Raw genomic sequence first — 57,671 nt, 5'->3', positions numbered from 1 at the left:
ATGATTGCCATAGTAACAATCCAATAGCCAGCATTAATAAAAATATATTTTGCGCCTTTTCTTTCAAACAATGCATTGGTTCCAAGAATTGGTAATGCGATAAAGATTCCTGCAATTGTGCCATGTAAAGCACCATGTTTAAAGGTTCTAAAAGCAGTACCATAATCTGCCATAAATGCTTCAAAAGATGGTTTTGCAAGACTAGGATCGCCACCAACCATACCTAAAGCACCAGTTTGATGAATGGTTAAAAACTGTAAAGCAAAGGCTAATAAGAACGCAAAAATAAATACAAGGATAAAAATTTTAGCCATATTGGCACCTTGCATTTTTTCTTCGGTCATGTCTGCAGCTTTCATCCAAGCTGTACCAAATACTTTTGGATTGTACCAAATTGCACCAATTATCAATGCAGAAACTGCAGCTGCTAAAAGTGCTAAAAAATTGATTTCCATAATTAAATGTTTTAGTTAGTGTACTAAAGATAGTAATTATTGAAATACAATTTCTGTTTTATTATCTATTAAAGCGCTTTAGCTTCTTCTACCAACAATGCATTTTTATCTTCTAAAGCTTTTTCTATAAACTCATTAATAGCATCGTTTTTTTCTAAACCATTTGCTAATAACACTTTTAAAGTAAGCATAGCGGCAATGCGTGTTCCAACCTTTTTTACAGCAGTTCCAAATAAAGGTTCTAACTCATCATAACTAACCTCATTGGCAAGTTCAAGAATTTCTGCCTTTACTTTTGCTTGTTTATCTTCTGGGTAATTCGTGTACTTTTTTCCTAATTGCTGAATAACATTAATTGCTTTACGCTGTTGTTGCGGTTTAGGTTTGTTTTGTTGTTGCGGTTTTTCTTGTGGTTTTTGTTTTTCCCAAGTATCACGCAATCCAACTGTTTTATTAAATACTAAAGCATTAGATGTAGAATCGTTATCAACATTAAAATATCCTAAACGTTGAAATTGGAACCTATCTCCTACTTTAGCTTCTTTTAAACTAGGCTCAACAAATGCTTTGGTAATGTTTAACGAATTAGGATTTAAAAATTCCATAAAGTCTTTGTCTTGGTGACTATCTGGAGCTTCATCCATAAACAAACGATCATATTCTCTAACTTCAGCTTCAACAGCATGCTTAATTGATACCCAATGTAGTGTTCCTTTTACTTTTTTAGACGTATCAGTATCATAAGTACAATGTACTTCGGTAATGTTTCCGTTAGCATCTTTTACAACCTCATTTGCTTGAATGATGTAAGCATTTTTTAAGCGAACTTCACCACCAAGTTTTAACCGGAAAAACTTACTTCCTGCTTCTTCTTTAAAATCAGCTTTTTCAATATATATTTCTTTTGAAAAAGGAACTTCTCTAGAACCTGCTTGTTCGTCTTCAGGATTATTTTCAGCCTCTAACCATTCTACTTTATCATCTGGATAATTTGTAATCACCACTTTTAATGGATCTAAAACTGCCATAACACGTGGTGCAGTTTTGTTTAAGTGATCACGAACACAAAATTCTAATAAAGACACATCAATCACATTCTCGCGTTTAGCAACACCAACACGCTCAATGAAATTTCGGATAGATTCTGGTGTATAACCACGACGTCTTAAACCAGAAATAGTAGGCATTCTAGGATCATCCCAACCGTTTACAATACCATCTTCAACCAATTTAAGTAGCTTACGCTTACTCATAATGGTATAACTTAAATTTAAACGTGCAAACTCACGCTGTTTAGGAAGCATTGGATAGGTGTTTTTTGAATACTCATACACTTGCTCTTTAAACCAGTCGTAAAGCTCTCTATGCGGCTTAAATTCAAGCGAACATAAACTATGCGAAATTTGCTCAATATAATCACTTTCACCATGTGTCCAATCGTACATTGGGTAAATACACCAATCGTTTCCTGTTCTATGATGTGCTTTTTTAAGAATACGATACATGATTGGGTCACGCATTAACATATTAGGATGTTGCATGTCAATTTTTGCACGTAAAATATGATCGCCTTCGTTGAATTCGCCAGCTTTCATACGTTCAAACAATTCTAGGTTTTCTTCAACCGAACGATTGCGATAAGGACCATCAACTCCTGGTTGTGTTGGAGTTCCTTTTTGTTCTGCCATCGCTTCACTAGATTGCGAATCGACATAGGCTTTACCTTCTTTTATTAATAAAACAGCCCAATCGTATAATTGCTGAAAATAATCTGAAGAGTATAATTCATTTTCCCATTGATAACCTAACCACGCTACGTCTTTCTTAATAGCATCAACATATTCTTGCTCTTCTTTAGCTGGATTGGTATCATCAAAACGAAGATTTACAGGTGCGTTATACTTTTCACCCAAACCAAAACTAATACCTATGGCTTTAGTATGCCCAATGTGTAAATAACCGTTTGGTTCTGGTGGAAAACGAAAACGTAATTTAGAAGCTTCTAATCCGTTTGCTAAATCTTCTTCTATAATATGCTCAATAAAATTTAGTGATTTGTCACTCATAATATATATCTAAATAGGGCTACAAATTTAAAGGAAATAACTATAAAATAAGTGAATAATATATCTTTGTAAAAAAATAGTATTTTGGGAATTATAAAAGTTGAAAACATTAGGATTTATGCACACCATGGATGTCTTACAGAAGAAACAAAAATTGGTAGTGATTATAGAGTAGATTTAGAAGTTGAAGCTAATTTAAAAGAATCTGCTAAAACTGATGCTTTAAGTGATACTGTAGATTATGTGTTTTTAAACAGAATAGTAAGAGAGGAAATGGGACAACCATCTCACCTACTTGAAACTGTTGCTAAACGCATCATTAAGCGTATTTTAAAAGAAGATAAAAAAGTTAAAAAGGTTACTGTTTGTGTAAGTAAATTAAACCCTCCAATAGGTGGTGACGTAGAAATGGTAACGATAAAAATGACAGAAAGACGAAAAAATAAGTAGTAAATAGTGTAAAAACTTTATTTTTTTTACATTTGCCAACTCTTATTTTCTATTTAAGAAAATTGAGAGTTCTGCTTTCGCAGAAATAATTGGCGTCATGGCCGAGTGGCTAGGCAGAGGTCTGCAAAACCTTCTACAGCGGTTCGAATCCGCTTGACGCCTCAAAAACCTTCAAGTATTACTTGGAGGTTTTTTTTATAGCCTATGTTCAATTTCTTCTTGAATGCGTTCTTTTCCTTTAGGAAATATGCCTTGAACTAATAATAATACACCAAAACCTAAAATCACTAAAGCAATGATTTTTTTAGTTTTGTAAATGAGTCTTGGTGTTAATTTGTTACGTAATCTTTTTGCGATAGCTATTTTTACTAAATCTACAAGAAAATAAACGGTAAGCATTGTAGCTATAAAAACAGTAACTCCATTTTCAGATTCGGTAATAGAACTTCCAATAACGATAAATCCTAACCATCCTAAAAGTACTCCTATATTAATAAAATTGAGTAAAAATCCTTTAATGAATAATTTACCATATGCATTTTTAGGCATTTCAACTTTATGATATTCTCTAACGATTGTGCGGAAGGATTTTGATGTTTTTATAAAAGAAATAACACCATAAACCACTAAAAGAGCTCCACCAAAAATTAAGAAATTAGGATCGTCTTTTATCTTATCGATAAGCTTATTGGTACTATAAAAAGCGACTAGGATAAAAACAATATCAGCGAAAATAACTCCAAAATCAAATACTAAAGCGCTTTTAAATCCTTTGGTAGCACTAGTTTCTAGCAGTACAAAAAATACTGGACCAATAGTGAATGCTAGGATTATTCCGAAGGGAATTGCAGCTAAAATATCATCAAACATATAGGAAATAAGTTTCCTACAAAGCTAATAAAAAAGACGTATTAATTAGTTCATACGTTTAATTCTTCCACCTAACATTGTGTCTTCGTTTACTGTAGCAGGACTTCCATAAATATTTACATCTCCTCCTGCTCTAACTTTAGCATCAACTAATTTAGATGCATTAACATCAGCTTCACCAGCTGCTTTAATACTTACAGTAGTATTTTGGGTCTCGAAAGCTTTACCTTCATAAACACCTCCTGTGTTAAGTACTATATCTTGAGATTCGGCTTTTCCTCTGGTTTCAACTACTCCACCAGAAACTGCTTTGATGTCAACTTTTTTAACATCCAATCCTATTTTAAGTCGAGCACCTTCTTGAGATTTCAGTTCTATATAATCTTGTTTTATAAGCTCATTTGAAGAAATAAAAGCACCTTCGTTACCATCAATAATATCTAACTTAGTGTAATGTACAGCAACAAATGTTCTGTCACCATTAAAGATTTTATTAAACTTCATTCTTATTTTAAGTTTTCCATCTTTATTGATAACTTCTACATCATCAATATCATCACCTGTGATTTCAACTTTGTTAACGTCTGATTTAACTAAATTCACTTCTATCCTATCAAAAACTTTTACTTCGGTAAAATCTCCTACTCCTTTTTCTTTAGGATTTTGTGCTGTTATAATTGAAGTTAATGCTATAAATGCAATGGTTATAAACGTTTTCATGTGTATGTGTTTTATTATATTTACGTGTACTATTATAGTAAAGATGTTATAAAAACGTTATTGTTACAGTAATTGTACCAAAAATTGAATTAAGCCACAGAAACTGCGGTTCCTGTTACTGAAACTATTATGGCTGTTGTGTTAGGAAATGTTTCTATGTCTAAATGTATTCCAACTACAGCATTTGCTTTTAAATTGATTGCATTTTGTTGTAATTTTTGAAAAGCATCTTCTTTTACTTCGTTTATACTTTGCTCTAACGAGTTATAAAATTTATCCATACTGAAGGAGAATGATACTTTTTTACTATTTACGCCTACTCCAGTTACCAAACCTAAATAATCTATAATTTGATGTCCTTCAATGGTATTTGTGGTTGTTAAAATCATATTACTCGTGTTTTCCTATTAATGTAAAATCTAAATGTTTTTTAACTAAATCGGTTTCTTTTACTTTTACAATCACTTCATCACCTAATTGATACATGTTTTTGGTTTCGCGACCTACAATAGCGTATTGGCTTTCGTCAAACTCGTAATAATCGTCTTTTATATCACGAATTCGAACCATACCTTCGCATTTGTTATCAATAATTTCTACATAAATTCCCCAATCTGTCACTCCTGAAATAACGCCTACAAATTCTTCGTCTTTATGATCTTGCATAAATTTAATTTGCATGTATTTGATACTATCTCGTTCAGCTTTTGTTGCTAAATATTCCATATTACTGGAATGTTTACATTTGTCTTCATAAATAGCTTCATTAGCGCTTTTTCCGCCATCTAAATAATGTTGTAGTAAACGATGTGCCATAACATCAGGATAACGACGTATAGGCGATGTAAAATGACTGTAATAGTCAAATGCTAATCCGTAATGACCTATGTTGTGCGTGGTATACTCTGCTTTACTCATACTGCGTATCGCAAGCGTATCAACCAGGTTTTGTTCTTTTTTACCAGCAACATCTTTTAATAAATTGTTTAATGAAGCTGTTGTACTTTTTCGGTCTTTAAAATTGAGTTTATAACCAAAACGTCCAACAATATTTTGTAAAGCTGCCAATTTACTATCGTCTGGTTCGTCGTGCACACGATATATAAAAGTTTTTTCTGGTTTTTGTTTTCCTATAAATTCGGCTACTTTTTTATTTGCTAACAGCATAAATTCTTCAATTAACTTGTTAGCATCTTTTGAAGTTTTAAAGAACACACCAACCGGATTATTGGTTTCATCTAGGTTGAACTTCACTTCTACTTTATCAAAAGAAATGGCACCAGAACGCATACGTTTAGAACGCATTTTTTTAGCCAATTCATCAAGTTTTAATGTAGCATCGGCTATTTTTTGATCAGTTTTATAAGCTTTTCCTGTAAGAGATACTTCGGCAGGAATTTCGTTTGTTTTAGATTCTATAATGGCTTGCGCTTCTTCGTATGCAAAACGTGCATCACTATAAGTGACTGTTCTACCAAACCATTGGTCTTTAACTTCAGCTTTATCATTGATTTTAAAAACGGCTGAAAAGGTATATTTTTCTTCATGTGGTCGTAGTGAACACGCGTTGTTAGATAGAATTTCGGGTAGCATTGGTACCACGCGATCTACTAAATATACTGAAGTTGCACGCTCGTAAGCTTCGTCATCTAAAACTGTATCTGGTTTTACGTAATGTGATACATCGGCAATGTGAATACCAACTTCGTATAAACCATCATCTAACACTTGAAATGATAGGGCATCATCAAAATCTTTAGCATCTTTAGGATCAATAGTAAACGTCAGTACATCTCGCATATCACGACGTTTAGCAATTTCTTCTTTCGTAATTGAAGTATCTATATTATTGGCATAATTTTCTACCTCATACGGGAATTCGTAAGGCAAACCATATTCAGCTAAAATGGCATGAATTTCGGTATTATGATCTCCTGGTTTTCCTAGAACTTTTATTACTTTTCCGTAAGGAGAATCAGCTTTTTCAGGCCAATCTTCAAGAGATACTAGTACTTTGTCACCATCTTCAGCTTTAAAGGTTTTATTAATTGGTACAAAAATATCTTTGTACATTTTATTGCTATCTGGTACTACAAAAGCATAGTTGCTATGTAATTGAATGACACCAACATATTCGCTTTTTGCACGTTTTATAATTTCGGTAATTTCACCTTCAAACTTACCACGTTTACGACGTTTATAAACATAGAATTCTACTTCGTCTCCATCTAACGCTTTATTTATATTGTTTGAAGCAATGTAAACGTCTTCATCAAAATCGTCACAAATAACGTAACCTGAACCTTTAGCGTTTAAGTCTAGAATACCTGTGTGATATTCTGCAGTAACAATGGCTTTAAATTTACCACGATCTACTTCTTCTATTTCTTGTTTCGCTTTAAGTTGCTGAAGTTTTTTTATAATTTGATTTCTGCTACTGGCATCATTTACACCAAGTTTAGCAGCTATTTGTTTGTAGTTAAACGTTTTATTTTTCTCTTTTTTTAAAATACTTAAGATTGTATTAGTAAGGTTGGAAATCTTGTTATGTGAAGGTTTCCTTTTTTTCTTTCTTGCCATGTATTATGTAATCATTTTCATTTCCTAATTAAAGATAGGAATCTGTTATTTTATAACCTAATAAAAGTGAAGTACTGGTTATAAGTTTACTCGATAATCGAGATTTAAATCTTCCTAGGCTTGCTTCGACATTAAAACTCTTTTCTTATTCATGCCTTAAGTGCTTGCACCAAGTTATTTGATACAAAGCTACGATTTAAATATTAAATGAATTATCAGCCTAGATTAATTAATAGTTTTATAACACAATGAAATAATAAATAGAAGACTATTATTTGATAAAATAAACAGAAAGCAGTTATTCACATTTATATATATAATATCTTTTCTTTTTAAAAATTTAAAAAAAATATTAATGATTATTATTGTTTGTTAATAGCTGGAATAACTTTTTTAAATTTTATTTTGAAAACACGTAGTTTACATTCTATTGATATTTAGTTAACATTAGAAACGCATCTAATACATTCATTTTTAGAACTATTTTAAAAGCTATTAACAGCTGTTAATAACTCATGTTAATAACCAAATATTGATAATATTTTCAAATTTATATGTTTATAAACGTAAAAAAGATGGCTTAAAAGTCAGCTAAAAAAAGCGAAGTTATTTTTTGGTTTATTGGTTTCAATTTTTGTTTGTAAATAAAATTGAGATTTAAAAATATTTCTTTCAGAAAGAAGTAAACAGTTATTAACAAGTTATGAGCTACTATTTGATAAACTATTAACAATGCTAATTAATTGTTAACTATTACCTACATAACATAAGTGTTTATAAGGACATTTTGTACCTTTACTCAATAATTAAGATAGTAATGTTTTGATGTTTATTTCAACATTAAAATCTTATGTCTTTTACAACAACAACAACACAACAAAAACATGAAATTATCAATTGGTAACGACCACGCAGGTCCAGATTACAAAAAAGCTATTGTAAACCATTTAGAATCTAAAGGGTATTCTATTACAAACTATGGTACAGATACTGAAGATAGTGTAGATTATCCAGATTTTGTACATCCTGTAGCTAAAGATGTTAATAATAAAGAGGTAGATTTTGGAATTCTTATTTGTGGTAGCGCAAATGGTGTAGCTATGACAGCAAATAAATATCAAAATGTTAGAGCTGGCGTTTGCTGGACAAGCGAAATTACTGAACTCACACGATTACATAATAATGCAAATATTATCTGTATTCCTGCGCGTTTTACATCAATACCGCAAGCTATAAAAATGGTAGATGTATTTTTAAATACAGCTTTTGAAGGTGGTCGTCATCAAAATCGTATTGATAAGATTCCTTTATCTTGTTAATTACCAATTTTTAAGTTGGTAAACTATGAGTCATTCGCATGCACATAACCACGATCATAAAGATTTAAAAGGCCGAAAGCTTTTAATTACCATATTACTTAATACTGTAATTACAGTTGCTCAAGTAATAGGTGGTTTGGTTTCTGGTAGTTTATCGTTGTTAAGTGATGCGCTGCATAATTTTAGTGATGTACTGTCTTTAATTGTAAGTTATATAGCTTCAAAATTATCAAAGCAAAAAGCATCAATAAATAGAACTTTTGGTTATAAACGTGCCGAAATTTTAGCGGCTTTTGTAAATGCTGCAACCTTAATAATTGTTGCAGTAATACTTATAAAAGAAGCTGTTGAGCGTTTTAAAGATCCGCAAAATATAGAATCAAACCTTGTTATTTGGTTGTCTCTTATTGCAATAGCTGGTAATGGTTATAGTGTGTTACTGCTAAAAAAAGATTCTGATAATAATATTAATATAAAATCGGCTTACTTACACTTATTAACAGATATGTTAGCAAGTGTGGCAGTATTGATAGGAGGCTTATTAATGAAGTATTTTCAGCTGTTTTGGGTAGATAGTTTGCTTACCTTTTTAATAGCTGTGTATTTAATTTTTGTTGGCTATCATTTATTAAAAACATCTACTAAAATGCTGATGCTTTTTACACCAGAACATATAGATATTAAAGCTGTGGTTCGTGTTGTTAATAAGCTTCCAAAAGTGAATAAACTACACCATGTACATATATGGAATTTAAGTGATGACGAACTGCATTTAGAAGCGCATTTAGATTTAAAAGAAGATATTTCAACATCAGAATTTAATGACTTATTGTTAGAAATAGAAAACCTATTACATGACGAGTTTAATATAAATCATGTAACCATACAACCAGAGTTTAATAAAGAAGATCCTAAAGAAGTTATCGTACAAGACTAATGCTAGATATTACAACCAAAACATTTCAAGAATTAACTACTCAAGAATTATATGATATACTACAATTACGAAGCGAAGTTTTTGTTGTAGAACAAGATTGTGTATACCAAGATATTGATGGAAAAGACCAAAAAGCACTTCATGTTTTAGGTTATAAAAACAATGTTGTAGTAGCTTACACACGCATTTTTAAACCAGGAGATTATTTTGAAAAAGCTAGTATTGGTAGAGTTGTAGTTGCTAAAAAAGAACGCCAGCATAAATATGGTTATGATATTATGGAGGCTTCTATACAAGCTATAAAAGAACACTACAACGAAACCGACATAAAAATATCAGCGCAATGTTACTTAAATAAGTTTTATAATAATTTAGGATTTAAAGCAATAGGAGAAGACTATCTTGAAGATGGTATTCCGCATATAGCAATGGTTTACAAAGCGTAAACTAGTTATCTTGACCACCAACGTAGGTTACTAAAATTTCCACACGTCTATCATATTTTGGTTCGCCACCAAGCGGAAATTTACGACGCATACCAACATATTTCATTCGGCGTTTATCAACCCCTTTTTTAGCTAAATAGTCATAAATATATTTAGCTCTAGCTACAGAAAGATTTCGTTTTTTTGTTCTTCGGTCAATAGCATCTCTACTATTTTGCGTACAACACACATGACCTTGTATTGTAAAGTAAATGTCATCGCGTTCAACAAGTACTTTAGCAATGTCTTCTAATGTTTTTACTGATTCTGGAAGCAAATAGCTATAACCGGTTTTAAATAAAATATTGTCTAAAGTAAATTTATCACCAGCTTTAAGTTCGCCTTTTAAAGCATCTTTTACATCTTGTTTTTTAGGTTCTTCAACAACAACTCTAGGTGGATCATAAGGATGCACAATAATTTGAACTTTACGATTTAAACCACGTATTTTATTAATGTCTTCTTCTTTAACAAGTTTTAATAATACTTCTCCTTTTCCATCAACATTTGTAATGACAGACTCGTCAAACTCGTTATTTGAAAATATTTCTTTGATAGAATTTGCCCTTTGCTGTGATAAAACCAAGTTGTAATCATCACTACCTCTATCATCACAAAAGCCATAAATGGATATTTTTTCAATATCTAAACCTTCAATTTTTGATAAAAACATTAATAGTCTACTATGCTCAGTTTCAGGAACATCATATTTATCTGTTTCAAAATACACTTCGTGAGTAAGTTCTTTTTGAGCACAAACAAATTGAGATATTAAAAAGAGTAAGACTATTAGTTTTTTCATTTTTCTTTAAAAAAGGGGAATTAAAGATAAATTATTTTTATTTTTTAACATAAAATACAGTCAAATAATTAATTTAAATAACTTGAATATGTTGAAGGATTTTTAAGAATTTCCTTTGCTTTTTGAATTTCAAGGTTGTTAGCTAAATAATATTCATACAGTCCTTCTCTATAAAAATAACGTTTTACAATTTCATCAGATAAAAGCGATAGTAACTGGTCTTTATTATTATCTACAGCTCTATTTTTATAGGTATTTATGGTATTAATTAAGCTAGTATATTCATTGTTTATAGCAGCATAAATTTGCTCGTCATTGGCTACTTCCATAGCCTCTTCAAAAGCTTTTTCGGTTTTGGTTTCAAAGTTGAAATTATTCTTATCCAAAAAGGCTTTAAAATTATTGAAATCACTATCTGAAAGTTTAAACGATTTCAAATCTGTAACACTATTCTTGTAGTAATATTCAGTAGCATAATTAAATATTAAGTTGTCGTTTAAAATAGCGTTTGTAATTGGGCTATAAACCGATTCTACTAATTCCAAGTCAGGTTGAATTCCGCCACCATCGTAAACGGTTCTTCCTTTTTTGGTTTTAAATGCACTATAGTTTTCTTTTTTAACTCTGGTTGCTTTACCATTTTCATCTCTATTCCAGTAATCTAAAGCTTGTATACATCTTCCAGATGGTGTGTAATATCTAGAAATGGTTATTTTCATTTGAGTTCCATAAATAAGCGGTTTTGGTCGCTGTACAAGGCCTTTTCCAAAACTTCTTGCACCAACAACAACTGCTCTATCTAAATCTTGTAAAGCACCTGATACAATTTCGCTTGCTGAAGCACTTCTACCATCTATTAAAACCACTAATGGAATTTCGGTATCAATAGCTTCGCGTTGTGTGTAATAGGTTTTGTTGTATTTTTTAACTTTAGATTTTGTAGTAACTACCAACTGGTTTTGAGGTACAAAAATGTTAACAATATTTACAGCTTCACTCAGTAAACCACCAGGATTTCCTCTTAAATCCAATATTAATTTTTCGGCACCTTGGTTTTTAAGACTTCTTATAGCGTTAATGGTTTCGCTAGAGGCTTTATCATTAAACTTTCTTAAAACAACATAACCTGTTTTATCATTAATCATTGAAAAATGAGGAACAGCATGAATTTCTACTGCTTCGCGTTTTATAGCTGCTGTTTGTGTTTTTCCTTGTCTTACAAAAGTTACATTTACTGTTGTACCAGAAGCACCTTGTAATAAATTACCAGCATCATCTTTAAAATCGGCAACAACTACATTTTCAACTTTTATAATCTCATCACCAGCTTTTAAGCCTGCTTTATCTGCAGGATAATCCTTGTAAGGCTCCACAATTACCAACTTGTCTTTAAGTGTTAAAACGCTTGCTCCAATGCCTGTATAATCGCCAGTATTGTTTATACGAGCAGCTTCAACATCTTGCTCGTTCATAAAATTGGTATAAGGATCAAGGTCTTCTAACATGCTTTTAATGGCAGTATCCATTAAATCTCCAGGATTGGTTTCATCAACATAATTCATGTTTAGTTCCTTAAATAGCGTCGTGAAGATTTCAATTTGCTTTGCTATTTCAAAAAACTCACTTTTAAAAGCACTTGTCGTTACAAAAATTGAAAGCGCCAAAACAGGAATGAATATTCTTTTTCGTAGTAATGTTTTCATCTTAAGTTTAGTTATTTGAGGATGCGTTTAAGAATTTGTTCAGTAAAACCTTCATTTTAGTGTCTAATACCTCAAAAGTTATACCATCGTTACCAATGTATAAAATCATTAACGCATATTGTGTTGTAATGTTGTTAAAAATTACAGCCTTGTTTAATCTATAGGCTTCTCTCATTAATCGTTTGATACGATTTCTATCAACAGCATTTTTAAATTTTCTTTTGCTAACAGTTACACCTGCTTTTAATAAAACCGAATCATCAAAATCAACAGGCAAGTATATAAGCTTAAGTGGATAAGCTGAAACCGATTGTCCTTCTGCAAAAAGTTGTTCAATAAGCTTTTTACTCTTTAATTTTTCTTTTTTGTTGTAGGTGAACATTAATTAGTTGTTGTTTAGTTTAGAAGCTTCTAATAATGCGTTGTAAGCATTTAATAGTTTACCAGATTTTGACAAGGTATCAAAAGACTTTATATCTCCAATATTTCCGCCAACAATTACTTTGGTATTAATTTCTAAACCAGAATTTAAAATAGCTTTTTTTACTTGTGATGCTGTTAAATTAGGGTATTGCGAACGAATTAATGCTGCAACTCCTGTAACCAATGGAGCAGCCATTGAAGTTCCTCCTTCAGACTCATAAGAATTATTTGGAACTGTGGAGTAAATACTAGAACCAGGAGCAAAAATATCAACATTTTGTTTTCCGTAGTTAGAGTAATCTGCAACTAGGTCGGAACCATATCGATAATACGTTGCACCAACATTTATAAAGTTATCCGCAATTTCTTTTCCATTTTCAACATCAGTAGGAAAATTAAGAGAAGAATCTAAATTTAATGCATCGTTACCTGCTGCGTGAACAATGAGTACATCATTGCTTGCTGCATATAAAATAGCATCCTTAACCCACTCTTTATGAGGTGAAAAGTATTTACCAAAGCTCATATTGATAATTTTTGCTCCATTATCAACAGCATATCGTATGGCTAGAGCAATGTCTTTATCATATTCATCTCCATTAGGTGTGTTACGAATAGACATAATTTTTACATTGTTTGCAACACCATTTATGCCTTTGTTGTTGTCTCTTTTAGCTGCTATTATACCTGAAACATGAGTGCCATGGGTTTCTTCAGTATCATGAGGTTTTACATTATTATCTCCATAACCTATATCGTTTATGTCGTTAGGATTGTCGTTTGTTTTTCTGCCTTTTAGGTTTTTATTTAAATGAACTGTTAATCGCTCGTTTATTAATTTCAAATCTTTATTTAAAGCTGCTTTAATGGCATCAACAGTTTCAAAATTGTAAGTGTAAACAGATCTCATTATTGAAACCGCTTCCAATACATTTTGGTCTTCAGTTCTAATAGCAAATACGTCTTCTTTGGTATAGTTTTTTTTCTTTAGATAACTTGAAATTCTATTATCTGCAGTAGTTACTTGTTGAATAAGATTCTCAGTATTGGTTTTTGCTTCTGAGTATTTTTGATACTGTTTTTGATATTCAAAAAGCGCATCAGCATATCGTGGGTTGGAAGAATCTCCACTTACAATTAATCTTACAAACTCAAATTGCTCGTCATAAGTATCTCCTATAAAATTCCAACCGTTAACATCATCTATAAAGCCATTATTGTCATCATCTTTTCCGTTGTTTGGAATTTCTTTAGTATTTACCCAAATAGAACTTGAAAGGTCTTCATGGTTTATATCTACTCCAGAATCTATAACAGCAACTATGGTTGTAACGCCTTTATTGGTTTTAATAATTTCGCTGTAGGCTTTTTCAAGGCTTATACCAGGAATTGTGTCTTTTATTAAATCTAAATGACTCCATTTTTTTAGCTCACTTTCAGATAAATTAGAGATTTTTAAAGGAATGTTGTCAATATTCTCTTCTGGTGTTGAGATAATAGGAGACGACCCACAATTATGTAGCAACACAAGTAGTAAGCAAAAAAATAAAGCTTTAATTGTTTTCATGTTTTACAATTACGTTTTTTTAGAACAAATCACTACAACTGTAAACATCTTTTAGCCTTACACCTTTTTCGGTTTGCTGTACAGTTATAATCTCATTGTGAGCGTCGTGTTCTAAAAATAGGTAAAAATTGTCATTAGCAGCAAGATTTAAAAAGGCTTCTTTTTCATCTAAGGTCAATAGAGGTCGTGTATCGTATCCCATAACATAAGGTAAAGGCAAATGACCTGCAGTTGGAAGTAAATCAGCCATAAAACATATTTTCATATCCTTATAAGTAATTACAGGAATCATTTGCTTATCAGTATGTCCATTTGCAAAAAAGATATCAAAACCTAATTCAGAATTCTTTAAAATTTCAGTTTCAGGTAGTGATACAAAGTTTAGCTGACCACTCTCTTCCATCGGAAGAATATTTTCTTTCAAAAACGAAGCTTTTTCACGATTATTAGGTTGAGTTGCCCACAACCAATGGTCTTTATTGCTCCAAAAACGTGCATTTTTAAAAGCAGGCTCATATCCTGTTCTATCTTTATTCCATTGTACACTGCCTCCACAGTGGTCAAAATGTAAATGCGTCATAAACACATCAGTAATATCATCTCTATGAAAGCCGTATTTTTTTAGAGATTTATCAATAGTATCATTTCCCCATAAGTAATAATATCCAAAGAATTTGTCGCTCTGCTTGTCTCCCATTCCTGTATCGATTAAAATCAACCGATTTCCATCTTCAATAAGCAAACAACGTGCAGCAATATCTATCATATTATTAGCATCGGCAGGATTAGTACGATGCCATAACGATTTTGGCACAACACCAAACATAGCACCACCATCAAGCTTAAAATTTCCAGATTCAATAGGATATAATTTCATAACATTTTATTTTTATGCAAATTAAAAAAATACTAAGGAATTTAAGTGATTGAAGCGCACTATAATACTTTTAAAAACCAATTATTTTACCGTTGAGTAATGGATGGTTATGGTTTTTATTAGTATTTTAACAAAAAATAAAATACATGATTGAACTTTCAGGAATTGTAATTTTAGGAATATTAGCACAATGGGTTGCATGGCGATTTAAAATACCTGCAATTTTACCCTTAATATTAATAGGATTATTTGTTGGGCCAATTTCTACATTACTATCTCAAGATGGCTCAAAATGGATTGAACCTGTTTGGAACGGAACCAAAGGACTCTTTCCTGGTGAAAGCCTCTACAGCTTTGTGTCTTTAGCAATTGGTGTCATACTTTTTGAAGGTGGTTTAACCCTTAAGCGCAATGAAATATCCAAAGTAGGACCAGTAATTTTAAAATTGATAAGTGTTGCAGCTGCTGTTACATTTATTGGTGGAGGAATTGCAACTCACTTTATTTTTGGCTTAAGCTGGAAAATTTCATTTCTATTTTCAGCATTAATAATAGTTACAGGACCAACTGTAATTGCACCAATTTTAAGAAATATTCCGCTTAAAAAAGACGTTTCTGCAGTTTTAAAATGGGAAGGTATTTTAATTGATCCAATAGGTGCTTTAGTAGCGGTTTTGGTTTTTGAGTTTATAAGTATTGGAGATGATAGTGGTTATACTTTACAAGCATTTATTGAGTTTGGGAAAATTGTAATTGTTGGATTTTCTTTTGGTACAACAGCAGCATTAGCATTGTATTTTGCTATTAAAAAGCATTTAATTCCTCATTATTTATTGAATGTTGCAGCTTTATCAGTTGTGCTTTTAGTGTTTGTAGAGTCTGATGTTTTTGCACACGAATCTGGTCTTTTAGCTGTTGTGGTTATGGGAATGGTGTTAGGTAACAGCAAACTTCCTAACCTTAAAGAATTATTATATTTTAAAGAGTCGTTAAGTGTTTTACTTATTTCTATACTCTTTATTTTGCTATCTGCCAATGTAAATATTGAAGATTTAGAAATTGTTTTCAATTGGAACACTGCCATATTAATGGCAATAATCATTTTTATTCTTCGTCCGTTAGGTGTGTTCTTAAGCACCACAAATTCTAGGTTAAAAGTCAACGAAAAGCTATTTATTAGTTGGGTTGGACCAAGAGGTATTGTAGCTGCAGGTATTGCTTCTTTATTTGGTACAAAGCTAGTTTTAAAAGGAGAACCAGGAGCTGAATATATTACGCCTTTAGTGTTTACAACAGTTTTAGTAACCGTATTACTTAATGCTACAACAGCACGATCTTTTTCAAAATGGATAGGCGTTTACTTAAAATCAAGCAACGGAATTTTAATTATTGGAGCGTCTGAAGCGTCTAGAATTATTGCAAAATACTTGATTGATAATGGACGACATGTGGTGTTAATTGATAGTAACAAAGAAAATATCGATAAAGCCAGAGCAAAAGATATTGATGCAATGGAAGCTAATGTCTATTCTGAAGATTTATCTAACGATGTTGAGCTAAGCGATATTGGATACTTACTTGCACTTACAGGAAGTGATGAGGTAAACAGACATTCTATCAATAAATTTCAAAAGCATTTGGGCGAATCTGGAGCGTATCGTTTAATTTCTGCTGAAGAAATAAAGCATCCAGAGTCTATTCCGACAGATATTATTTTCTCTAAGAAGGACGATTACTTAAACTTTAGTGAAGTTGCAAGAGACTATCCTGTAGTTAATGAAATAAATATAGAGTCTAAAGAAATGTATTTAAAGACCATTGAGCGCTTAAATGCTGAACAAAAAGCAATACCTCTATTTATAAAAGATCTATCGGGAGAGCTACATATACTTTGCTCTTTAGATAAGAATTTTGAAATAGAAAAAGGCTTTCAGTTAGTTTACTTAGGAAAACCCGAAGGACTTTAATCGTTAAGCTTTAATACAGCCATAAACGCTTGCTGAGGTATTTCAACATTACCTACTTGACGCATACGTTTTTTACCTTTTTTCTGTTTTTCTAAAAGTTTACGTTTACGCGAAATATCTCCACCATAACATTTTGCAGTCACATCTTTACGAAGTGCTTTTACGGTTTCTCTAGAAATAATTTTTGCTCCAATTGCAGCTTGAATAGGAATATCAAACTGCTGTCTTGGGATAAGTTCTTTTAACTTTTCACACATTTTTTTACCTATGGTGTAGGCATTATCGGCATGAATTAATGCTGAAAGCGCATCAACTTGTTGCGCGTTTAATAAAATATCAACCCTTACAAGTTTTGAAGCTCGCATTCCAATAGGAGAATAATCAAAAGATGCATAACCTTTTGAAACCGTTTTTAAACGATCATAAAAATCAAAAACAATTTCAGCTAAAGGCATATCAAAAGACAGCTCAACACGCTCAGGTGTTAAATATGTTTGATTGGTGATGACACCACGTTTTTCAATACACAAGCTCATTACAGGACCAACAAAATCGGCTTTAGTAATAATAGTTGCTTTTATGTACGGTTCTTCTACTCGGTTAAGTGTAGAAGGTTCAGGTAAATCGGTTGGGTTGTTAACAATGATGATTTCATCAGGATTTTTGTTGGTAAACGCGTGGTAGCTTACGTTAGGAACGGTTGTGATAACTGTCATATCAAACTCACGCTCTAAACGCTCTTGAATAATTTCAAGATGCAACATTCCTAAAAATCCACAACGGAATCCAAAACCAAGAGCCGCAGAACTTTCAGGAGCAAATACTAAAGAAGCATCGTTAAGCTGAAGCTTTTCCATAGATGCTCTTAAATCTTCATAATCTTCAGTATCTACAGGGTAAATACCAGCAAATACCATTGGTTTTACGTTTTCAAACCCTTCAATAGCGTTTTTAGTTGGCTCTTTAGCATCAGTAATAGTATCACCAACTTTTACTTCTTTAGCTTCTTTAATACCAGTAATTAAATACCCAACGTCACCAGCGTTAATAACTTGCTTTGGCTGTTGTTTAAGTTTTAAAGTTCCAACTTCATCAGCAAAATACGTTTTGCCAGTTGCAATAAACTTAATGTTTTGCCCTTTTCTAATTTTACCATTAATAACTCTAAAATAAGTTTCAACACCTCTAAAAGGGTTGTAAACAGAGTCAAAAATTAAGGCTTGTAATGGTTCGTCTGGATTACCACTAGGAGCAGGTACACGCTCAATAATTGCAGATAAAATATTTTCAACACCAAACCCAGTTTTTCCACTAGCATGGATAACTTCAGAAGGGTCGCAACCTAATAAATCTACAATATCATCAGTAACTTCTTCAGGATTTGCACTAGGTAAATCTACTTTATTCAACACAGGAATGATTTCTAAATCATTTTCAAGAGCTAAATATAAATTAGAAATAGTTTGCGCTTGTATACTTTGAGCAGCATCAACAATTAAAAGCGCTCCTTCACAAGCAGCAATGGAACGCGATACTTCGTAAGAAAAATCTACGTGACCAGGAGTATCAATAAGGTTTAAAACATATTGTTCGCCATTGTGCATATACTCCATTTGGATAGCATGCGATTTAATAGTGATACCTCGTTCACGCTCTAAATCCATGTTATCCAAGAGCTGATCTTGTTTTTCTCTGTCGGTAACCGAACCAGTAAAATCTAACAGCCTATCAGCAAGAGTACTCTTGCCATGGTCGATATGTGCTATTATACAAAAATTTCTAATGTTCTTCATAGTGCAATTCTTCATCCTAAGATTTTGCAAATATAATCGATTTATTAAGGTTTATAGTTTTTTCTTTTATACACGTTTACGGTTTTTCAGTAAAAAAAATTCTAAAACAAATAGTATATTGCAATATTAAATTATAAAAATTTGAATTTTATTCAACGAATTATAAAATTATTACTGTTTTTTATCCCATTACTTAGCCTAAGTCAAGAGTTTACTATTTCTGGTCGTGTACTAGATATTGACAACAACCCTGTGTCCTACGCTAATGTAATACTAATGACCAATGACTCAACTATTGTTAAAGGTGTTTCCTCTAATGATAAGGGAGCTTTTAGTTTTTTTGATATAGAGAGTGATACTTATCTCATAAAAACGAGCTTTATTGGTTACAAAGACAATATTATAACTATTGTAGTAGATGGAGATCTTGTTCTTGAAGATCTAATTTTAGAAGAAAAACAAGAATCTTTAGACGAAATTACACTCACCTATAAAAAGCCAACAGTAAAAAAAGAAGCTGATAGAGTCGTTTTTAATATTGAAAACTCTGCATTAACTGAAGGTAATATGCTTCAGGTTTTAAAAAGTACACCAGGAGTTTTGGTATTAGACAACAACTTATTGGTTAAAAACACAGAGCCAACGGTTTATATAAACGACAGAAAGGTACATTTAACTGCTGCAGAACTAAGTCAATTACTTGAAGGCGCATCGGCAAACAGCATAAAAGCTGTAGAAGTTATTACAAATCCTTCGGCAAAATATGATGCTGAAAGTGGAGCTGTTATAAATATTGTAATGAGTAAAAACCTTATTACAGGGTATAGAGGTAATGTGTTTGCTAATTATACTCAAGGTGTTTTTCCTAGATATAATGCAGGAACAAGCCACTTTTTTAAATCTGAAAAAATAAACTTCTCTGCAAACTACAGTTATACGCAGAATAAAATTAATAGAAACAATAGGGAAGAGGTTAATTTTTTAGATGATAACTTAGATATTGAAGAGACTTGGAAATCTCAACTTAATCGAAACACATGGTCAAAAACCCATAATTTCAATTTCAATTTTGATTATAATATCAATGAAAAAAACACGTTGAGTTTATCTTCTACAGTACTTTGGTTGCCTGATTTTAAGTATAAGATAAGCAACCTTACCAATGCTTTTGATAATACTGAAAGCTTAATGTTTTATTATGATTCCAACAGTTTATCATCAGATGAAAAGCATAATATTGGATTGGATTTAGACTATACTCATTTATTTAAAAACCCTGAAGAAAAGTTGTCTTTAAATGCACATTATACCAACTATGATTACAATAGGTTACAAGATGTATTGAGTAATTATTACAATGCTGACGATTCTTTTATTGAGTCAACGGGTTATAACACAAACAACAACCAAGAGACCGAAATTTTTACTTCAAAAGCTGACTATACATTACCAATTAGCGATTCTTCTCTTTTTGAAGCAGGAGCAAAGGCTTCGTTTATAAACACCAATAGCGATATTACACAATACGATATTGTAGGAGGCAGTGAAGTTTTAAACCCAGAAAATACTGATGCGTTTGATTATGAAGAGGCTATTTTAGCAGCTTATATAAACTATTCTCAAGATTGGGAAAAGTTTAGTTTAGCTCTTGGGTTAAGAGCAGAACAAACCAATGTTACAGGAATTTCTATAAGTAATAACGAAACTAACAAACAAGACTATTTAGAGTGGTTTCCAACAACAAGTATAAACTATATAATGTCTGACAACCTTAGTTTTTATACTAATTACAAACGAAGCATTCAAAGACCAGATTACGAAAGTTTAAACCCTTTTCACTTCTTCATTAATGACAATACAGTTTATTTAGGAAATCCTTCTCTTAGACCAGTTATCGATAATTATGTAGATGCAGGATTTACTTTAAACGACAGCTATACTATTCAAGCCTATTATAAGAAATCAAAAAACAACATTTATGAGTTACCAATACAGGATAACGAAACCAATTTAGTATCGTATGTTCCTGTTAACTTTGACAACACTGTTGAGTATGGTTTTGATTTTATTCTTAGCTCTTATATTACCGAAAGATGGTTTTTATACGGAGTGTTTTCAGTTTATAATGTTGAAGATACCGAAACGTTTGATGCTGAGGTTTTAAATCGAGATATGTGGTCTACGTATAGTGTTTTACAAAATGATTTTACATTTTTAAAAGACAAAACACTCAACCTTAACTTAACCATGTATTGGGTTGGAAAAAATCTTCAAGGACTTAGAGAGGTTGATGGACGCTTAGCTTCAAATTTGTCAATTTCGAAGTCTGTTTTCAATAAAAAAGGAGTCATTTCACTTTCAGCTGAAGATTTGTTCAACCGACAAGATTTTACTGATAGATCACGTTACTTAAACCAAAACAGTAAACTTTTTACTGATGTTGATAACCGTTATATTAAAATAGGGTTTAGATACATGTTTGGAAATACTAACCTAAGCTCTAACTCAAGAACCAGTAATCTTCAAGAGCGTAACAGATTGCGGTCAGAAAGCAATTAGTCTTGCCATTCGGCAATAAATAAGTTGGTATCACGACCACCTCCATTATTTCGGTTTGAAGAAAATGCTAAATATTTTCCATCATTTGAAAACACAGGAAACGCATCAAATGTTTCGCCATGAGTAATGCGTTTAAGGTTTTTACCATCAAGATCAATCATGTATAAATTAAAAGGAAATCCGCGTTCAGCTTCAAAGTTTGAAGAGAACAACACTTTTTCTCCACTAGGATGAAAAAACGGACTCCAGTTGGCATTTCCTAAACTAGTTAGTTGACGTAAATCACTTCCATCAGCATTACAAATGTACAGTTCCATTTCAGTAGGTTCTACTAAACCTTCTTCTAAAAGTGCTTTATATTCTTTAATTTCTTCTTCGGTTTTTGGTCTTGAAGAACGAAAGATCAATTTAGTACCATCAGGAGAGAAGAAAGCACCTCCATCATAACCCAATTCGTTGGTAATTTGTTTAACATCAGTTCCGTCAATATTCATGGTGTATAATTCTAAATCACCACTTCTGGTAGATGTAAATACAATTTTATCACCTTTAGGAGACACTGTTGGTTCAGCATCATAACCAATTTCGTTAGTCAATTGCTTTACAATATTTCCATCTAAATCAGCTACAAAAATGTCGTAACTATCATAAATTGGCCAAATGTACTTTCCGTTTTTACGCAAAGGTGTTTCAGGGCATTCTTCATTACCCAAATGTGTTGAAGCATAAATAATATGTTTGTTATCAGGAAGAAAATAAGAGCATGTTGTTCTGCCTTTTCCTGTACTTACCATTTTAGGCGCAATACTATCAGTAAACGTGTCTGTAGCATTCATTAAAAACATTTGATCGCAACCAACATTCCAGCCTTTGTTGTTAGATTGAAATACCAATTGCTTGTCGTCAAAACTCCAATAGGCTTCAGCATTATCACCTCCAAAAGTTACTTGACGAAGGGATTTAAAATGTGTTTCTTCAGGATATATTAAAGACTCTTTTTGCTCCTTTTCAACAGCAACAGTTGTATCTTGTGTGTCGTTAGTAGTGGTTTTGTTTTCGTTTTTACAACCTAAAAGGGCTAAAGCTAAAATTGAAAGTAATGTGTATTTCATACTATTATTGACTAAATTTGCTCAAAAATAAGATTATTATCATGAAGAGAATATCGCTACTAGTTTTTTTTGTATCGCTATTGGGTTGTAAAAAAACCGAAACAATAAGCAGTAAAATTAAGGATGATGTTACTTTTTTGGCAGATGATGCGCTTGAAGGAAGACAGACAGGAACCGATGGTGAAAAAGCTGCAGCTGAATATATTGCTCAAAGGTTTGAAGATTTAGGACTTACAGCTAAAGGAACCGAAGGGTTTTACCAAGCGTTTTCTTTTAAACCAAAAACAGATCCTCACCAAGAAGTTAATTACATTGTTAAGGATGGAGACAGCTCTATAACAGGAACTAACGTTATTGGGTTTTTAGATAATAAAGCAGAAAATACTATCATTATTGGAGCACACTATGACCATTTAGGGTATGGTGCAGAAGGATCGTTGCATAGAGGAGAAACTAATGAGATTCATAATGGAGCAGACGACAACGCAAGTGGTGTAGCAGTGTTGCTTGATTTGGCTAGAAAACTTAAAAGCACAAATACAGGAAACAACTATCTATTTATGGCTTTTTCTGGCGAAGAAATGGGATTGTTAGGATCTAACTACTTTACAAAAAACCCGACAATAGATTTACAAAAAACCAATTACATGCTAAACATGGATATGGTTGGTAGACTAAAGCAAGATAGTACGCTTGCGGTTTATGGTGTTGGTACGTCTCCTATTTTAAAGCAAGTTGTAAAAGCAAACAATTCTAAATTTAAAATCATTGAAAATGAATCTGGTGTTGGTCCAAGCGATCACACCTCTTTTTATAATAATGATATTCCTGTGCTGCATTTTTTTACTGGTCAGCATGAAGACTACCATAAACCAGGTGACGATACTGAAAAGTTGAATTTTGAAGGTATGGAAACCATTTCAAGCTATATTTTTGATATTATTTCAGACCTTGATGATAACGGAAAGTTAGCCTTTAGAAAAACTAAAAATGAAAGTGAAGAAACACCACGATTTAAGGTTGGCTTAGGTGTAATTCCTGATTATTTGTTTGATGGAGAAGGTATGCGAATAGATGGTGTTAGCGAAGATAAACCAGCGCAAAAAGCAGGGCTTCAAAAAGGTGATATTGTTATACAATTAGGAGATAGTTTGGTAACAGATATGATGAGTTATATGCGAGCTTTGTCAAGTTTTAACTCAGGCGATAAAACCAAAGTGACTGTAAAAAGAGGAGAGGATAAAGTAGAAGCAGAAATAGAGTTTTAGTATGGTAAAAATAGGTGATATAGAACTTCCAGATTTTCCATTGTTGTTAGCACCAATGGAAGATGTAAGCGATCCTCCGTTTAGAGCGTTATGCAAAGAACAAGGCGCAGATGTGGTATATACAGAGTTTGTATCTAGCGAAGGGTTAATTCGTAATGCAGCTAAGAGCGTCATGAAACTCGATATTTATGAAAAAGAACGTCCTGTTGGTATTCAAATATTTGGCGCCAATTTAGATAGCATGCTTCAAACTATTGATATTGTTGAAAAATCTAACCCAGACATTATTGACATCAACTTTGGTTGTCCTGTAAAAAAAGTAGTAAGTAAAGGCGCTGGAGCAGGTATTTTAAAAGATGTTTGCCTTATGGAAAGCTTAACGGCCGAAATGGTTAAACGCACGAATTTACCAGTTACAGTAAAAACCAGATTGGGTTGGGATCACGACTCTATAAAAATTGTTGAAGTTGCTGAGCGTCTTCAGGATGTTGGTTGTAAAGCCATTTCTATTCATGGACGTACAAGAGCACAAATGTATAAAGGAAATGCAGATTGGAAACCGATCGCTCAGGTAAAAAACAATCCAAGAATGCACATTCCTGTATTTGGAAATGGAGATGTAAACTCTCCTGAACGTGCTATGGAAATGAGAGACGATTACGGATTAGATGGTTGTATGATTGGTAGAGCTACTATTGGAAACCCATGGTTTTTTAAGCAAGTAAAACACTTTTTTAAAACAGGAGAACATTTAGCACCAATTAGTTTAGAAGAGCGTGTAGATGCCGCAAGACGTCATTTGCAAATGTCAATCGACTGGAAAGGGGAGAAGTTAGGTGTTTTTGAAACTAGACGTCATTACACCAACTATTTTAAAGGTATTCCAAACTTTAAGGAGTATAGAACCAAAATGGTAACTAGCGATGACCCTAAAGATGTATTTGATACCTTTGATGAAGTATTAGATAAGTTTGCTGACTACCAGTTTGTGTAACTTTTTTAACTTCTTAAAAATTATTTACCAGCGCTTTATTTATTCTGCTAGACGCAAGTTTTGAAGCCAATATTCCTAAAACGGTTATAGTAACTAGCACTATTACAAAATTGATAGGTTTTATAGCGACAGGATAAGGTAACGACGGAGTTAGCATGACAAGTTCAAAAAGATATTGAAACAGCACAATTAAAAAGCCAATGACTAAACCAAGAATACCTCCTAAAACAGTCATTAAGCTACCTTGAAGAAAGAACACATTTTTAATTTGTGATACATCAACCCCAAGGTTAAATAAAGTATTTAACGATTCTTTTTTGTCTAAAATCATCATGATTAATGCACCAATAACATTAAATAAGGCTATAATGATTACTAAAGTAAAAATAAGATACACAGCCATATTTTCTGTATTGAGCATTTTGTTGAGAGAATCGTTAAGCTCATTTCGGTTTTTAATTTGAAAACGATTTCCAAAAGCAGCAGTTAAAGCGTCTCTAACACTAGCTTCATTAGCATTTTCAGTAAGTTTAAGCTCAATACTACTAATTTGATTATCGTTATAATTCATAAGGTATTTAGCAGTGTTTAAATTGGAATACACATACTCATTGTCTAAATCTTCATTAATGTGAAACACGCCTGTGTTTACAGCATTTATAGAGTTAAACGCACCTCTTACTGAGCTTATTTGTCCTTTACCTGGTTTAGGAACATAAATAGTAAGACTTTTACCATAATCTAAAACACCAAAAGACAATGTATTTGAAATTCCCCAACCAGAAACAATTTGGTTACTATCGGTTAACCAAGAACCACTTACAACCATAGTATCAATAGATGTTACACGCGTGTAATTAGCATCAACACCTTTTATATTTGCGAGTTTTCGTTTTCCGTCAAATTCAAGAATAACGCGTTCTTCAATGGTCTTTGAGTAGTATTTAATATCTAAAATATCAGCAAGTGCTAACGAATCTTTTTCAGAAAACACAAACGATTTTCCTTCAACAGGAGTCAATTTTAAATCAGGATCGACAAACGAAGAAAATTCAAGGCTAAAGTTTTTTAAACCCGCAAAACCAGAAAGTACAATAAACAATGCAGCTGAGGCTATAACAATACCTGAAGCCGCAATAACAGTCATAATATTTATAGCGTTGTTACTGCTTTTAGAAAACAGATAACGTTTAGCTATATATAAAGAAACATTCAATTATGACTTTTTTCTTTTATTAAGAAGATCAGGGTTGCTAATAGGGTTTTCTTTTCCTTTAAGAGACTTTTCAATTTGGTCAATATATTCCAAAGAGTCATCAATAAAAAATTCTAAACTAGGCATTCTTCGTAATTGATTTTTGGTACGTTGTGCTAGTTCGTGCCTAATTAATGGTGTGTTTGAGCGAATGCCTTTTAAAAGTTCCTCGCCTTTATCATTAGGAAAAATGCTTAAGTAAACTTTTGCAATAGATAAATCTACAGTAACCGAAACTTTGGTTACTGAAATGATAACACCTCTAAGACCACCTTTAGTTGCTGCACCTTGAAGTACATCTACTAAATCTTCTTGTAAAACGCCACTTATCTTTTTTTGTCTGTTGCTTTCCATAATGCAAAAATAGTTGATATTTAAGGATTATTTTATTTTTGAATACACAAAATTTATGCCTTAGGCACAAAACACCTTAAAAATGAACAAAATAGAGCATATTGGTATTGCAGTAAAAAACCTTGACGAGTCCAACAAACTGTTTTCAAGCTTGTTTGGAGAAGCACATTATAAAATAGAAGACGTTTTAAGCGAAGGCGTAAGAACCTCATTTTTTAAATCAGGACCTAATAAAATAGAGTTGCTTGAAGCGACCAACAGCGATAGTCCTATTGCAAAATTTATAGAGAAAAAAGGAGAGGGAATTCATCATATAGCTTTTGCGGTAGACGATATAAAGTCAGAAATTGAACGCTTAAAGACAGAAGGCTTTATCGTTTTAAACGAAGAACCTAAACGAGGAGCCGACAATAAATGGGTTGCGTTTTTGCATCCTAAATCTACAAATGGTGTTTTAATTGAGTTGTGCCAAGACATAAAGGATTAAAAATTCTTGTAGAGTATTAAAATAAGTAGTAATATTGCACACTCTTTTTTAGAAGAGATTAATAATTAGCGTTAAGCTAATGGGTCCTATAACTCAGTTGGTTAGAGTATCTGACTCATAATCAGAAAGTCCCTGGTTCGAGCCCAGGTGGGACCACAAAACAAACCGTTTCAAATCATTGAAGCGGTTTTTTGGTTTTAACAATTACCATATTATAAGAGACGTTTATACAAAGCAACACTTAAATTAAAATATATTTTTAGTTGCTAGATACTTACCTATTTTTTGTAGATTGAGCCTTTGTAAACCAAATGTCCATTTCAAACAAATTTCACTTTGAATTTTAGCCTTAATAGAATTATTAGTTACCTGCCTTTTAAAAGAAATGCAATAATTTTTGCTTTAGTACTAATAACAGCAATCTATTTTGTTAAAATGGAGTTCTTCATCGAGGACACCAATATTGCTTTATATCTTAAGCTGTTTGCGTGGGTAATTGGAACGTTTATATTGATTTTAATTGGTATAGGTTTTTTATACACGTTGGTTTGCTACCTGTATTTTGTCATCAATAAGAAAACTATTAATCCTAAAATTGATATAGGATTAGATGGTAACATAAAAGGAGTTGCAGGACAAGTACCTGTTTTAATTTCTTTACCAAAAGCCATACTTCCGTTGTTGGGTTACATCAAAATAAAGATAGAATTTGAAAATGGAAAACTCTCAGACACTGTAGTTATCAATAAGTTTTCTCAAGGGTTTGAAAAACTATTGCCAAAAGAAGGTTCTACTTTAATTTGGTTACCAGACAGGAAGCAATATCACGTTAAAGGGTTTGTTATTAGTTTTATTGACTATTTGCAGTTTTTTCGTTTTACAACGTATAAAAAATCAAAAAACGCATTTTACCTTCATTCTTCTGAAATTGAACTTTCCGTTGATGATATTAACCCTTCAAAAACTAAGGAAGAAAAAGAAAAAATAAAAACGTCTCGTAAAATACAAGGTGATTATCTCAACTATAAAGATTTTGAAGTTGGAGATGATGTTCGCCGAATTGTCTGGAAAATTTTTGCTAAAAATAGAGAGCTTGTCATTAGAACGCCTGAGGTTATAAACCCTTATGCTTCGCACATAAAATTTTACACAAGTTTTTATAACGTTTTATCTAAAGATCTTACTTCGGCATATGCGGTTAGTATGCTTAATTATTACAAAGATATTGTGTACAATATTTGTTTAAATATTAAGAAAAAAGACAGAAAAGTAGAATTCAATATTGACCAAGCTGTAAACGAATTTATATCGGTAAACGAGAATGATCGTGTTGGGTTTCAGCTAAGTTCGGCAAGTTGGCAAAACAACTTTTCGGTAAACGAACTGAAAGCCTCTGGAGAATCTATAATATGTGTGTCGACCTTAATTAGCTTAGAAGAGCTTACTACCTTAATTGAAAAAGGAACTTCAAACATTATTATTGTAAAAGCATCGCGACATTTAGACCATCAAAACGTGTTTAATTTCAAAAACCTATTTTTAAGACAAGATCAAAAAAGCGAACTTAACAAGCTAGCTTGGATATTTTCGGCAACCCGAAAAAAACTAAAAAAGAACGAAGAAGGTATAGAAAAATTAGTGTCTAACTCTAATTTTACAGGACAGATTATATGAGAAAAATAGACTACAAAGAACTTACACTTGGGTTACTGTTTTTAATCCTTCCTACGATACTTATAATGTATCCGTTGCTCGATTTTCTGTCAGAGTATTACTCATTGCTTTTTGTCAACAAGCATGTATTAATTGGTGTGTTTTCAGCAGGAATTATCACAGCATATTTATTACATAAAACCAAAATTCGATTTCTAATTATTTTTGGCTTACTACTGCTCATTATTAATATTCTTTACAGCTCTATTAGTGCATCGTCCTTTAATGAGTTTGATGCTTATTATGTGGCAAATCGGTTTAAAATAAACACCAGCATTTTTGTGTTTGGATGGTTTTCGGGCTTTGCAATATCACGTTGGAGGTATTATTTAATAGTGTTTTCAATACTATTAACAACACTGTCAGTCATTCTCATTTCAGATATGGAAATGTCTAACGTAAATGAAATGATATGGCTTGTTGCACCAACGGTACTCTACTTGTTTTACGTACTGTTTGTAAAAGAATTGCTTAAAACTATTCAAAAGCAAGAAAAAACCAATTACGTTATGGTAGTTGGAAGAATTTTGTTGTTTTCGTTAATAGCGTTGTTTTTGTTTTGGTCAACAATACAGTTGTTAGACTCAAAGATTGACCATATTCAAAACGAGATTACACAAGGTCAAAGTGATGAAAGCGATGAAGAAGATTCTGATGGAGAAAATGAGAACAAAGACAAAAAAGATTCTGATAAAAGTAACTCTAATACCAGATTTAATTTAGATGATTATTTAGGACTTAGAGATCGATTAAACGTTTCAGAAGAACTGTTGTTTTGTGCCAATATTGATAACTTTATCAATCCTACAACACCAAATCCGCAGTACATTACGCTGTATCATTTAAATCAGTACAATCCAACTTTAGAGCAATTTGAAGTTGATCCAGACAGTATTGTTCGCGATTTATTTTTACCAAACCCAACAAAAATCCCTCAATATTTCACTCAAGTAAACGACTCTGTATTGGTTTATGACAAAATGGAACGCGCTACCAAAGAGGTAAAAAGTACCATTTATATTGCTGGTCTTAGTCCTGAGGTTTTTGTGGCTCCAAGTACAGCTTATGCATGTCAACCAATTTCAATTGAAGAAGAGTTTAAAAAAGACTATAAGTTTGCTTACAATGTGTTTTCTGAAGTATCAGAACTCAATAGTGCTTATTTTGTTTACAATACCCAAGACGAGTCAATTATTAATTATCAAGAAAACCGTTATCGCACCTTAAGACGCGCTAAAAGTTATGAAGGCGAAAACGAACGGTTTATGGACTATTATACCGAAGTTCCTGAAGGCGAGCTCTATAATAAAATAGGTCATTTGGCAGATAGTCTTACCAAAGGAGACAATACAACTATTGATAAAATATTAAGCATTCGCAATTATTTCTTATCAAAAGATGAAAAAGGAGATCCTTTATACGTCTACACTTTAACACCAGGAAAACTAACAGACCCAAACATTCCTAACGCAAGTATGTTAGATGAATTTATGTTCAACACACATAGAGGTTACTGTACTTATTTTGCAACGTCATCATTGTTTATGTTACGATCTTTAGGAATACCAACACGTGTAGCTGTTGGATTTATGACGGTTGATAGAAGTCACAAAACTCCAGGTTGGTATTGGTTTTATGGAGATCAAGGTCATGCTTGGACGCAAGTTTATATACCAGAATACGGTTGGCTAGATTTTGACATGACAGTAAGTAATACAGATGCTGAACAATCACCACAACCTGATGGTACACCTCCAACGCCTCCAACAAAAGAAACTTATGTTGGTAAAGGAGTAATTACCGAAGTAGATACCCTAAGTAAAACAATGCAAGTTCGCGTTGATAAAATGATTATCAACGATAATGGTATTGCTCTAGACAGTACCAATCTTTTAGACATGTCGTTTGACGTTAACCAAGCCAAAGTGTTTGCAGGCGAACAACCAATTGCTTTAAAAAATGTAAAACTTGGTGACACAGCTGTAATGGTGTCTTTTGATTATAAATTAGGACGAATTCGGAAAAAATACAATAGCGAGACTATTGAAAATTACATGAAACTTTTTCCAGACCCAATTACAATTATGGAAGTTCATGTTCCTAAAATTGAAGAGGAAAAGCTAGACGACGCTACTAAAGAAGAGGAAGATAGTGCAATGAAAACCATAACAGATTGGTCAATTTATGTGCTTGCTACAATTCTGTTAATATTATTGGTGTTAATGTTGCTGCCAATATGTTATTATTTGTGGTTGTCTAAAAAAGCTAAAAATCACAGTTCTATTACAATGCTATCAGAAGTCAATTATAAAAACGCCCACTTTATACTTAATCAAATGGGTATTCCAAGAGACCACCAAACACCTATGGTTTATGCACGAGATGTCGTTGACCCTAAGTTTGGAACTCACTTTGAGGATTTTGTTAAAACCTATCAAAAACTAAAATATAGCGAAGACCAACTTACTAATGCTGAGGTTGATTTAATTAAAGAGTTTCATTCTGATTTTAATCAAAAAGTGTTTTCAAAATATAGTAAGTCGCAGCGCTTTTTCAATTTTATTAAACCAAATAAATGGATTCACTACATGCTGAATCTTAATCTAAAAAAATAGTGTATTATTATGAGTCAAGACCTAGAACATACAAGCCCAAACCACATACAAACCATTGCTGAAGATACTTCTGGAAAAAATATAGATGTATTAATTGAAAACATTGGAAAGGTTGTAAAAGGACATAGAGAGCAGATTATTCAAATTATCACTTGTCTTATTGCTAAAGGGCATATTTTGTTAGAAGATAATCCAGGTTCTGGTAAAACGGTTATGGCAAAAACCTTGGCACATTCGTTGTCTGGTGAGCAAGCACATTCCGATTTTAAACGTATTCAGTTTACTCCAGATTTGTTACCAATGGACTTGATTGGGTCGCATTTATACGATGAAAGTAACAAAGACTTCATTTTCAAAAAAGGACCTTTATTCTGTAATATTTTATTAGCAGACGAAATTAACCGAGCATCACCAAAAGTACAGTCGGCTTTATTAGAGTGTATGGCAGAAAATCAAATTTCTATTGGAGATCAAACTTATAAGCTCGAAGACCTATTTTTTGTAATAGCTACACAAAACCCAATTGAAATGGAAGGAACCTATCCTTTACCAAATGCGCAATTGGACCGTTTTTTTATGAAGATTAGTTTTGGGTACGTAAGCGAAGACATAGAGTTAAAAATCTATAAAAAGCAATTAGAAATACAGCGATCGCAAGATACTGTTGAAGCAGTGTTGAACATGAAAGATATTTTAGCACTTCGCAGTAAAGCTGAAGAAGTTCATGTTGACGACGAAATTATTAAGAGCATAAATAACATTGTTAGAGGTACGAGAGAACATTCAGGAATTATTTTAGGCGCATCAGTTAGATCTGGAATTATTCTTTTAAAATGTTTAAGAGCTTATGCTGTAATTCATAAACGAAACTATGTAATTGAAGATGATTTGGCAGCTTTGGTAAAACCAGTACTTCAGCATAGATTATTATTTAAAAACCTTAGTGCTGAAGGTAGCGCTATTGACAGTATAGTAAAAACTGAAATTTCGCGTTTGTCAAGACTTAATTTAAAAAAGTAATTTGTGAATAGTACAAGCACTAAAATACGCTTAACTTTTATTTGCTTCTTTTTGGGGCTAATGACGCTCTTTGCGCAACGCATTGAAATTGACCGATTGGAACGAGAGTTTAGAGGAAGTTATAGTGGTCGTAAAGCCTATGAGCTTTCACAAAAAATGATTCAGTTAGATAGTACGTACTATGTTGGTCATTTTTTTGAAGCAAACTATAGGTACGACAGAGCTTCGGATAAAAGAGGATATGAGTCGGCAATAAAGTCGCTTGTAAAAGCTGTTGAGCTGCTTGAAAAAGATTTTTATAGAGAACTAAGACGAACTACCGATATTAGAACATATATTGATCGTTATCAATACCAAAGAAAGTATGCTATTCTCATTTATTACTTGTCAAAAAGTTATGAATATATAGATAAACCTGGTGAAGCGATTAAGGCGGTTAAACGACTTCAAAAACGCGACTTTGTATTCAATTTCGGTATTAATCCGTATAGCAATATTTCATGGATTTACTTGCGTAACAGGATGTACAGTCCAGAAAAGTATCCGTTTTTAAAATCTACAATTGAAGAAAATCTTCAACTAGCCTCTAAATATGCCGATTCTATTAAAGACAGTGACAAAAACAACCAATGGTTTATAAATACCTATTGGCCAGATTATGGAAATGGAGCGTTGTTGAGTTACTATCACTATAAAAACATTATTTACTCCCATCAACTTAAAACAGATTCTGCCGAATATTTTAGTAAACAATTAGAAAGGTACGATAGGTTGTCGTATAACAACTATGGTAATCTTCAGTTTATACAAGCCAAGTATGACGAAGCAGAAGAAAGCTACGAAAAAGCACGTAAAAACGATAACTACGAAGAGAAAAGCGTAAAAGAGTTTGACTATATGCAATCTGCTATCAAGATTTTTAAAAACGATTTATCGGCAGCAAAAACAATTATTGATAGGTCTATTAAATACCTTGGTCCATCTCCTGGTTTTGGGTGGAATAATATTGCATTAAGTAGAGCTTATTATTATTCAGGAGATTTAAAAAAGTCTAAAGAATTTCGTGATAAAGCAGCAAACTTTAAAGAAATACACGTTAACAGTACTTGGGGAGAAGTGTCGTATAATCGTAACACGCTTTTATTTAAATATTTGTACCATAAAAAGTCTATAAAAGAGCTAAAGTTTAGAGACAAAGGTTATTGGTATAAACCTAAAACGCTCTACGAGATTTCAAAACATCACTTTAAACAAGAAAATGCGCATTTGTTGTTAACAAGTGAATTATCTGCAGATCCTGAACGATTTATAGGGTATTACAATTTATTTGCTTCTGAAAACAACTTGTTTTTTGATGAGATTTGGGAGCTCATAAAGTATTTTAATCCTAAGTACTTCATCAATATATTTGAGAAAAAATTACAAGAAGACGAGCGTGAAAACGTGCACAAATACTTCAATTATTTTATAGGACAATTTCATTTAGAAGATGGAGAATATGACTTAGCGATTGAAAAACTTGAAGGCGTTTTAAAAGACGAGCATCTTAATGCTACTAATGAAAAGCTACTGGTAGCTAGAGTACATGAAGCATTAAGTAAAGCCTATCTTGAAAAGGATAATGCAGCCTTGGCGAATGAACATTTGTTAGCGTTTTATATGAATTTTCCTCAGTTAGTGCCTTATTCGGAGCTTGAAATGAAGTTTAATTTAAAGATAGTCAATACAAGTTTAACACCAGAACAGGAGGCTATAGTTGAGGAACTTAAAGACAGCAATATTGAATGGGTTGAAAATGATTTAAGTTGGCCTACTTTAAAAATTAATATTACAGAAAAAGACAACGAACCTACAGTTGATTATGAAGTCTTAATTGATAATGACACAAAATTTGAAGGTAGCTTAGAGTTAAAATCTATTGAAACCCCAGGACAGTTATTAGCTTTTAAAGCTTTTGGCATTAACCTAGAATAGTTAAAAAACCACAGCCTTTATCTTCTTCCAAAGATGTTTTAAGGCAAAAGCAGATACAAGCGCAACAAAAGTTAAAATAGTAGCTTTTGTGTATTGTCCATAAATCCAATAACCTGTTGCAAACAACACGCTATATATTGTAACACATCCAACAATTGTTGCTAAAACTCCTGAAGGCACATTCCATTCTTGTTTGTTAAGGTTGAGGTCAACACCTTGGTCTTGTGCTTTTTTGACAGTGTGTTTCCAACCTGGTCCACCAGGTTGTATTTTTTTGTAAAATGAAAACAGAGTGTCGTCTTTTTCAGGCTTAGTTAAAAAAGTAACTAGCAACCAAACTCCTGTTGTTACTATAACAATAAAAGGATAAGTCATCCAACTAGGCATTAAGCCAATAGTATTTTCATTGCCAAATAACCAAGCAGATAGTGCAATTGATTTTGAATTCAGCAACAAAGAAATAATCCCAGAAACAAACATTGCCGAAATTTCACTCCACGCATTAATGCGCCACCAAAACCAACGCAGTATAAAGATTAATCCTGTGCCAGCACCAAACATTAGTATAATATTGAATAACTGAAGTGCGTTGTTAAGCAACAAAGCAAGTATAGCAGAAACAGCCATTAGAATAACTGTTGATATTCTTCCAACATTTACCAATTCTTTTTGAGAAGCATTTTTGTTAACACGTTGCACATAAAAATCATTAACGATATAAGATGAACCCCAATTAAGATGCGTAGAAATAGTTGACATATAAGCTGCAATTAACGAGGTAAGTACAACGCCTAAAAGTCCACTAGGTAATTTGGTTAACATTGCAGAATATGCAATATCATGACCTAATTTATCATCAGTAATATTTGGAAAGGCATCTTTAAGGCTTATTAAATCAGGATAAATAACTATTGAGCAAAGCGCTACAATTATCCAAGGCCAAGGACGTAATGCATAATGAAGTATGTTAAAGAAAAACGTTGCACCAATAGCATGGTTTTCGTTTTTGGCAGCCAACATTCGTTGCGCAATATAACCACCACCACCAGGTTCAGCTCCAGGATACCAAGCGCTCCACCATTGTACAGCTATTGGAATAATTAAAAGCGTAATAAGCGCTTCTTTATTATTGAAATCAGGTAAAATATTTAGTTTAGAGGCTACAGTTTCGTTCTCAATAAGTGCGCTTAAACCACCTATTTCAGGCAAGTTTACACAGTAGTACGCGGCACCAATTCCGCCACACATTGCTACAAAAAACAAGATAAAGTCGGTGTAAACTACTCCTTTAAATCCGCCAACAGCACTAAAAATAACTGTTACAGCACCAGCAATCCCTACAGTTTGTAACGCAGTAAGCCCAAGCATAACTTGCCCTATTTTTATGGCAGCCAATGTAACCGCTGCCATGGCAAGAATATTAAAAATAACACCAAGATAAACAGCTCTAAAAGAACGTAAAAACCTTGCAGGTTTGCCACCATATCTAAATTCGTAAAACTCAATATCTGTTGATACTCCTGATTTTCGCCATAATTTAGCATACACAAAAACAGTTAGTAAGCCAGTAATTAAAAATGCCCACCAAACCCAGTTTCCAGACACGCCATTAGTTCTAACAATATCAGTAACAAGGTTGGGAGTATCTGTTGAAAATGTAGTCGCTACCATTGAAACGCCAAGTAACCACCAAGGCATAGTACGACCCGAAAGAAAATATTCAGCTGGATTTTGACCTGATTTTTTTGATACCATAAAGCCAATACCCAAGGTAATTGCGAAAAACCCAAAAATAAAAACGTAATCTATTGTGCTTAAATTTATCATGTACTGATTTGTATTAAATTTAATTATCGTGAAATTTAGATTAAAATATCAAGAATGAGAATTTTTAGTAGTAGTTTCTAATAAAATGATATTTAAAAAAGTCTTTAAATTAAGTTTAAAAACACATGTTGTCATGTGAAAAATGTAGTTTGTGGAAAATTGAAGCCTTTTTCTTACAAGAAATATTGTTTTCTGTTAAGATTGCAAATAATAAAACTGCTTTTATAAAAAATACGTATACATTAAAAATTATTGATAAAGCTCCAAATAACAATAAGTTAATGAAGTTTTAAACTTAGATTTTGTTTTAAAATAAGTTAATTATATTATATTTGAGAGCTATTAAAGTAAGTGAAAAATATATCTTTTGGCGATGCATTTCGTCGATGATTTTTGCATTTTAAAGAATGTTTGTTGGGATTTTATTTTGTTAACTCGCTTTTTTTTATACATTTACAACTTAAATTAAAATATGCTGTTAATAATAACAGTATATGTGTTCAAGTTTGAATACTTTTATTTAGAAGCGATTAAAAATTTTGTTGACACTATAGTTTTATAAATCATTACTTTTAAAATAAGGGTTAATAACTTACTTTTTATACATTAAAAGTAAAAAATGGGAATACAAAACAGGAAAATTTTAGCCTCAATCTTATTTGTATTAATAAGTTTTGTATGCAACGCTCAAGTAGATGGAACACCTCCTCCTCCAATCCCTCCACCTCCACCAGGACTTCCTATTGATGGTGGTATTGCTTTTCTGGTAGCTATAGGTTTATTTTATGGAATAAAAAAGAAAATAAAGTAATTACTCTTGCTTTAACTCGTGAAGCCTAGTTATATATTTGCCTAAAACATCAAACTCTAAGTTTACTGTATCACCAACCTCTATTTGTTTGAAAGTTGTATGTTCATAAGTGTAAGGAATAATTGCAACACTAAATTCATTTTTTTTAGAGTTTACAACAGTTAAACTAACGCCATTAACAGTAATAGAACCTTTTTCTATTGTAATGTTGTTAAGTGAATCGTCATACTTAAAAGAAAATAACCAACTTCCGTTTTGCGATTCTTTAAAAGTACAAACTGCTGTTTGGTCAACATGACCCTGAACAATATGACCATCTAGTCTATCACCAAGTTTCATTGCTCTTTCAAGGTTAACACCTTCGTTTAATTTTAAACCACCAAGATTAGTTTTTGCTAATGTTTCTCTTATAGCAACAACAGTATGTTCATTATTATCAATGCTTGTTACGGTTAAGCATATTCCGTTATGAGATACACTTTGGTCTATTTTAAGTTCAGATGAAATATTACTTTTTACTGTAAGAACTAGGTTTTCATCTTCATGGCTTAACTTGGTAACGGTACCTATTTCTTCAATAATTCCTGTAAACATAATGTCGAATAAATGGTTAAATTTGTAACTGTAAAAATACACACTAAGAAAGTATTTTAATGAAAAAAGAAGAAAAAATTACAGTAGGAATTTCTATAGGAGACTTAAACGGTATTGGACCAGAAATCACATTAAAAGCATTTGAAGACTCTCGAATGCTTGATTTTTGTACGCCAGTTGTTTTTGCTTCAGTAAAAGTGATGTCCTTTTTTAAAAAACATTTCAATAGTAGTATAAACTTTCATGGTATAAATAATTTAGACCAAATAGTTGAAGGTAAAGTAAATGTCTTTAATACATGGAAAGATAATGTCAATATTGAGTTTGGTAAGGAAGACCCAAAAATTGGACAATTTGCTATAAGGTCTTTAGAGGCTGCTGCATCTGCACTTAAAAGTGATAAAATAAACGTTTTGGTTACAGCACCTATTAATAAACATAATATACAATCTGATAAGTTCAAATTTCCAGGACACACAGATTATCTAGCTAAAGTTATAGGTGGCAAAAGCCTCATGTTTATGGTAACCGATTCGTTAAAAGTAGGCTTGCTTACAGATCATGTTCCTGTAAAAGATGTGCCAAATCATATTACGCCACAACTTATCGAAGACAAAATACATACGGTTTATACCTCACTTAAAAAAGACTTCAGAATTAATAGGCCCAAAATTGCAGTTTTAGCAATAAACCCTCATGCAGGAGACAATGGCGTTATTGGAAATGAAGATGATAAAGTGCTTGGACCAACACTACAAAAAATTAAAGCATCAGGAAAATTGGTTTTTGGGCCTTATTCAGCCGATAGCTTTTTTGGTTCAGGCAACTATAAAGGGTTTGATGCTGTGGTAGCTTCCTATCATGATCAAGGATTAATTCCTTTTAAAACTATTGCCTTTGGAAATGGTGTAAACTTTACTGCTGGCTTAGCTAAAATAAGGACATCGCCAGATCATGGAACAGCTTATGAAATAGCAGGAAAAGGTATTGCAGACGAAAGTTCTTTTAAAGAAGCCATCTTTACAGCATTAAAAATATTTAAGAATAGAACTGAATATAACGAGCTTTCAAAAAACCCATTAAAAAAAGCGCCAAAAAAGATATAAACAAAAATTGTTTATAACATCGGCTACTTAATAAAAAATTTATATATTTGCAGGCTCAAAATGAATGTGGATATGAAGTTGTTAAAAGAGTACACAATCCCTTTTGTAGGATTAAAGCTAGGGAAACATCATTTTGATTATCAAATTGATAAAAAGTTCTTTGAGCATTTTGAGTATGATGAGTTTAATGATGTTAACGTAAAAGCAGAATTGCTTTTTGAAAAAAAAACAACCTTTTTAGAATTACATTTTAAAATAAAAGGAGACGTTAACGTTAATTGTGATGTGTCAAATGAGCCTTATAACCAAAAGGTAAAAGGTACTTTTGATTTAGTTGTAAAGTTTGGCGAAGAGTATAATGACGAGCATTTAGATGTGCTTATTATTCCTCATGGCGAATACGAAATCAATGTTTCACAATACATCTATGAACTAATAGTATTATCAGTTCCAGCAAAAAGGGTTCACCCAGGAGTTGAAGATGGTACACTAGAGTCAGAAATGCTTAAAAAGTTAGAAGAATTAAGCCCTAAAGCTGAAGAAAATAAAACCCAATCAGAGGAAATTGATCCTCGTTGGAATACATTAAAAAAACTATTAACGGATAAATAATATAGAAAATGGCACATCCTAAGAGAAAGATTTCTAAAACTAGAAGAGATAAAAGGAGAACACATTATAAGGCATCAGTGCCTCATATTGCAACATGCCCTACAACAGGAGAAGCTCATCTTTACCATAGAGCTCACTGGCACGAAGGTAAATTGTATTACAGAGGTCAAGTACTTATAGATAATTCTGAAAAAGAAGAAAATTTAGCATAACTATTATGCGCGCATACAATAAAACGCTCTAAACAGAGCGTTTTTTTTATGATTAATTTTTGAAAGTCTTAAAAACAACTTAATTTGCATAATATTTGACCAAAAAAGTGGTGATTTTATACAAAAGTTACTTGTTTTTGACACTTTTACCACCTTTTTTGAGATAACTAATTAATAAGCAATGAGTAAAATCACAGCAGCAATAACAGCTGTAGGAGCTTTTGTGCCTGAGTTTGTACTATCAAATAAAGTCTTAGAGACTATGGTAGATACAAATGATGAATGGATAACAACCAGAACAGGTATAAAAGAACGCAGAATACTTAAAAAAGAAGGCGAAGGCACTTCTTACCTTGCAGTTAAAGCAGCAGAAAACTTAATAGAAAAAAAGCAAATCGATCCTAAAGAAATCGATTTGGTAATTGTTGCTACAGCTACACCAGATATGCCTGTAGCATCTACAGCAGTTTATACAGCCACTAAAATAGGAGCTACCAATGCCTTTGCATACGATTTGCAGGCTGCATGCTCAAGTTTTCTTTACGGTTTGTCAACAGCATCTAGCTATATAGAATCAGGAAGATATAAAAAAGTGCTACTTATAGGAGCAGATAAAATGTCTTCAATTATAGACTATACTGATAGAGCTACATGTATTATTTTTGGTGATGGAGCAGGAGCTGTGCTTTTAGAACCTAATACCGAAGGCTTAGGTTTTCAAGATGAATACTTAAGAAGTGATGGCTCAGGAAGAGAGTTTCTTAAAATAGAAGCAGGAGGTTCAATATTACCTCCAAATGAAGAGACTGTAAAAAACAAACAACATTTTGTACACCAAGATGGTAGAACAGTGTTTAAGTTTGCTGTATCTAATATGGCTGATGTTTGCGAAAAAATAATGCAAAGAAACAACCTAACACATGATGATGTGTCTTGGTTAGTGCCACATCAAGCTAATATGCGAATCATAGACGCTACAGCAAGTAGAATGAATTTAGAAGATTCTAAAGTACTTAAAAACATTCATAGATATGGTAATACAACATCTGCAACATTACCATTACTATTAAGTGATTTCGAAGACAAACTAAAAAAAGGAGACAATTTAATTTTTGCTGCTTTTGGAGGTGGATTCACTTGGGGATCAATATATTTAAAATGGGCATATAATTCCTAACTAATAAAACCAATTTAATTAACTAATCTAATTTATTATGGATATAAAGGAAATTCAAAACTTAATCAAATTTGTTGCCAAGTCTGGAGCAAGCGAGGTTAAATTAGAAATGGACGATATAAAAATCACCATTAAAACAGGAAGTGACGATAAAGGAGAAGCAACAACCATTGTACAACAAATTCCAATGGCTCAAACACCAGTTGCTCAACCAGCAGCAGTTGCTGCAGCTGAAGTTGTAGCATCAACTCCTGTTGCACCAGCAGCTTCAAATGAAGATTCAAAATATGTAACTATAAAGTCTCCAATAATTGGAACATTTTACCGCAAGCCTTCACCAGACAAGCCTGTTTTTGTTGAGGTAGGAAGCACTATTAAAGAAGGTGACGTATTGTGTGTTATTGAAGCGATGAAATTATTCAATGAAATTGAATCTGAAATTTCAGGAAAAATCGTAAAAGTATTAGTGGACGATGCATCACCAGTTGAGTTCGATCAACCATTATTTTTAGTAGATCCATCATAATTCGAAGTTTAAAGTTTACAGTTAAAAGTTCAAAACTATTTTAGCTAGAACTCTAAACACATAAATCATAAACTTTTAAACTCATCTAGTTATGTTTAAAAAAATACTGATAGCCAATAGAGGAGAAATAGCACTTCGTGTTATTAGAACCTGTAAAGAAATGGGCATTAAAACGGTAGCTGTTTACTCTACAGCAGATGCTGATAGTTTACATGTAAAGTTTGCTGACGAAGCCGTTTGTATTGGTCCTGCACCAAGTACAGAGTCTTACCTAAAAATGTCTAATATAATTGCCGCAGCCGAAATTACTAACGCTGATGCAATTCATCCTGGATACGGATTCTTATCTGAGAATGCTAAGTTTTCTAAAATCTGTGAAGAGCATAATATAAAATTTATTGGAGCCTCAGCTGAAATGATCTCTAAAATGGGAGATAAAGCAACAGCTAAAGCTACAATGAAAGCTGCAGGAGTACCATGTGTACCAGGTAGTGAAGGTATTATTGCCGATTTTGAAGAATGTGAAAAACTTGCAAAAGAAGTAGGTTACCCAGTAATGCTTAAAGCAACTGCTGGTGGTGGAGGAAAAGGAATGCGTGCTGTTTGGAAACCAGAAAACCTTAAAGCAGCATGGGAATCGGCTAGGCAAGAAAGTAAAGCAGCCTTTGGAAATGACGATATGTATATGGAAAAGCTTATTGAAGAGCCAAGACATATCGAAATTCAAGTTGTTGGTGACTCTCGTGGAAAAGCATGTCATTTATCTGAAAGAGATTGCTCGGTACAACGTCGTCATCAAAAATTAACCGAAGAAGTACCATCGCCTTTTATGACTGATGCACTTCGTAAAAAAATGGGTGAAGCAGCTGTAAAAGCAGCAGAATTCATAAAATACGAAGGCGCAGGAACAGTAGAGTTTCTTGTAGATAAACACAGAAACTTCTATTTCATGGAAATGAATACTCGTATTCAAGTTGAGCATCCAATTACTGAGCAGGTTATTGATTTCGATTTAATACGCGAACAAATTTTAGTAGCAGCAGGTGTGCCAATTTCTGGTAAAAACTACACGCCAAATCTACACTCAATTGAATGTAGAATTAATGCTGAAGATCCATTTAACGACTTTAGACCATCTCCAGGTAGAATAACTACATTACACGCTCCAGGAGGTCATGGTGTGCGTTTAGATACTCATGTTTATGCTGGTTATAGTATTCCGCCAAACTACGATTCTATGATCGCTAAATTGATTACTACAGCTCAAACAAGAGAAGAAGCCATAAATAAAATGAAACGCGCTCTAGACGAGTTTGTTATTGAAGGTATTAAAACTACAATACCTTTCCACAGACAACTTATGGAACATCCTGATTATTTAGCAGGAAACTATACCACTAAGTTTATGGAAGATTTTGTAATGGAAAAACCAACTGAAGAATAAACAATAGAACTCCGAATGAAAATTCGGAGTTTTTTTATGGTGTTCCTTTTGCCATTTCATGGGCAAAAGTCAGGCTATTCACTATATCTTTTTTCTTCGTTCCTCAAAAAAAGGATGCCGTTTCTATCCTTAACACAAGTCAAAAATACTACTAAAAAATAAGTACATTTACGGTAATAAACATTTCACTTTTTTGAATTTTAGTTACTGGGAAATAAAAACATGGTTAAGCACTATCGATTTTACTATTGTTGGTAGTGGTATTGTTGGTTTAAACTGTGCGCTACACTTAAAAAATAAATACCCTAAAGCTAAAATTTTAATTTTAGAAAAAGGGATTTTACCTCAAGGCGCAAGCACTAAAAATGCAGGATTTGCTTGTTTTGGTAGCTTAAGCGAAATTCTAGATGATTTAAACACACATACAGAAGAAGAGGTTGTAAACCTTGTAAAAAAACGTATTGAAGGATTACGGTTATTGCGAGAAAACTTGTCTGATAAAGCGATAGATTATCAGCAATTGGGTGGTTATGAGCTTTTCTCTGAAACAGACCATGAATTATATGAAGATTGTTTGTCCAAGCGAGAATCAGTAAACAGCTTGTTAAATCCTATTTTTAAGGCTGATGTATTTGGTTTAAGAGGTAATGACTTTAAGTTCAAAAACATCAAAGACAAGTACGTTTTTAATCCGTTTGAAGGTCAAATAGACACAGGTTTAATGATGCAAGCTTTACTAGAAAAAGTATTGCTTAAAGGCATTAAAATACTTAATAGCCTTACACTAGAAGCATTTGAAGAAACTACAGCTTTAGTTCATCTAAAAACTAATGCATTTGAGTTTAAAACCAAAAAACTAATAATAGCCACAAATGGTTTTGCGTCTCAATTATTAGATGAAGATGTAAAACCTGCAAGAGCTCAGGTTTTAATTACTAAACCTATTGAAAACTTACCCATAAAAGGAACGTTTCATTTAGATAAAGGCTATTATTATTTTAGAAATATTGATAATAGAATCCTTTTTGGAGGAGGTCGACACCTTGATTTTAAAGGCGAAGAAACAACAGAATTTAATCAAACCAAATTAATTCAAGACCAACTAGAGCTGTTATTAAAAACCACCATTTTACCTCATACACCTTTTGAAATTGAACATAGATGGAGTGGTATTATGGGAGTTGGTAATCAAAAGAAAGCTATTGTTAAACAAGTGTCCAATAATGTATTTTGTGGTGTGCGTTTAGGAGGTATGGGAGTTGCAATAGGTAGTAGTATAGGTAAAGAATTATCAGAGTTAATTTAAGTGAATATCAAGCAAGAACTATACAGTCAGTGTTTAAATTTTGTTAAAAGCAGAATTGAAGCTATCAAGCGTAACATAGAAGAAATTCAACAATCATTACTTTCTGAAATCAAAAGTAGTGCAGGAGATAAGCACGAAACAGGTCGCGCTATGATTCAGTTAGAGCGAGAAAAAGCAGGTGAACAACTTAGAGAAGCTGAAGCTTTAAAAGAGGTTCTTTTTAAAGTAAATCCTTTAAGTACAACTTTAAAAATTACCTTAGGAAGTGTTGTTTACACTAGCGATTTAAATTATTTTATAGCAATAAGTACTGGTCAAATACGTATTAACGGAATAGCGTTTTTTGCAATTTCTCCACAAACACCAATAGGTCAAAAACTAATAGGAAAAACGATAGGAGATGAGGTTGTTTTTAGAGATAAAACCTTTAAAATTACTAAGGTTGAGTAACAACTTCTAAACACACGTTTGCTCCTTTTTCTAGTTTAGTGTGGTGGTTAAAAAACACCGAACTTCCATTGTATATGGCTTCTATTAAAACATGTGTTCCCTTAAAGTAAGACTGTTTTACAGTAACATTCAGCTTAGAATTTTCAACCACTTTTAATTGATGTGCGTAGATAATTTGACCACCAATAGTATTAAACTCTCCAAAAAAAGAAGCAATTAAAGGTTCTTTAGGATTTTTAAAAAGAGCTTCAGGTGTGTTGTTTGCAACAATTTTTGAATCGTTTAAGACTAAAATTCGATCAGCATATCCTAAGACGTCTTCTTTATCATGTGTGGCAACAACGCAAGCAATGTTTTTTACTTTTAAATAGTTAAAAAGATTTCGTCTTAGACTTTGTTTTTTAAAGTTATCAATATGACTAAAAGGTTCATCTAGCAACAATATTTCAGGTTGTTTTGCAATAGCTCTAGCTAATGCTACACGTTGTTTTTGACCTCCACTAAGTAGTTTTACTTTAGTTTTGGCAAAGGCATTTAACTCAACTACTTCAAGAAGTTCATTAACGCGTTCTTTTTTCTCTTCAGGAAAAAAATTAGATAGGAATGCGCCTATATTTTCTTCAACAGAAGTAAAAGGCATTAAATCGAATTCTTGCGATACATATTTCATAAAGGGATAGCCAACAACAAGATTATACTTAGGGCCTAAAATTTCGGTCGTATTCCAAAACAGTTGTCCTTTAGTGCAATCTAACTCTCCGTAAATAAGCTTTAACAGTGTTGATTTACCTGAACCACTTTCGCCAATAATTGAGATATGGTCTCCTTTTTTAACTGTGAAGTCAATATCTTTAAGTATAAAATCTTTACTGTATTTAAATGAAATGTTCTTTACGCTTAGCATGCTGCAAAAGTACCATAAAAAAATCGCTCAGTCACTTGAGCGATTTTAGAAATTTTATATAAAAAGTATATTACTGTTTTATAAATTTTTGAGTTTTAATTGAATTTTCAGAAATGATTCTTAAAACATAATTTCCTGCACTTAAGTAGGATACATCTAAGGTTGAAGTGTCTAATTTAGCATTGCTAACACGTTTACCTGAGATATCGAAAATAGTGTAAATAGCACTTTCAAGGTTATCAGCAGGAAGAGAAATATTCAAAAAGTCTTTTGTAGGGTTAGGGTAGATAATTAAGTTGTCTGTTAGCGTATCGTCCAACCCAAGAGTTTCTCCTTCAACCACCACCACACTAGTATTTATTGTTGGGTTTTCAACAATATCTATAATGCCAGAAGGCCAATAAATAGTAATATTATTAATACTTGTTTGAGAACCTAAGCCAAAGTGAGTGTTAAGTGTACTCATGTATTTAAAACCCTCTCCACTTCTTACATCTCTTATTTGAGTACCTGAATCTGTATGAATTTCAACTCTTGCTCCAATACCATGAATATTGCTAACTGTACCTACAGTATTAATTGTTATCCAGTTATTTGGCGTTGTATTGTTCCAGTATATGGTTTCGTTGTAGTAAGCATCGATGAAGCCATCATTGTTTAGGTCTCCAAACGATCCATTGGCGTAACTCAATTGCGCATTATCTATATCTTCAAATGTGAGGTCTCCTTTTCCATACATAATTGTACCATTACAAGCAATGTCTAAAAAACCATCATTGTCAAAATCATAGCTTACGTTTTCATGACCAGTAGGAGCAGTACTTACACCTGCTCCAGAAGTTACATCAGTAAAAGTACCATTACCATTATTTCTCATTAATTTGTGACTTCCTGAACTTGCACCAACAAACACATCCATGTCTCCATCGTTATCATAATCTCCCCAAGTTGAAGACCATGTTTGCATTGGGTCGTCAAGTCCTAAGGCAGTAGCGTTTTCAATAAAAGTACCATCTCCATTATTGGTTAACATTTGATTGGTTCTTCTCGCAACTTCTCCTCCGCATTTTGCAATAAACATATCAATATCTCTATCGTTATCATAATCAATCCAGATAGAGCCATAATTACCACCAGATGAATAATCGCCTAATCCACCTTGGTTAAATGTTAGGTTACCATTTCCATCGTTAATATAGAAAACGTTAGGAGCAACATCATGACAAACAAAAGCGTCGAGATGCCCATCGTTATTGATGTCAACAAAGTTTGTGCGTTGAGAAAATACGTCTTCAGGACCAGAGATTTCAGTAAAAGCAGTACCTGTATCATTTGCCTTCATAAAAGTAACTCCAAAAGTGTTTCCATAAACTAGGTCTGTATATCCATTAGCATCAAAGTCTGCTGCTGCCATACTCCACCCAGGCATAAAGTCAGCTTCAGGTGTCGGTAAATTAGCTTCATTAAAACCTCCAGTACTTAATTGGTAATGAATATTTACATTAGTATTTGATACAGAAACGATATCGTCTAAGAAGTCATTGTTCATGTCTACAACAGTTAAATCGTAACCAGAGGCAACATCTATTGGATCTTGAGTAAAGTTAACTCTAGATAATACAGGTGTAGTAAAGTTAACAGGACCTATCCAATTGCTATAATCTCCACCTCCACAATTTCCTCTAACATAAACTTCATAAGTTGTATTGTCTAATAGGCTACTAGCCTCATAAGGATTATTAAAAGTTGTGCTTTCTCCTGATCCCGTTGGCACTCCGGTTCCCACCAATTGAATGACTATTTCCCAAGATGATTCTACATCACCAGCTTGCCAAAAAATATCTGCAGAATCATAAGAAACGTTGCTTACACTAAGATTAGTTATATTAGGACAAGCAGGAGGCATTTGAGAATAAATGGTTGGTGAGGTAAGACAAAATCCCCAACCCCAAGAACCATTATCATTATAATGAATTCGATATTGAAAGTTTGCCAGTTGGTTGGTAGTAAAAGCTGAAATGTTTAAATGACCTGCATTTAAGGCTTCAGGTGGACCACCACAAAAATTGCTGTTTGGCGCACCAGATGAATTAGAAGTAATAGGAGTTCCCCAACTAATCCAACTTGAAGCATCATCATCCCAATACTCTAAACTTAAAGATTCATCTTGATAAATACTTATAACATAATTTGCATCTACTAGTATCCATGTTTCACCTGCATTATAAGCATTGGTTAGATTAATTACTGGAGAAACAGCAGCAATATTATTTATTGAGTTATCCCCAGCTTCGTCTTCATCAAATGAAAATGTTGATGAATCTACTGTTGGGTTTTCTACAAAAATTAATGGATTACTATCATAGGTTCCTGATAGTGTCCAGTTGGTATTTGGCCAATTGGCTGATTGATTTAAAACTTGAGCACTTAAGCAGCTCGAAATTAAAAATAAAACTAGAGTAATTTTTTTCATATCATGATTAGTTTTAATTTATTGGCAATCTGTATTTAAGGAGTTTATCCATTCTTCTATTAATCTAACGCCTTCAACATGTTTTAAGGTTCTACCCAGTAAAGGCATTCTATATTGATCTTGCACAGAATTAATTCTAAAGTGTAGTATGGATTCGTTAAAGTTGTTTGGTGTTACTATTGTTGTTAGCCCTTCGACTTGCGTATCAGCATCAACACAAACACCCATGTTTTCTTGGTTGTCGTTTTCGTTAAAAGCAAAACGCATTGACCTGTACTCACAATAACTCTCGTCTGAGTGACAATGTGCACAGTTTATGTCAATGTATGACCTAGCTCTAATTTCTAAAGGAAGCGACTCATCTTCCCAGTTAACAGTTGATACGATGTTGGAAGGTATGGTGTTTTCTAGGTAACCAACCTCAATCCACTTGTTTAATTGATTTTTTAAACCTTCGGAGTAATTGTATTCTTTATTTATATTTTGCGGTTTAGGACCAATAGGAAGTGGAGTTCCAAATTTGTTATGACAAGTAAAACATTCATTTTTGGAGGGTATTCGGTAATTAACCGTTTTAAGTTGTGAGTTTTCTATCCACTCGATACTTTTAAAGCTGCCATCATCTGTAAAAGTCGCTTCGGTTTGTTCATCATTCCAAACATATTTTGCAAAATCCCAACCTTCATCAGTCATGTACATTAATCGGGTTTCAATAAGAACGGTTGTATTTGTTGGTTGAACATTTTCGTAATAAAAATTTTTAATCAGTACTGTACCAACAGGAAAATCGAAAGGACTGTGATCATTAACATATTGAGCTGAAACATTATTAGGCATCCATAAAAAACGTTTTTTATGAGCATAATCACTAAAAAGAGGAGAACTAAGGTCGTAAGGAACAACTCCTGAACTAGGATTTAAGTCTTTTAAAGTCCCAGTAAAAAACCCATATTCCGATAAGTTTTGATAAGGTATTTCGTTAAGGTTGAAGCTTACGGTTGAGGTTGAAGTCACAGTAATAGATACAGTTTCAGTAACACAGATTGAAGAGTTTTCATTTTCACAAACTGTATAAGTAAAGGTGTCTTGACCAGTAAAGTTTGGACTTGGAGTGTAAACTACTAGGTCATCTAAAATAGCTTGCGTGCTATTGTTTAAAATTTCCACAAAACCATTAGAAGCAGTGCTTATTGTTAAAAATCCTTGTTCGGGAATATAACCATCGTTTTCAAAAATAGCTATTTGAACAGAAACAGACTCTTGAGTTGAAGCAGTATCAAGACTTGTTTCAATTTCTCTTGAAACATAATTATCGTCTGAACCACAAGAAAAGCAAACAAGTAGTATTCCTAATAACAGAGCTTTTTTCAACATAAGTAAGAAAAGAAGCCTAATATAAGAAATATATCTACTTTAAGCTAAAAGCTTTTAAAATATGATGTATTTATTGTTAAATAACTTAGTATTTGATAAATTTTTGGGTTTTAATTGATGCGCCATATACTACTCTTAAAATATAGTTTCCTGAATTTAAATGTGAAACATCAATAGAGTTTTGACTAAGTTTAGCATTTACTACACGTTTGCCAGTAATATCAAAAATGGTGTAAAAAGCATCTGCTAAATTGTCTATTCTTCCTAAGTTTAAAATGTCTTTAGTTGGGTTTGGATAAAGAATTAAATCATTAACCATTGAATCTTCTAGTCCTAATGTATTAGCACCTTCTACAATTGTAATACTTCCGTTAATTGAAGGGTTGTTAACTTGATCGATAATTCCTGATGGCCAATAAATTCTTATGTAGTTTATAGAGCTATCTGTACCAATACCAAAATGTGTATTTAATGTACTCATGTACCTAAAACCAGTTCCGCTTTGAACATCTCTAATTTGAGTTCCTAAAGCAGAATTAATTTCCACTCTAGCTCCAATACCATTAATATTACTATAACCACCAGCTTGATCTCCAATGGTAATAATTTTTATCCAGTTATTACTGTTGCCATCATTTACATAAACACTATTAGTAAAGACATCTAAGAAACCATCATTGTTTATATCACCAATTGAGCCACTAGGAGGACCACTATATACATTAAATTTTAATGTGCCATCACCAAACAAAATAGATCCATTTGAAAGCACATCTAAATACCCATCATTATCAAAATCACCTGCAACACACTCTATCCCTTGATTAGCGCTACTTATACCTGATCCTGCAGTAACATCAGTAAAAGTACCATCATTATTGTTGCGCATTATTTTATGGTCGTTTGCAGTACTTGAGCCAATGTAAATATCCATATCTCCATCGTTATCAAAATCACCCCAAGCCGAAGACCAAGTTTGCATTATATCGTCTAAACCAGCTACAGTTCCTACTTCGGTGTAAGTTCCATTTCCATTGTTTCTATATAATTGGTTTGTTCTTCTTTCGGTACTACCACCACATTTAGCCATAAACATATCTATATCTCTGTCGTTATCATAATCGACCCAAATAGAACCATAGTTTCCACCCGAAGCATAATCTCCTAATCCATTTGTGTTTTCATAGATGAGATTATTAGAACCATCATTAATATAGGATACACTAGGAGCCGTGTCATGACAAACAAATGCATCTAAATGACCATCATTATTAATATCAACAAAGTTTGAACGTTGTGAAAAAACATATTCAGGACCAGAGATTTCGGTATATGCAGTTCCTGTTGAGTTAGCTTTCATGAATGTTACACCAGAGTTCCCTCCATATAAAAGATCATTGTACCCATTAGCGTCCCAGTCTCCTGCAGCTAAACTCCAAGACGGTTTATAATCAGGATAAGAAGTAACTATTTTGGTTTTTTGAAATGTTCCTCCAGCTAATTGATAACGAATAAAGATATAAGGTTTTTCAACAGTTGTGTAAATAGGATCACCTTCAATATCATATCCTGAAACGTAAGTTGAATCGGTATTAACGGCAACTAAATCGTCTAGAAAATCGCCATTCATATCTACCATACCTCTTTTGTAAGAACCAGACATTCCAGAAGCTTGAGTTGTAAATGTAACAGGAACAGGAGGAGTTGGAGGGTTTTCGGTTAATTCAAAGTCAAAGTCATTACTATCTGTATACTTGTTGTCCCAAACAATGTAGTACGTTTGATTTGCAGTTACCTCTACTGTTAACACAGATAAATACGAACCAGTATTTGTTCCTGTAAATGTACCTGAATCATCATCACCACCAACACAAGTTAAGCTTCCACAGGTTCCTGTGTAAATGTGTAAGCGAGTGTCTTTATTTCCATTAACAGGAAGGTCAGAACTCACCGTAATTGAATAATCAGCAGTTGGCACATATTTAACCCACTCAGCAGCAGTAACACTTGTGTTGCTACTACCTGTTATACAAAAATCACTTGGTTTATCGCCATCTATTGTTCCTACAGAGTAAGTTCCGGCAGTAATTGTTGGAGCATTAAACGCATCAGTACATGAGTTATAACTTTGAGCGTTTACTGAAACAGTAACAAAAAAGGCAAATATTGATATTATTATAGGTTTCATAATTAAGTTATATAAGTAGTATTATTATTCACATATAGTATTTAGCGAGTTTATCCATTCTTCTATTAAGTCAACACCTTCTTTGTGTATTAGTGTTCTTCCTAATAGAGGCATTCTCAAGGATTCCTCAGTTGTATTTAATCTTGTTGGTATTACAGAGCGTTGTATGTTTCCTGGGCTTACAATATAAGTTAACGCAGGATCAATAACTGTGTGAGGTTCAACACAAACGCCTAGGTTGGTAATATCTTCTGATTCATTAAAAGCAAATCTTACAGGTCTATAATCGCAGTGTCTATCGTCTGAATGGCAATGCGCACAATTAATGTCTAGATAAGATCTAACACGAAGCTCTAGAGGCTCGTTTTCATCACTCCAGTCAACAACAGAGTAGATGTTTTGAGGAACACTTCCTGTTAAATAACCCATTTCAATCCATTTTTGAAGTTGGTTTTTTGTACCATCTTCATATAAAAAACTTTTGTTTAAGTTTTGTGGTTTAGGGCCTATTGGAATTGAAGTGTCACTAGATGATTTATGACAGGTTAAACATTCTGCTTCTGCAGGAATACGATAATTTACATTTCTTTCAATATTGTTTTCAGTAAAACTGAAAGCTTCAAAACTTCCGTTTAAATCAAAATTGGCTTCAGTTTGTTCTTCGTTCCATTTGTAATTTGCAAATACCCAACCTTCTTCCTTTAAAATCATTAACCTTGTTTCTAGAATTTTGGTTTGCGAACCAGGAGAAACAGTATCAAAATAGAAGTTTTTGATGAGAATTGTTCCAACAGGGAAGTTAAGAACAGAATGGTCATTAACATAGCTAGCACTTACATCTTCAGGCATCCAAACAAATCGTTTTTTGTGAGCATAATCTGAAAACAGAGGAGAAATTAAATCATAAGGTAAAACACCATAAACAGGGTTTAGGTTTGATAAGTCTCCTTCAAAGAAATTATATTCAGAAAGCGTTTGATAAGGAACAGACTCAATGTCAAAAACCACTGGAGACGTTTCAATAGGGTCTTCGTCTTGAGGTAAAGAAATGTAATTGTCGTCTTTGGCACATGAAAACTGTACCAAAACCAACATAATCAGACCGATACGCTGTAAGTAATTTTTTAGCATTTACAGTAAAATTTGGACACCTAAGATAACTATTCGCGTAAAGCAAATAGAATTAATTAGTTGTACTACACGTTTTTACTGTTTATTTGAGTTAAAATGCTATTTTTTATATTAAATTTTCTTTAATCAAGTACTCAGCAATTTGAACTGTATTTGTAGCTGCTCCTTTACGAAGGTTATCGCTTACAATCCAAAGGTTTAAGGAATTGGGTTGTGAGCCATCTCGTCTTATTCTTCCAACAAAAACATCGTCTTTACCGTGTGCATTTATTGCCATTGGGTAAGAGTTGTTTTGTAAATCATCTTGAACCACAACACCATCAGTGTTTTCTAAAATATTTCGTACTTCTTTTAGGTCAAAATCATTTTCAAACTCCACATTAACTGCTTCACTGTGACCACCAGATGTAGGTATTCTTACAGCAGTAGCAGTGACAGCAATAGTTCTATCATCAAGAATTTTTTGAGTTTCTCTTACGAGTTTCATCTCTTCTTTTGTGTAACCGTTTTCTTCAAATACATCGCAATGTGGAATGGCGTTTCGGTGGATTTGATATGGATAAGCCATTTCTCCTTCTACTCCTGCCATTTCATTTTCTAGTTGTTTTACAGCTTTTACTCCTGTTCCAGAAACGGATTGGTAAGTAGAAACTACAATACGTTTTATTTTATATTTTTTATGAAGAGGAGCCAACGCTAAAACCATTTGAATTGTAGAGCAGTTAGGGTTAGCTATAATCTTATCGGTTTTTGTAAGTGTGTTAGCATTAATTTCAGGAACCACTAGTTTTTTATCAAGATCCATTCTCCATGCCGAAGAATTATCAATAACAGTTGTTCCTACTTCAGCAAATTTTGGAGCCCATTCTAATGAGGTTCCTCCACCAGCAGAAAATAAAGCAATATCAGGACGCATTGCAACAGCATCTTTTAGTCCAACAACAGTATAGTTTTTACCATTAAACAAAACCGATTTTCCTACAGATCGTTCTGAAGCTACAGGAATAAGTTCGGTTAAAGGGAAGTTGCGTTCGCTAAGAACATTTAACATTACTTCTCCTACCATACCTGTTGCACCAACTACAGCTACTTTCATTTTTTAATGCTTTTATAAATTAAGTTAACAAAGCTAAGTATTAATTCCTTTGTATTGAACGAAAAAAGCCTTCGTTTTTTCATCAACAAAGGCTTTTTAACAATAAATTTTCAATTGTTAAATTATTAACAAGAAACTACTTTTTTAATAAGTCTCTAATTTCTGCTAATAACTCATTATCTGATGGTCCTGCAGGAGCTGCTGGAGCAGGTTCTTCTTTTTTCTTCATTTTGTTAACTCCTTTTATAACCATAAACATTACAAAAGCAACAATTACAAAGTCGATAACGTTGGTTAAGAAATCTCCCCATAATACAGCAACTTCACCAACGGTTTCACCAGCATCATTTAAGGTGCCTTCGGTAATGATCCATTTTTGGTCTTTAAAGTCTGATTTGAAAATTAATCCAATTAAGGGAGAAACAATTCCGCCTGTAAACGAACTTACTACTTTGTTAAAAGCAGCACCCATTACAAAGGCAACAGCAATATCTACCAAGTTACCCTTCATTGCGAATTCTTTAAATTCTTTAAGCATAATAAATTGTTTTATAGTTAGTATGTTACTAAAATAACTAAAAAATTATTACAACACATTGAGTTAATCAATAAAAGTTCTTTTGATGCGCTGGGATATAGCAGTTAAAATTTCGTAGGAAATGGTACTTGCCGAGGAAGCAAGGGCTTCAGCAGTATATGTATTATCAAACACAATAACCTCATCTCCTTCTTCGCAGTCAATAGTTGTAACATCTACCATAATCATGTCCATACACACATTGCCAAGTATGTATGCGCGTTGATTGTTTATGGTAACAAACCCTTTTCCTTTACCATATTGTCTTCCAATACCATCAGCATGCCCAACAGGTATTGTTGCGGTTTTAACTGGGTTTTTAGCAACAAAACCTCTATTGTAACCAAGGCTTTCTCCTTTATTAATATGATGAATTTGCGAGATTACAGATTTTAAACTTGCAATGGGTTTTAAGTTTTTGTTTTGTTCAGCTGAATTACCAAAACCATACAAGCCAATACCACTTCTAACCATATCAAAATGTGCTTCAGGGTAATTTAAAATACCAGAAGTATTGCACATATGTTTTAAAACAGAATAACCTAGATTGTTTTCAAAAACGGATATGATGTTTTTAAAACTTTGTATTTGAGATAGCGTAAATTCTTTTTCGTTTAAATCTTCACTAGCTGCCATATGCGAAAAAATAGATTTCACTTTAACAGCATTAGTTTTTTTTAAGGTGTCAATAATCTCTTTGCTGTCATTCTCATTAAAACCTAATCTATTTAAACCTGTATTAAATTTAATATGAATAGGATATTGCTGCTGCTTTTCTTTTTCAGCTTCAGCAATAAATGCTTTTAAAACTTTAAAGCTATATATACTTGGTTCTAAACAGCGTTCAATAATTGTTTTAAAATTTGTAGGTTGAGGATGAAGCACCAAAATAGGCTTGGTGACACCAGCATCTCGTAATGTTATACCTTCTTGTACATAAGCTACCGCAAAATAATCAGCATTTAAATCTTGAAGTTTTAATGCAATTCTACCAGGATCACTTCCGTATCCAAAAGCCTTAACAACAGCAAGAAACTTAGTGTTTTCTGAGGTTTTGGAAGTAAGGTAATTATAATTGTGCTCTAAAGATTTTAAGTTAATCTCAAGCGTAGTTTCTTGAACTTTAGGCATTGTCGTCTTGTGGTTTATTAGAAAGATCCTCAGGATCATTAACCTTCATGTTTCTTACCTTATCACGCAACATGGTTTTATAAAAAGCGGCTCTACTTAAAGGTTCGTATTCTTCAACTTCACCTAATAATACAAGATTATCATTTTTAGATTTTCTATAGCTGTACTGAGCCAGATTTCCTGTTTTTGTGCATATAGCGTGTACTTTTGTAACATATTCTGCAGTTGCCATTAAATAAGGCATTGGACCAAAAGGATTACCTTTAAAGTCCATATCTAAACCTGCTACAATAACTCGAATACCTTTGTTTGCCAAGTCGTTGCAAACCCTTACAATTTCATCATCAAAAAATTGAGCCTCATCAATACCTACAACATCACAACCATCAGCCAAAATAGGAATATTGGCTGCAGCAGGAACAGGAGTTGAGCGAATTTCGTTAGAGTCGTGCGACACAACTTTTTCATCGTCATAACGTATGTCAATTGCAGGTTTAAAAATTTCTACTTTTTGTCTTGCAAATTGAGCTCGTTTTAATCTGCGAATCAATTCTTCGGTTTTACCCGAGAACATTGAACCGCAAATAACTTCAATCCATCCAAATTGTTCTTTATGATTTACTGTATTTTCGAGAAACATTTTGTAATTTTAACACTAAAACAGGGAAAATTCCCGTTTGCATAAAGGTGGCGTAAATTTATTAAAAATCAAAAGTATAATTTGGATTAAATTTTAAAAGTTATGAAGAAGAAATTGGAATCAGAATTAATTAGCATTGCGCATCGAATTCTTAAACTAAAAGGAAGAGAAGATGTTGATAAAATGCATTCTGAAGTATCTGCTCTGTATGAAAAACTTACCGTTTTAAAGTTTGCCCAAGAAAACTTTGAAGATGATATGCCAACTATAGGTGGAGACTCGTCGTTTTTTGGAATGTTGGATGTTGCTTTCAATAATAAAGTAAGTGACAATATTGAGGTTGAAGACAAAATTTACATAAACCTTGACGATGTTGAAGACGATGGCATTATGGAGCCAGTAATGGAAAAGATTAAGGATATTGTTGCCCAAATGCCTGAAGAAACCCAACAAATTGACGAAGTGTTTGAAAAAGCGATTCCTAAAACTAATTATCATAAAAACGATTTAGAAGAGTTAACAGCTGATTTTAAAGAGATGCCAATTTTTGAACCTGTTGCCGAAGCTAAACAAGACATAAAGAAGTCGCTTAACGATAAGCTAAAGCGAGGAGGAATTACTATTGGTTTAAATGATAAAATTGCATTTATCAAGCATTTGTTTGATGGTAAAAATGAAGATTACGACAGAGTGCTTTCTCAAATAAATACATCAAGCTCTTTTCAAGAAGCGAGTCATTTAATTCAAAATATCGTAAAACCTGATTACAACCAATGGGAAGGAAAAGAGGATTACGAAGAACGCTTCATGGAAATTATTGAAAGTAAGTTTGATTAATAATTTAAGTACAACCAACCCATAATAGGTTTTTGTAGTTCTGGTATTTCTAGTATATAATAATATGTACCAACAGGTAATAAGCTAGAAGTTTCTGGGAATCCCATATTAGGCTTCCCATCCCAATTATTTCTGTAGTTATCACTTTGATAAATTTGAACACCTAAACGATTAAAAATCTTAATTCGGTTTTCTGGATAATCTTCAATACAAGGAATTACTAAAAAGTCATTTGAAGAATCATTGTTAGGAGAAATTCCTTGAGGTATTTCTAAGCAATTGTTTACAGCAACTTCGGCATTATCGCTATTGTTTGTGTCGTCCCTATCAGTTTCATTTACTGTGCCCAATAAAGCAATGTTTAATAGGTTTTCAGAAGATAAAACACGAGCAGTAATCGTTAATGTTTCTAATTGACCTGAAGTAAGTGAAGCAATTGACCAAGTAAAGCTTGATGCATCAAAAACGCCTTCAGAAACAGTTGAAGATATGTACTCATAACCAGTAGGTAAGCTGTCAATAACCTCAACAAGTGTAGCTGTAGTTTGACCTAGGTTACTTGCGGTAATTGTAAAAATTACCTCTTCACCAATAGAAACTTCTTCTGGCGAAACAGATTTTAAAATTTCTATATCTACATCAGTAGTGTCTTGTAAAACCGTTAACTCAGCATAGGCTTGCGAAGTGTCAATATTGTTTTGGTCGCTAAAGTTAGAACTGTCATTAATGTGAGTGCCAATGCTACTAGATGTCACCGAAACTGCAAAAGTACAGCTTGCAACACCTTCAGGAAAGGTTAGGTTAGTTACGCCTATAAACGTGTCTCCATTTGTTCCTGTAAATGTTGATGTACAACCATTGTCTTCAACCCAATAGGCTTCTCCAGAAAG

50 protein-coding genes and 2 tRNA genes (2 of these 52 running past the window's edge) are annotated in these 57,671 nt (G+C 32.8%); 25 read left to right on the top strand and 27 right to left on the bottom strand.

Annotation, left to right across the window (positions count from 1 at the left end):
* Together ACQ0RB_RS02735 and ACQ0RB_RS02730 are read right to left on the bottom strand one after the other, a co-directional pair.
* A protein-coding gene (locus ACQ0RB_RS02735) for a DUF1761 domain-containing protein (protein WP_430496312.1) crosses the window boundary here: on the bottom strand, positions 1-455 show its 5' portion. The gene continues 28 nt to the left of window position 1, outside the view; the window shows 455 of its 483 coding nt (coding positions 1-455); the start codon lies at positions 453-455; its stop codon lies beyond the left edge, outside the window.
* Positions 456-523: 68 nt separating this feature from the next.
* Complete coding sequence (locus ACQ0RB_RS02730; RefSeq protein WP_430496310.1) at positions 524-2,521, bottom strand: glutamine--tRNA ligase/YqeY domain fusion protein; 1,998 nt, start codon at positions 2,519-2,521, stop codon at positions 524-526.
* An 84-nt stretch (positions 2,522-2,605) separates the two neighbouring features.
* Between ACQ0RB_RS02730 and folB the strand changes: the two genes are divergently transcribed.
* Both folB and ACQ0RB_RS02720 read left to right on the top strand, forming a co-directional pair.
* Positions 2,606-2,971 carry a dihydroneopterin aldolase gene (gene folB / locus ACQ0RB_RS02725; RefSeq protein WP_129759805.1) on the top strand — a complete coding sequence of 122 codons (366 nt, stop codon included), beginning with the start codon at positions 2,606-2,608 and terminating at the stop codon, positions 2,969-2,971.
* Positions 2,972-3,062: 91 nt separating this feature from the next.
* Positions 3,063-3,133 (top strand) — tRNA-Cys (locus tag ACQ0RB_RS02720).
* A gap of 33 nt (positions 3,134-3,166) precedes the next feature.
* Here the strand turns inward: ACQ0RB_RS02720 and ACQ0RB_RS02715 are convergent.
* From ACQ0RB_RS02715 to rnr, 4 genes are all read right to left on the bottom strand, one after another.
* Positions 3,167-3,841: a LysE family translocator gene (locus ACQ0RB_RS02715; RefSeq protein ID WP_129759806.1), complete on the bottom strand. Its 675-nt coding sequence runs from the start codon at positions 3,839-3,841 to the stop codon at positions 3,167-3,169.
* Positions 3,842-3,886: 45 nt separating this feature from the next.
* On the bottom strand, positions 3,887-4,561 hold the full coding sequence (locus ACQ0RB_RS02710) for a head GIN domain-containing protein (protein ID WP_343795275.1): 675 nt from the start codon (positions 4,559-4,561) through the stop codon (positions 3,887-3,889).
* Between the two features lie 89 nt (positions 4,562-4,650).
* Positions 4,651-4,950 (bottom strand): heavy metal-binding domain-containing protein, encoded by a 300-nt coding sequence (locus ACQ0RB_RS02705; protein ID WP_131506405.1) that lies wholly within the window; start codon positions 4,948-4,950, stop codon positions 4,651-4,653.
* 1 nt (position 4,951) lies between these two features.
* Positions 4,952-7,141 (bottom strand): ribonuclease R, encoded by a 2,190-nt coding sequence (gene rnr, locus ACQ0RB_RS02700; protein WP_418508790.1) that lies wholly within the window; start codon positions 7,139-7,141, stop codon positions 4,952-4,954.
* 884 nt (positions 7,142-8,025) lie between these two features.
* Between rnr and rpiB the strand changes: the two genes are divergently transcribed.
* Genes rpiB through ACQ0RB_RS02685 form a run of 3 tightly spaced genes read left to right on the top strand, consistent with a single transcriptional unit; the run spans position 8,026 to position 9,843 of the window.
* The gene (rpiB, locus tag ACQ0RB_RS02695) at positions 8,026-8,460 is read left to right on the top strand and encodes a ribose 5-phosphate isomerase B (RefSeq protein ID WP_129759810.1); all 435 of its coding nucleotides are present in this window, start codon (positions 8,026-8,028) and stop codon (positions 8,458-8,460) included.
* A gap of 25 nt (positions 8,461-8,485) precedes the next feature.
* A complete protein-coding gene (locus ACQ0RB_RS02690; RefSeq protein WP_430496306.1) occupies positions 8,486-9,397 on the top strand; it encodes a cation diffusion facilitator family transporter in 912 nt (303 codons plus the stop codon).
* Positions 9,397-9,843, top strand: a complete 447-nt coding sequence (locus ACQ0RB_RS02685) for a GNAT family N-acetyltransferase (RefSeq protein ID WP_134198323.1) — start codon at positions 9,397-9,399, stop codon at positions 9,841-9,843. The genes ACQ0RB_RS02690 and ACQ0RB_RS02685 overlap by 1 nt, the downstream gene beginning before the upstream one ends.
* Before the next feature lies 1 nt (position 9,844).
* Here the strand turns inward: ACQ0RB_RS02685 and ACQ0RB_RS02680 are convergent, their stop codons facing one another.
* The 5 genes from ACQ0RB_RS02680 to ACQ0RB_RS02660 form a co-directional block, all read right to left on the bottom strand.
* Complete coding sequence (locus tag ACQ0RB_RS02680; protein ID WP_131506409.1) at positions 9,845-10,684, bottom strand: OmpA family protein; 840 nt, start codon at positions 10,682-10,684, stop codon at positions 9,845-9,847.
* A 68-nt stretch (positions 10,685-10,752) separates the two neighbouring features.
* Positions 10,753-12,387: a S41 family peptidase gene (locus tag ACQ0RB_RS02675; RefSeq protein ID WP_134198322.1), complete on the bottom strand. Its 1,635-nt coding sequence runs from the start codon at positions 12,385-12,387 to the stop codon at positions 10,753-10,755.
* Positions 12,388-12,394: 7 nt separating this feature from the next.
* On the bottom strand, positions 12,395-12,769 hold the full coding sequence (gene rnpA, locus ACQ0RB_RS02670) for a ribonuclease P protein component (protein WP_129759815.1): 375 nt from the start codon (positions 12,767-12,769) through the stop codon (positions 12,395-12,397).
* A gap of 3 nt (positions 12,770-12,772) precedes the next feature.
* The gene (locus tag ACQ0RB_RS02665) at positions 12,773-14,377 is read right to left on the bottom strand and encodes a S8 family peptidase (RefSeq protein WP_430496303.1); all 1,605 of its coding nucleotides are present in this window, start codon (positions 14,375-14,377) and stop codon (positions 12,773-12,775) included.
* Positions 14,378-14,396: 19 nt separating this feature from the next.
* Positions 14,397-15,254 carry an MBL fold metallo-hydrolase gene (locus tag ACQ0RB_RS02660; RefSeq protein ID WP_430496302.1) on the bottom strand — a complete coding sequence of 286 codons (858 nt, stop codon included), beginning with the start codon at positions 15,252-15,254 and terminating at the stop codon, positions 14,397-14,399.
* Positions 15,255-15,400: 146 nt separating this feature from the next.
* Here ACQ0RB_RS02660 and ACQ0RB_RS02655 point away from each other — a divergent pair, with 146 nt between their 5' ends.
* Positions 15,401-17,221: a cation:proton antiporter gene (locus ACQ0RB_RS02655; protein ID WP_131506414.1), complete on the top strand. Its 1,821-nt coding sequence runs from the start codon at positions 15,401-15,403 to the stop codon at positions 17,219-17,221.
* On the opposite strand, the gene lepA is transcribed toward ACQ0RB_RS02655, so the two are convergent.
* Positions 17,218-19,014, bottom strand: a complete 1,797-nt coding sequence (gene lepA, locus ACQ0RB_RS02650) for a translation elongation factor 4 (protein ID WP_129759819.1) — start codon at positions 19,012-19,014, stop codon at positions 17,218-17,220. The genes ACQ0RB_RS02655 and lepA overlap by 4 nt on opposite strands.
* 141 nt (positions 19,015-19,155) lie before the next feature.
* Between lepA and ACQ0RB_RS02645 the strand changes: the two genes are divergently transcribed.
* Complete coding sequence (locus ACQ0RB_RS02645; protein ID WP_430496299.1) at positions 19,156-21,573, top strand: outer membrane beta-barrel family protein; 2,418 nt, start codon at positions 19,156-19,158, stop codon at positions 21,571-21,573.
* Here the strand turns inward: ACQ0RB_RS02645 and ACQ0RB_RS02640 are convergent.
* Positions 21,570-22,685, bottom strand: a complete 1,116-nt coding sequence (locus ACQ0RB_RS02640; RefSeq protein ID WP_430496297.1) for a TolB family protein — start codon at positions 22,683-22,685, stop codon at positions 21,570-21,572. The two genes, ACQ0RB_RS02645 and ACQ0RB_RS02640, sit on opposite strands and share 4 nt — an antisense overlap.
* 41 nt (positions 22,686-22,726) lie before the next feature.
* Between ACQ0RB_RS02640 and ACQ0RB_RS02635 the strand changes: the two genes are divergently transcribed.
* On the top strand, positions 22,727-23,953 hold the full coding sequence (locus ACQ0RB_RS02635; protein WP_430496295.1) for a M28 family peptidase: 1,227 nt from the start codon (positions 22,727-22,729) through the stop codon (positions 23,951-23,953).
* A gap of 1 nt (position 23,954) precedes the next feature.
* Complete coding sequence (dusB, locus tag ACQ0RB_RS02630) at positions 23,955-24,947, top strand: tRNA dihydrouridine synthase DusB (RefSeq protein WP_129759822.1); 993 nt, start codon at positions 23,955-23,957, stop codon at positions 24,945-24,947.
* A gap of 13 nt (positions 24,948-24,960) precedes the next feature.
* Here the strand turns inward: dusB and ACQ0RB_RS02625 are convergent, their stop codons facing one another.
* Together ACQ0RB_RS02625 and rbfA are read right to left on the bottom strand one after the other, a co-directional pair.
* Positions 24,961-26,163 carry an ABC transporter permease gene (locus ACQ0RB_RS02625; protein WP_430496293.1) on the bottom strand — a complete coding sequence of 401 codons (1,203 nt, stop codon included), beginning with the start codon at positions 26,161-26,163 and terminating at the stop codon, positions 24,961-24,963.
* Positions 26,164-26,556, bottom strand: a complete 393-nt coding sequence (gene rbfA / locus ACQ0RB_RS02620; protein ID WP_129759824.1) for a 30S ribosome-binding factor RbfA — start codon at positions 26,554-26,556, stop codon at positions 26,164-26,166. It lies immediately after the preceding gene.
* Between the two features lie 82 nt (positions 26,557-26,638).
* On the opposite strand from rbfA, the gene mce reads away from it, so the two are divergent.
* From mce to ACQ0RB_RS02590, 6 genes are all read left to right on the top strand, one after another.
* The gene (mce, locus tag ACQ0RB_RS02615) at positions 26,639-27,043 is read left to right on the top strand and encodes a methylmalonyl-CoA epimerase (protein WP_129759825.1); all 405 of its coding nucleotides are present in this window, start codon (positions 26,639-26,641) and stop codon (positions 27,041-27,043) included.
* Positions 27,044-27,125: 82 nt separating this feature from the next.
* A tRNA-Ile gene (locus ACQ0RB_RS02610) sits at positions 27,126-27,199 on the top strand.
* 279 nt (positions 27,200-27,478) lie between these two features.
* Positions 27,479-28,717 (top strand): DUF58 domain-containing protein, encoded by a 1,239-nt coding sequence (locus ACQ0RB_RS02605; RefSeq protein ID WP_430496290.1) that lies wholly within the window; start codon positions 27,479-27,481, stop codon positions 28,715-28,717.
* A complete protein-coding gene (locus tag ACQ0RB_RS02600) occupies positions 28,714-31,371 on the top strand; it encodes a transglutaminase-like domain-containing protein (RefSeq protein WP_430496288.1) in 2,658 nt (885 codons plus the stop codon). Before ACQ0RB_RS02605 ends, ACQ0RB_RS02600 begins: the two co-directional genes overlap by 4 nt.
* Before the next feature lie 9 nt (positions 31,372-31,380).
* Positions 31,381-32,391 carry an AAA family ATPase gene (locus ACQ0RB_RS02595; protein WP_430496287.1) on the top strand — a complete coding sequence of 337 codons (1,011 nt, stop codon included), beginning with the start codon at positions 31,381-31,383 and terminating at the stop codon, positions 32,389-32,391.
* Between the two features lie 3 nt (positions 32,392-32,394).
* Complete coding sequence (locus ACQ0RB_RS02590) at positions 32,395-34,365, top strand: hypothetical protein (protein WP_430496285.1); 1,971 nt, start codon at positions 32,395-32,397, stop codon at positions 34,363-34,365.
* On the opposite strand, the gene ACQ0RB_RS02585 is transcribed toward ACQ0RB_RS02590, so the two are convergent.
* Positions 34,366-36,192, bottom strand: a complete 1,827-nt coding sequence (locus ACQ0RB_RS02585; protein WP_430496283.1) for a sodium:solute symporter family protein — start codon at positions 36,190-36,192, stop codon at positions 34,366-34,368.
* 619 nt (positions 36,193-36,811) lie between these two features.
* Between ACQ0RB_RS02585 and ACQ0RB_RS02580 the strand changes: the two genes are divergently transcribed.
* Positions 36,812-37,003 (top strand): PID-CTERM protein-sorting domain-containing protein, encoded by a 192-nt coding sequence (locus tag ACQ0RB_RS02580; protein WP_129759831.1) that lies wholly within the window; start codon positions 36,812-36,814, stop codon positions 37,001-37,003.
* Here ACQ0RB_RS02580 and ACQ0RB_RS02575 read toward each other — a convergent pair whose 3' ends face one another.
* A complete protein-coding gene (locus ACQ0RB_RS02575; RefSeq protein ID WP_129759832.1) occupies positions 37,004-37,597 on the bottom strand; it encodes a riboflavin synthase in 594 nt (197 codons plus the stop codon).
* A gap of 59 nt (positions 37,598-37,656) precedes the next feature.
* Between ACQ0RB_RS02575 and pdxA the strand changes: the two genes are divergently transcribed.
* From pdxA to ACQ0RB_RS02535, 8 genes are all read left to right on the top strand, one after another.
* On the top strand, positions 37,657-38,703 hold the full coding sequence (gene pdxA, locus ACQ0RB_RS02570) for a 4-hydroxythreonine-4-phosphate dehydrogenase PdxA (RefSeq protein ID WP_131506426.1): 1,047 nt from the start codon (positions 37,657-37,659) through the stop codon (positions 38,701-38,703).
* A 72-nt stretch (positions 38,704-38,775) separates the two neighbouring features.
* Entirely contained in the window at positions 38,776-39,315 is a 540-nt protein-coding gene (locus tag ACQ0RB_RS02565; RefSeq protein WP_129759834.1) for a YceD family protein, read from the top strand.
* An 8-nt stretch (positions 39,316-39,323) separates the two neighbouring features.
* Positions 39,324-39,527, top strand: a complete 204-nt coding sequence (gene rpmF / locus ACQ0RB_RS02560) for a 50S ribosomal protein L32 (RefSeq protein ID WP_129759835.1) — start codon at positions 39,324-39,326, stop codon at positions 39,525-39,527.
* Positions 39,528-39,708: 181 nt separating this feature from the next.
* Positions 39,709-40,704 carry a beta-ketoacyl-ACP synthase III gene (locus ACQ0RB_RS02555; protein WP_134198305.1) on the top strand — a complete coding sequence of 332 codons (996 nt, stop codon included), beginning with the start codon at positions 39,709-39,711 and terminating at the stop codon, positions 40,702-40,704.
* A gap of 37 nt (positions 40,705-40,741) precedes the next feature.
* Positions 40,742-41,230 carry an acetyl-CoA carboxylase biotin carboxyl carrier protein gene (accB, locus tag ACQ0RB_RS02550; RefSeq protein WP_131506428.1) on the top strand — a complete coding sequence of 163 codons (489 nt, stop codon included), beginning with the start codon at positions 40,742-40,744 and terminating at the stop codon, positions 41,228-41,230.
* 91 nt (positions 41,231-41,321) lie between these two features.
* On the top strand, positions 41,322-42,674 hold the full coding sequence (accC, locus tag ACQ0RB_RS02545; RefSeq protein WP_430496278.1) for an acetyl-CoA carboxylase biotin carboxylase subunit: 1,353 nt from the start codon (positions 41,322-41,324) through the stop codon (positions 42,672-42,674).
* A 193-nt stretch (positions 42,675-42,867) separates the two neighbouring features.
* On the top strand, positions 42,868-43,980 hold the full coding sequence (locus ACQ0RB_RS02540) for an NAD(P)/FAD-dependent oxidoreductase (RefSeq protein ID WP_430496276.1): 1,113 nt from the start codon (positions 42,868-42,870) through the stop codon (positions 43,978-43,980).
* Entirely contained in the window at positions 43,981-44,430 is a 450-nt protein-coding gene (locus ACQ0RB_RS02535; RefSeq protein WP_430496274.1) for a 3-oxoacyl-ACP synthase, read from the top strand. It abuts the gene before it with no gap.
* On the opposite strand, the gene ACQ0RB_RS02530 is transcribed toward ACQ0RB_RS02535, so the two are convergent.
* The 9 genes from ACQ0RB_RS02530 to ACQ0RB_RS02490 form a co-directional block, all read right to left on the bottom strand.
* Entirely contained in the window at positions 44,417-45,334 is a 918-nt protein-coding gene (locus ACQ0RB_RS02530) for an ABC transporter ATP-binding protein (RefSeq protein ID WP_430496272.1), read from the bottom strand. The genes ACQ0RB_RS02535 and ACQ0RB_RS02530 overlap by 14 nt on opposite strands.
* 70 nt (positions 45,335-45,404) lie before the next feature.
* A complete protein-coding gene (locus tag ACQ0RB_RS02525; RefSeq protein ID WP_430496270.1) occupies positions 45,405-47,807 on the bottom strand; it encodes an FG-GAP-like repeat-containing protein in 2,403 nt (800 codons plus the stop codon).
* An 18-nt stretch (positions 47,808-47,825) separates the two neighbouring features.
* A complete protein-coding gene (locus tag ACQ0RB_RS02520; RefSeq protein ID WP_430496268.1) occupies positions 47,826-49,181 on the bottom strand; it encodes an Ig-like domain-containing protein in 1,356 nt (451 codons plus the stop codon).
* Between the two features lie 85 nt (positions 49,182-49,266).
* Entirely contained in the window at positions 49,267-51,369 is a 2,103-nt protein-coding gene (locus ACQ0RB_RS02515; RefSeq protein ID WP_430496266.1) for an FG-GAP-like repeat-containing protein, read from the bottom strand.
* A gap of 24 nt (positions 51,370-51,393) precedes the next feature.
* A complete protein-coding gene (locus ACQ0RB_RS02510; protein WP_430496264.1) occupies positions 51,394-52,500 on the bottom strand; it encodes a hypothetical protein in 1,107 nt (368 codons plus the stop codon).
* A 106-nt stretch (positions 52,501-52,606) separates the two neighbouring features.
* Positions 52,607-53,596 carry an aspartate-semialdehyde dehydrogenase gene (locus ACQ0RB_RS02505; protein WP_430496262.1) on the bottom strand — a complete coding sequence of 330 codons (990 nt, stop codon included), beginning with the start codon at positions 53,594-53,596 and terminating at the stop codon, positions 52,607-52,609.
* Between the two features lie 136 nt (positions 53,597-53,732).
* Positions 53,733-54,134, bottom strand: coding sequence for a large-conductance mechanosensitive channel protein MscL (gene mscL / locus ACQ0RB_RS02500; RefSeq protein ID WP_129759847.1), 402 nt, complete (start codon positions 54,132-54,134; stop codon positions 53,733-53,735).
* A 63-nt stretch (positions 54,135-54,197) separates the two neighbouring features.
* The gene (gene alr / locus ACQ0RB_RS02495; protein ID WP_430496260.1) at positions 54,198-55,304 is read right to left on the bottom strand and encodes an alanine racemase; all 1,107 of its coding nucleotides are present in this window, start codon (positions 55,302-55,304) and stop codon (positions 54,198-54,200) included.
* Positions 55,297-55,944: a thymidine kinase gene (locus ACQ0RB_RS02490; protein WP_129759849.1), complete on the bottom strand. Its 648-nt coding sequence runs from the start codon at positions 55,942-55,944 to the stop codon at positions 55,297-55,299. The genes alr and ACQ0RB_RS02490 overlap by 8 nt, the downstream gene beginning before the upstream one ends.
* A 102-nt stretch (positions 55,945-56,046) precedes the next feature.
* Here ACQ0RB_RS02490 and ACQ0RB_RS02485 point away from each other — a divergent pair, with 102 nt between their 5' ends.
* Positions 56,047-56,781, top strand: a complete 735-nt coding sequence (locus tag ACQ0RB_RS02485) for a hypothetical protein (protein ID WP_430496258.1) — start codon at positions 56,047-56,049, stop codon at positions 56,779-56,781.
* On the opposite strand, the gene ACQ0RB_RS02480 is transcribed toward ACQ0RB_RS02485, so the two are convergent.
* On the bottom strand, positions 56,778-57,671 hold the end of the coding sequence (locus tag ACQ0RB_RS02480) for a gliding motility-associated C-terminal domain-containing protein (protein ID WP_430496256.1). It continues 2,496 nt past the right edge of the window; only the last 894 of its 3,390 coding nucleotides appear in the window; the start codon falls outside the window, past its right edge; the stop codon is at positions 56,778-56,780. The two genes, ACQ0RB_RS02485 and ACQ0RB_RS02480, sit on opposite strands and share 4 nt — an antisense overlap.

The organism is Gaetbulibacter sp. PBL-D1, assembly GCF_050509525.1.
Lineage (GTDB): Bacteria > Bacteroidota > Bacteroidia > Flavobacteriales > Flavobacteriaceae > Gaetbulibacter_B > Gaetbulibacter_B jejuensis.
Note: the sequence above shows the minus strand (reverse complement) of the source record. Positions and strands in the feature narration are given on the sequence as shown.

Bases quoted from the DNA above. Each gene is read 5' to 3' on its own strand.
- ACQ0RB_RS02730 (WP_430496310.1), bottom strand. From the start codon at position 2,521: ATGAGTGACAAATCACTAAATTTTATTGAGCATATTATAGAAGAAGAT.
- ACQ0RB_RS02715 (WP_129759806.1), bottom strand. From the start codon at position 3,841: ATGTTTGATGATATTTTAGCTGCAATTCCCTTCGGAATAATCCTAGCA.
- ACQ0RB_RS02710 (WP_343795275.1), bottom strand. From the start codon at position 4,561: ATGAAAACGTTTATAACCATTGCATTTATAGCATTAACTTCAATTATA.
- ACQ0RB_RS02705 (WP_131506405.1), bottom strand. From the start codon at position 4,950: ATGATTTTAACAACCACAAATACCATTGAAGGACATCAAATTATAGAT.
- rnr (WP_418508790.1), bottom strand. From the start codon at position 7,141: ATGGCAAGAAAGAAAAAAAGGAAACCTTCACATAACAAGATTTCCAAC.
- rpiB (WP_129759810.1), top strand. From the start codon at position 8,026: ATGAAATTATCAATTGGTAACGACCACGCAGGTCCAGATTACAAAAAA.
- ACQ0RB_RS02690 (WP_430496306.1), top strand. From the start codon at position 8,486: ATGAGTCATTCGCATGCACATAACCACGATCATAAAGATTTAAAAGGC.
- ACQ0RB_RS02685 (WP_134198323.1), top strand. From the start codon at position 9,397: ATGCTAGATATTACAACCAAAACATTTCAAGAATTAACTACTCAAGAA.
- ACQ0RB_RS02680 (WP_131506409.1), bottom strand. From the start codon at position 10,684: ATGAAAAAACTAATAGTCTTACTCTTTTTAATATCTCAATTTGTTTGT.
- ACQ0RB_RS02675 (WP_134198322.1), bottom strand. From the start codon at position 12,387: ATGAAAACATTACTACGAAAAAGAATATTCATTCCTGTTTTGGCGCTT.
- rnpA (WP_129759815.1), bottom strand. From the start codon at position 12,769: ATGTTCACCTACAACAAAAAAGAAAAATTAAAGAGTAAAAAGCTTATT.
- ACQ0RB_RS02665 (WP_430496303.1), bottom strand. From the start codon at position 14,377: ATGAAAACAATTAAAGCTTTATTTTTTTGCTTACTACTTGTGTTGCTA.
- ACQ0RB_RS02660 (WP_430496302.1), bottom strand. From the start codon at position 15,254: ATGAAATTATATCCTATTGAATCTGGAAATTTTAAGCTTGATGGTGGT.
- ACQ0RB_RS02655 (WP_131506414.1), top strand. From the start codon at position 15,401: ATGATTGAACTTTCAGGAATTGTAATTTTAGGAATATTAGCACAATGG.
- lepA (WP_129759819.1), bottom strand. From the start codon at position 19,014: ATGAAGAACATTAGAAATTTTTGTATAATAGCACATATCGACCATGGC.
- ACQ0RB_RS02640 (WP_430496297.1), bottom strand. From the start codon at position 22,685: ATGAAATACACATTACTTTCAATTTTAGCTTTAGCCCTTTTAGGTTGT.
- ACQ0RB_RS02635 (WP_430496295.1), top strand. From the start codon at position 22,727: ATGAAGAGAATATCGCTACTAGTTTTTTTTGTATCGCTATTGGGTTGT.
- dusB (WP_129759822.1), top strand. From the start codon at position 23,955: ATGGTAAAAATAGGTGATATAGAACTTCCAGATTTTCCATTGTTGTTA.
- rbfA (WP_129759824.1), bottom strand. From the start codon at position 26,556: ATGGAAAGCAACAGACAAAAAAAGATAAGTGGCGTTTTACAAGAAGAT.
- mce (WP_129759825.1), top strand. From the start codon at position 26,639: ATGAACAAAATAGAGCATATTGGTATTGCAGTAAAAAACCTTGACGAG.
- ACQ0RB_RS02605 (WP_430496290.1), top strand. From the start codon at position 27,479: ATGGAGTTCTTCATCGAGGACACCAATATTGCTTTATATCTTAAGCTG.
- ACQ0RB_RS02600 (WP_430496288.1), top strand. From the start codon at position 28,714: ATGAGAAAAATAGACTACAAAGAACTTACACTTGGGTTACTGTTTTTA.
- ACQ0RB_RS02595 (WP_430496287.1), top strand. From the start codon at position 31,381: ATGAGTCAAGACCTAGAACATACAAGCCCAAACCACATACAAACCATT.
- ACQ0RB_RS02585 (WP_430496283.1), bottom strand. From the start codon at position 36,192: ATGATAAATTTAAGCACAATAGATTACGTTTTTATTTTTGGGTTTTTC.
- ACQ0RB_RS02580 (WP_129759831.1), top strand. From the start codon at position 36,812: ATGGGAATACAAAACAGGAAAATTTTAGCCTCAATCTTATTTGTATTA.
- ACQ0RB_RS02575 (WP_129759832.1), bottom strand. From the start codon at position 37,597: ATGTTTACAGGAATTATTGAAGAAATAGGTACCGTTACCAAGTTAAGC.
- pdxA (WP_131506426.1), top strand. From the start codon at position 37,657: ATGAAAAAAGAAGAAAAAATTACAGTAGGAATTTCTATAGGAGACTTA.
- ACQ0RB_RS02565 (WP_129759834.1), top strand. From the start codon at position 38,776: ATGAAGTTGTTAAAAGAGTACACAATCCCTTTTGTAGGATTAAAGCTA.
- rpmF (WP_129759835.1), top strand. From the start codon at position 39,324: ATGGCACATCCTAAGAGAAAGATTTCTAAAACTAGAAGAGATAAAAGG.
- ACQ0RB_RS02555 (WP_134198305.1), top strand. From the start codon at position 39,709: ATGAGTAAAATCACAGCAGCAATAACAGCTGTAGGAGCTTTTGTGCCT.
- accB (WP_131506428.1), top strand. From the start codon at position 40,742: ATGGATATAAAGGAAATTCAAAACTTAATCAAATTTGTTGCCAAGTCT.
- accC (WP_430496278.1), top strand. From the start codon at position 41,322: ATGTTTAAAAAAATACTGATAGCCAATAGAGGAGAAATAGCACTTCGT.
- ACQ0RB_RS02530 (WP_430496272.1), bottom strand. From the start codon at position 45,334: ATGCTAAGCGTAAAGAACATTTCATTTAAATACAGTAAAGATTTTATA.
- ACQ0RB_RS02525 (WP_430496270.1), bottom strand. From the start codon at position 47,807: ATGAAAAAAATTACTCTAGTTTTATTTTTAATTTCGAGCTGCTTAAGT.
- ACQ0RB_RS02520 (WP_430496268.1), bottom strand. From the start codon at position 49,181: ATGTTGAAAAAAGCTCTGTTATTAGGAATACTACTTGTTTGCTTTTCT.
- ACQ0RB_RS02515 (WP_430496266.1), bottom strand. From the start codon at position 51,369: ATGAAACCTATAATAATATCAATATTTGCCTTTTTTGTTACTGTTTCA.
- ACQ0RB_RS02510 (WP_430496264.1), bottom strand. From the start codon at position 52,500: ATGCTAAAAAATTACTTACAGCGTATCGGTCTGATTATGTTGGTTTTG.
- ACQ0RB_RS02505 (WP_430496262.1), bottom strand. From the start codon at position 53,596: ATGAAAGTAGCTGTAGTTGGTGCAACAGGTATGGTAGGAGAAGTAATG.
- mscL (WP_129759847.1), bottom strand. From the start codon at position 54,134: ATGCTTAAAGAATTTAAAGAATTCGCAATGAAGGGTAACTTGGTAGAT.
- alr (WP_430496260.1), bottom strand. From the start codon at position 55,304: ATGCCTAAAGTTCAAGAAACTACGCTTGAGATTAACTTAAAATCTTTA.
- ACQ0RB_RS02490 (WP_129759849.1), bottom strand. From the start codon at position 55,944: ATGTTTCTCGAAAATACAGTAAATCATAAAGAACAATTTGGATGGATT.
- ACQ0RB_RS02485 (WP_430496258.1), top strand. From the start codon at position 56,047: ATGAAGAAGAAATTGGAATCAGAATTAATTAGCATTGCGCATCGAATT.